This window comes from Amycolatopsis sp. M39, from assembly GCF_001651785.1.
GTDB classification, from domain to species: domain Bacteria; phylum Actinomycetota; class Actinomycetes; order Mycobacteriales; family Pseudonocardiaceae; genus Amycolatopsis; species Amycolatopsis rubida.
In genome coordinates this window covers 771,802-814,388 of record NZ_LWSF01000001.1, presented here as the reverse complement: position 1 = coordinate 814,388, position 42,587 = coordinate 771,802, and the positions used below count along the sequence as shown (strand labels likewise).

Genomic DNA, 42,587 nt, shown 5'->3' with positions numbered 1-42,587 from the left:
CCGAGCCCGCCGGCCAGCCCGTCGAGGCCGTCGACGAAGTTCATCGCGTTGACCATCACCACGACCATGACGACGGTCAGCAGCGCGCCCTGGTTCTTGTCCAGCACCAGCACCGAGCCGATGGAATCGCCGTTGCCGCCCCACGGCACCCAGAACGACACCCACTGCACGCCGAAGATGACGAGGATCCCGGCGCACATGACCTGCCCGGCGAGCTTCGTCCAGGCGTCCAGCTCGAACCGGTCGTCCAGGATGCCGATGAGCGAGATGACGCCCGCCGCGAGCAGCACGCCGACCGCGTCGTAGGAGACGTCGAACCCGTGGCTGAGGGCGGGCAGCTGGTGCGCGAGGCCCATCGCCGCGGCGATCCCGAGGTAGATGCCGACGCCGCCCATCCGCGGGATCGGCTTGACGTGCACGTCGCGCGCGCGAGGGTTGGCGATCGCGCCGATCCGGATGGCCACGCGCCGCACGACGCCGGTCAGCAGATAGGTCACCGCGGTCGCGGTCAGCGCGACGAGCAGGTACTCCCGGATCGGGAGAAGTCCTTGGACTACAGGCATGTGTCACGCCCGCCGGGAGGTCGGAGTCACCGGCTCACGCTACCGCGCCCGCGTGCGGCCCCGGTGAACGGCAGTCACTTCCCCGGCTCAGTCCAGCGTCTCCTCGGCGACGCCGATCACCTCGGCGATGGCGGCCTTGGCGACCGCGCCCTCGCGCAGCACGAGCGGCTGGTCGCCGGTCAGGTCCACGATGGACGACGCCACCGTTTCCCCGCTCGACCCGCCGTCGAGATACACCGACACCGAATCGCCGAGCTGCTCCTGAGCGTCCTCGACGGTCGAAGCGGGCGAACGCCCGGAAACGTTCGCGCTCGACACCGCCATCGGGCCGACGTCGCGCAGCAGCTCGAGCGCGACCGGATGCAGCGGCATCCGCAGCATCACCGTGCCGCGGGAGTTGCCGAGATTCCATTGCAGGCTCGGCGCGTGCGGCAGCACGATCGACAGATCGCCCGGCCAGAACGCCTCGATCAGCGCCCGCGCCTGCGGCGGGACGCCGAGCACCAGACCGTCCACAGTGGACCACGAACCGACGAGAACGCCGACCGGCATGTCCGGGCCGCGGTTCTTCGCCCGCAGCAACGCCTGGACGGCGCCGGAGTCGAACGCGTCGGCTCCGATGCCGTACACCGTGTCCGTCGGCAGGACGACCAGCCGGCTCGACCGCACCGCGGCGGCCGCCGCGGACAGGCCTTCGGCTCGGGATTCGCGCTTGCCGCAGTCGTAGACCGCACTCATGCCGGGAAGCCTATCCCCCGGCGCCCCTGGCAGGCGCTGCCGAGGTACGTGAGAGGAATCTGATTCCCTCCGGGTTCCCCGCACGTACCTCGCCGAGCGGTCAGGCGCCGTAGGTGGCCTGCTTCACCGCGAACACGTTGCGATTCCCCTTGCCCTCCTGCAGCGACCACAGCAGATCCGCGGCCTTCGGGTCCTCCCAGTACGAGATGCTCTCCCCGCTGCTCACCCAGGCGTGCGTAGCCGGGCCCGCGGCCGGGGTCCAGTAGTACAACTGCTTCGCCGCGGAGGAGTTGAACCACCAGCGGCCGTTGTGGGAGGCGACGCCGTTGAGGTTGTACCAGGGCAGCTTCAGCGCCTGGCTCGCCGTCGTGGAGGCGGCGAACGTCGTCGCTCCCGAGGCGAACGGGAAGCGCACCGCCCGGGGCGGGCGGTTCGGGTAGTCCTTGCAGTCGGCCTTGCAGGTGTACTCGGTCATCACGATCGACTTGCTGACGCGGTCCAGCGAGATGCTCGACCAGGCCAGGTTCGTGCCGGACGTGGTGTGCGCGGCGACCGTGCCCACCTGCGGCAGGACGTAGCGGTAGTTGTGCGCGTAGTACTGGCCCCCGGACTGGCCGATCTGGCCCGCCGTTCCGCCCGGGTTGACCTCAAGGATCTTGCGCATGTCGAAGACCCGCATGCCGCCGCCGGTGTCGGCGACGTACAGGTAGTCGCCGTACCAGGAGACGCCGCCGGCGTGGATCGGGATGTCCTGGTAGTTCGGCGAAGCGTTCGTGCCGGTCGGTTCGACGAGCAGGATCTTGCGGTACTTGTTCGGGTACGTCGCGTCCCAGTCGGCGAGCGTGATCCGGCTGCGGACCTGTTTGCCGCCGCATTTGTCGCGCGTGTACCAGCTGACCGCGACGAGCTGGTGCCCGTCGTAGTTGCCGCCGTTGTCGCCGCCGACCGCGTCGCGGCTGGTGGTGATGCCCTGCGGGTAGTTCGTGCAGTCGCCGTTGTCGCCGTCGTCGAACCGGAAACCGCCGGTGAGCCCGGCCGGTTTGAAGCTCGGCGGCAGGGCTTTGCGGTCGTGGTTCGCGGTGGCCATGACGGTGTGCACCGGCGCGGTGTGCAGCTTCGCCGCGAGACCGGAGTAGACCGCGTCGTACTTGTGGTAATCCGAGGTCAGCGTGTATTCGCCGGCCGGAAGGGTGGTCGGTCCGGCCGCGGCGGACGCGCTGGTGGCGCTCGCGGTGAGCGCACTGGCGGCGATGAGCACAGCGCCGCAGCCGGCCGTGATGCGATGACGCAAGAACATGACTCCCCCAGAAGTCTGATTGTTCGGCCGCCCCAAGGTAGGGGGTCGCTCGATTGAGGGCAACCCGGGCGAAAGGCGCCATCCGCCGTGCGGACGGAGGGCGCCTTTCCCGGATCAGAACCCGATCGCGGGACAGGCGGTCGTCGTGGTCTTCGCCGGGTCGGCGACAGACGTCGCGGTCAGCCGCACGCGAGCGGTGTGCGGTGCGCCTGCCGAGCGTTTCGCATAGGCCTGGATTTGCGTCGAGCCGCCGAACTTGGCGGTGGTCAACGCGTTCGGGAGCCGGACTTCCCAGCCGCGGGTGTCCGTGGACGCGGTCAGCCGGTAGGTGTCCTGGTCGTACGGGGCTGCCGCGCCGCGTGCCGAACCCTGGTTCGACAGGCGGAAGTCGCAGGTAGCGAGGCCACCGCGGGTGAACGCGGGCAGTGCGGGCCGCAACCACGCGCCGCGCGTCTGCGGTCCGGCGCCGTCGAGCGACGCGACGGTGACCGTGTACGACAGCACGCCGCGGCTGTCCCGGTCGAGGTCGGTGACGAGGAAGCGCAACCGGTTGGCCTCGTCGGTGTACTCGTAACCGCTGGACGTGCCGGTGCCCGCCTTGAACGTGGCGTCGTTGAGCTGCCGGTAGTCGCCGACGGTGATCTTGACCGGGGTGCCGTCCGGCCGGACGTAGTCGGTCAAGCCGATATCCTGCGGGTTCGCGTCCACGATCCATTCGAACGGCGCGGCGTCGCGGCTCTTGGTCTTGGCCAGCAGGACGCCGGAGTCCGGCGCGAACGAATCCGAGCCCATCCGGTCGACGACCTCGACGCTGTAGTGGTCGTACCCGCCGCCGTCGCACTTCGGGTCCTTCGCCGGATCGCACCGGGGTGAACGGTCGCCGCCGGTGAGCGCGATCGTGATGCCCGCGTACGCGCCTTGCTCGGGCACCGCCTCCCGCGCGGTCACGCGAGCGGTGACCGGACCGGTCGTGGCGAGCTGGTTCCGGTCAAGGTTCAGGACGGACTTCGGATCGACGATGCCGAGCTTGAGTTTGTTGCGCAGCATGTGGTGCGCGCCCATCGAACCGCCTTCGGTCGCGGGGATCTGCCAGCGCGTGTGCGGGCCGCCGGGACCGTTGAAACTGCCGCGCGACAACATTTCCCACGGTCCGGTGTAGGACCGCCGGGGCGGATCGCCGAACGGGTTGTTGTAGTTGTCGCCGATGCCGAGGATGTGGCTGAACTCGTGCGCGAACACGCCCTGGCCGGAACTTTCCGCCTGCGTCGAGGATCCGTTGGCGGCGTTGGGCCAGATGGTCGAGGCCGAGGCCCACGACGTCCACGGCACGTACCGCGTGTGCGCCCAGTTCCGCTCGCCCGGTTTGCTGCCCGGCGGGCCGAATTCGGCGGGCACGTTCTCCTTCGAGCCGAACTTCATCTCGCCGAATTCCTGCCACGTCGAGCTTTCGTCCTGGCCCGCGGAAAGGAAGAAGACGAAATCGAACTGGTCGGCGACCGGACCGACGTCGGCGCGCCACGCGTCGCCCGCGTCCTTGCGCAGGTCCCGGGTGCAGTCGGCGTTCGCCGGGCAGTCCTCCGGCTGCATTTCCATGCCGTACTCGAAGGATGCGCCCGGCATCCGGTAGGGGCCGAACGCGGTGAGGTCGACGCCGAACCGGCCGCCGGAGTCCTCCATCCAGTACTCGTTGATGGTGTGGCCGTGGTTCAGGGTCTCGGGTTTGTTGAGGAAATCCTGGTAGTGCTGCGCGACTTTCTCGCGCGGCAGATTGCTGGCCGACGGCGACGGATTGCCGAAGACGGTCGAATGCGGCGGCTTCGTGACGACGAAATCCGCGTCCGGGTAGTCGGCGAGCACGACGGCGCCCTTGAACGTGCGCACGGTCGGTTTCAGCGCCGGGTCGGCCCAGTTCGTGCCGGGGACGTGACGGTAGTCCTGCCAGGTCATGCTCGCCTGGTCGGCCCAGTGCGCGGAGTCCAGCGGCGCGGGCCAGCCCTGGGTGAGCGGATCGGCCGCGGCGGTCCCGGCGAGCAACGCGGGAGCCAGCGCCGCGACCGCCACGACGACACCGACGCGGCCACGGGCGTTCCGGCTCCGGTGATCGCGGCGGGGTAAGGGGGATTTCATCCTCGCTCCTCACAGTCCGCCGGTCCGCCCGGCGGTCCCGAGGCCCGACGCTAACGGTGATCGTTAGGCGAGCGAACGAAATCCACCCCGCTGCCGCACGACGAAAGTCGGGCAGGAGCGGGGCAAAGGTGCGAATGGCCCAGCGCGGAGGCCGGACAGCGCCGCGGGAAGTCCGTGAGGGGCACCTTCAGGGACGCTGATTCCCTCAGAGGGTGTTTCGAAACCCGGTGGCGTGGTCGAGCGTTAGCTGTGACACCGGGGCGGCGTGGCGTTCATCGGGCGGTTGTGTGCAAGCTGCCGTGTAACACAAGGATTCAGCGACTGACCACGCGGGTTTCGAAACACTCCCTCAGGGTTCCCCTCACGAACGCCCACCGGCCCTGAAGGGGTCCTTCAGGGGCGTTGGGCGAAGCGAGGCTCAGCCCAGCCGGCGAGCGGTGACGAACCGTGCGCGTCCGCTGTAGTCGGGATGATCCTCCATCCCGGTCAGCACCCGGCGCGCCCGGACCAGCGCGGGCACCGCCGAACCGTGGGTGTCGTCGTGTTCGATCGCCAGTCCGCCGCCCGGGCGCAGCAACCGCGCGCCGGCCGCGATCGCGTGCCGGATCACCGCCAGCCCGCTTTCCTCGGCGAAGACCGCGCGCGCCGGGTCGTGTTCGCCGACCTCCGGCGGGACCGGCGTGCCCTCCGGCACGTATGGCGGGTTGCAGAGCACCAGGTCCACGAGACCGTCGAGTTCGGCGAACATCGTCGGGTCGGCGATGTCGCCGGAGTAGAGCCGGATCGGGGTGTTGCCCGCCGCAGTGTGCACGTCGGCGTTGTGCCGGGCCCAGGCGAGTGCCTGCGGATCGACGTCGACCGCGTAGACCACCGCGTCCGGGCGTTCGTGCGCCAGCGCCAGCGCCAGCGCGCCGGAGCCGGTGCACAGATCGACCACCACCGGGTATTCGCGGCCCTGGAGGAACTTCACGCCCCATTCGAGCAGCAGTTCGGTTTCCGGGCGCGGGACGAACACGCCCGCGCCGACGTTGACCGTGATGTTGCCGAGCGCGGCCCAGCCGGTCAGGTACTGCAGCGGGATCCGTTTCGCGCGCTGTGCGACCAGCTGGCCGATCGCGTCGATCACCGGCGGGTCGACCAGCGGCACCATCGGCAGCCTGCCCCGTTCGACGCCGAGCACGTGCGCGGCGATGAGATCCGCGTCCGACCGCGGCGATTCCACGCCCGCCTCGGTGAGGATCCGGGTGGCCTCCATGATGGCCAGGCGCAGCGGCTGCCGATTCACTGGTCGTCCTTCACTCGTCGAAACTGCCCCCGGCGGGGGTGCTGCCCAGCGTATCGACCCCCGGCCGCGCAGACCTCACGCCTGGCCGAGATACCCGGACAGGACTTCGCGCCGCTGGGCGAGATCCCCGATCCGGCGGTCCACTTCGGCCAGTTCGCCGCGCAGTCTGCGCACCAGGTCGGGGCACAGGTCGAGATGCGCGGCGGGTCCGCTCGCGCAGTCGAGCATCCCGGCGATCATCTCCGTGGTGAGGCCCGCGGCCAGCAGTTTCCGGATCTGGCACACCCGGACGACGGCCTTCTCGTCATACACCCGGTAGCCGCTCGTGTTGCGCGTCGAGGTCAGCAGGCCCTGCTCGCCGTAGTACCGCAGCAGCCGCGGCGCGACGCCGGTGCGCTGCGCGAGTTCGCCGATCAGCATCCGATTTTCCTCTGTTTCTGGCCTTCACACTGGTGTCAATCCTTAACGTCGCGGACATGACAGAACATTTCGCGCCCCTCGTCGCAGGACAGGGCCCCGGCCTGCTGCTCGCCCACGGCGCGGGCGGCGGCGTGACCGCCAATTTCGGTCCGTTGCTGGACGATCTCGCCCGCACGCACACCGTGGTCGGGGCCGACTACCCGGTCGAGGGCGGCACGCTCGACGAACTGGCCGACGGACTGGTCGCGGCCGCCGTCGACGCCGGGGTCGGGAAGTTCACCGTGCTCGGCTACTCGCTCGGCACGGCCGTCGCGGTCCGCGTGGCCACCCGGTATCCCGAACGCGTGACCGGCCTCGTGCTCACCGCGGGCTTCGCCCGGCCGGACGCACGGATGGAGCTGGCGCTGGACCTGTGGGCAGAGCTGCTGAAGGGCGACCGCACCCTGCTCGCCAAGTACCTGACGCTGACCGTAGTCAGCGAGCCGTTCCTCGCCGCGTTGACGCCGGAGCAGCTCACCGCGGCAGTCGCCGGGCTGGCCGAGTCAGTGCCCGCGGGGACGGCGTACCAGGTCGAGCTGGCGCGGAATGCCGACACCCGCGCGGAACTGGCGTCGATCGCCGTCCCGACGCTGGTGATCGCCACGACGCTGGACTCGCTCGTGCCGCCGAGGCACTCGCAGGAGCTGGCCGACGGGATTCCCGGCGCGGAGCTGGTCGAGATCGCGTCCGGGCACGGCATCGGCGAGGAAGCGCCGGAAGCCTGGCTCACCGCGATCCGGAAGGCGCTGCGATGAGCCGCCAGGTGGTCCTGCCGAACGAGTCGCCCGATCTGACCCCGCGCCGCCTCGCCGACCTCGCCCGGCTGGCCGAGGAACTGGGGTACGAATCCGTCTGGCTGCCGGACCACGTGCTGCCGCCGGAACCGTTCGGCGAGGTCTTCGGCGGCGTGTACGAACCGCTGGCGACGCTCGCCTACCTGGCCGCGGCGACCGAACGGGTCCAGCTGGGCACGTCCGTGGTGATCGTGCCGCTGCGCGAACCGCATCTGCTGGCCAAACAGGCCGCGACGATCGACCGGCTGTCCGGGCACCGGCTGGTGCTGGGCGTCGGCGCTGGCTGGAACGAGCCGGAGTTCGCGGAGCTCGGCGCGGATTTCCCTCGCCGCGGTGCGACTGTGGACGAGACGCTTTCATTGCTGGAGCAGCTGTTCACCACGGGGCGGGGCCGCTCCGGCGGGTACTTCGAGCCGCGGCCGGAGGGCCGGATCCCGATTCTGGTCGGCGGGAACTCGACGGTCGCGCTGCGCCGGGCGGTCCGGGCCGGGGACCAGTGGCTCAGCGCGGGTCTCTCGCCGGGGACTTTCGCGGAACGGGTCGCGAAGCTGGACCAACTCGATCCGGAGCGGCGCGTGCGGCGGATCGCCCGGCAGCAGTTCGACGAGAAGACAGCCGTCCAGACCTACCGTGCGTATCGGGAGGCCGGGGCGGACGCGGTGGCCTTGCACTTCGGGGGTGACGAGGGATACGAGGAGCGGATGGCGGGGTTCGCGGCGGAAGTCTCGTGAGTGTCTGTCCCGGTCAGAACCGCGATAGACACGCACGACGCCCCGACACCGACTGTCCTCAGCAGACTCGTCAGCCGGAGCCGTGCACGCTTTCCGCTCTGCTGGTGTTCTTCGCACCGAGGAAATCCCCGCCGCCGCCGGAGAATCAGCCAGCCTGAGCGGCGAGCCGTTCCTCCCGGTCAGCCGACGCCAGCGCGTCCAGCACCCCGTCCAGCTCGCCGTCGAGGACCTGGTCCAGGTTGTAGGCCTTGTAGTTCACCCGGTGATCCGAAATCCGGTTCTCCGGGAAGTTGTACGTCCGCACCCGCTCCGAACGGTCCACCGTCCGGACCTGCGAACGGCGCGCGTCCGACGCCTTCGCCGCCGCCTCTTCCTCGGCGACCTGCTGCAGCCGGGCCTGCAGCACCTGCAGCGCCCGCGCGCGGTTCTGGATCTGCGACTTCTCGTTCTGGCACGACACGACGATCCCGGTCGGCAGGTGGGTGATCCGCACTGCCGAGTCGGTGGTGTTGACGCTCTGCCCGCCGGGACCAGACGAGCGGAACACGTCGATGCGCAGGTCGTTCGGGTCGACCTCGACCTCGACCTCTTCCGGTTCCGGGTAGATCAGCACGCCGGACGCGGACGTGTGGATGCGGCCCTGCGATTCGGTCGCGGGCACCCGCTGCACCCGGTGCACGCCGCCCTCGAACTTCAGCCTCGCCCAGACGCCTTCGACGTCCGCGGCCTTGCTCTTGAGCGACAGCGTGACGTCCTTGTAGCCGCCGAGGTCCGACTCCGTCGAGTCGAGCACCTCGGCCTTCCAGTGGTGCCGCTCGGCGTAGCGCAGGTACATCCGCAGCAGGTCGCCGGCGAACAGCGCGGATTCCTCGCCGCCTTCGCCGGATTTGATCTCCATGACGACGTCGGAGCCGTCGTAGGGGTCGCGCGGCAGCAGCAGTTCGGTGAGTTTCGCTTCGAGCTGCGGGATTTTCGCCGTCAGCTCTTCGGCCTCGGCGGCGAACGCCGCGTCCTCGGCCGCCAGTTCCCTGGCCGCGGACAGGTCGTCGCGGGTCTGGTCCAGCTCGCGCACCGCGCGCACGACCGGGCTCAGCTCGGCGTAGCGGCGGCCCAGTTTGCGGGCACGGGCCTGGTCGGCATGCACCGCGGGGTCGGCGAGCTGCTGTTCCAGCTGTGCGTGCTCGTCGAGCAGCCCCTTGAGCGAACTCGAATCCACTTCGCCGTCTCCCTCTCGCGAACAGGCCCGGACAGAACAACGGCGCCCACCCGGGCGTGCGGGTGGGCGCCGTCGAACAAGCTACTTGGCGTCGGTCTTCTGCTGACGCTTGCCGTAGCGCTTCTCGAACCGGGCAACCCGGCCACCGGTGTCCATGATCTTCTGCTTGCCGGTGTAGAAGGGGTGGCAGTTCGAGCAGATCTCGACGTGGATCTGACCCGACTCCTTCGTGCTGCGGGTGACGAAGCTGTTCCCGCAGTTGCACGTGACGGTCGTGGCCACGTATTCGGGGTGAATACCGCTCTTCATGGTGTCCTCTCTCGTTGGCCCCGGGTCCCCAGTGCGGGGTGAACCGGTGCCGGACTTCAGCGGGTCATTCTGCCAGACGCGCTGGCAAGGGCTTCAACACACCCCGGTGACCAGGTATTCCGCCGCCGGTCGCGACGGCCGGCGGTGAAGGAAATTCGCATTGTACGGATTTTGTACCCGCTGGCGTGAAGCTGGCCGAGTTCGTGAATCGCTCACTTACTGGAGGTCCGGACATGCGCACGACCGACCTGCTCACCCGGCTCGCGAAGCCGGCCGCGGCGCTCGCACTCGCCGCTTCCGCCGCGGTCTTCGCGCCTGCCGCGAATGCTTCCGGCGGAATCACCGCCGCGGACGTGAACCCCGCCGCCGGAACGTTCTCGGAGCTGTCCGAGGCGAACCTGACCGGAGCCGCCGACGGCACTCCGGCCGGTGCGGTCGCCTGGTACAAGGCGCACGCCGGAAGCACCGGGTGGGAGCACTACTGCGAGAAGGCCGCGGAGAACTCCTACGGCGTCACCGGGGTCTGGGCGTCGGCCAACGCACATTGGAACGGGGCCAGCCCGAAGCACACCAGCGGCAAGCCGCCCGCCGGTTCGTTCGTGTACTGGAACATCAGCGCCTACGGCCACGTCGGCATCGCGGACGGCAACGGCGGTTTCTACGCCACCAGCGTCGGCGGCAAGATCGGCCACGGCAGCTCCACGAGCTACTTCAACAACTACCGGGGCTGGACCCCGGCCGCTGTCCCCCGCCACTGAGCTTTCTGCCGCGCCACCTCCCCGGTGCGGCAGAAAAGTCCGTGAAGGGCTCCCTGAAGGAATCTGATTCCCGCACGGAGTCCTTCACGGACCGCCACGCGAACCGGCCCGCCCCCAAGCCGATGGGGGCGGGCCGGTTCGCGTGGCGGCGAGACTCAGTCGTCGTCTCCGCCGCCGAGGGCGGTCTTCGAGACCTGCATCAGGAATTCGATGTTGGTCTTCGTCTTGCGCAGCCGCGAGATCAGCAGGTCGATGGCCTGCTGCGAGTCCAGTGCGTGCAGCACCCGGTGCAGCTTGTGCGTGACCGCCAGCTCGTCCGGCGAGAGCAGCAGCTCTTCCTTGCGGGTGCCGGACGGGTTGACGTCCACCGCCGGGAACACGCGGCGCTCGGAGATCTTGCGGTCGAGCTTGAGCTCCGCGTTGCCGGTGCCCTTGAACTCCTCGAAGATCACCGTGTCCATCGTGGACCCGGTCTCCACCATCGCGGTCGCGAAGATGGTGAGCGAGCCGCCGTTCTCGATGTTGCGCGCGGCGCCGAGGAAACGCTTCGGCGGGTACAGCGCGGTCGAGTCGACACCACCGGACAGGATCCGGCCGGACGCCGGAGCGGCCAGGTTGTAGGCCCGGCCCAGCCGGGTGATCGAGTCGAGCAGGACGACCACGTCGTGGCCCATTTCGACCAGGCGCTTGGCCCGTTCGATGGACAGCTCGGCGACCGAGGTGTGGTCGGAGGGCGGGCGGTCGAAGGTGGAGGCGATGACCTCGCCCTTCACCGACCGCTGCATGTCGGTGACCTCTTCCGGACGCTCGTCGACCAGCACGACCATGAGGTGGGCCTCAGGGTTGTTCGTGGTGATCGCGTTCGCGATGTCCTGCATGATCGTGGTCTTGCCCGCCTTCGGCGGGGACACGATCAGCGCGCGCTGGCCCTTGCCGACCGGCATGATCAGGTCGATCACCCGGGTCGTGAGCTTGTGCGGCTCGGTTTCCAGCCGCAGCCGCTCGTTCGGGTACAGCGGCGTCAGCTTGGTGAAGTCGGGACGGCGCTTGGCCTCGTCCGGCTCCAGGCCGTTGATCGAGTCGACGCGCACCAGCGGGTTGAACTTCTGCCGCTGCTGCTCGCCCTCGCGCGGCTGGCGCACGACACCGGTGATCGCGTCGCCTCGGCGCAGGCCGAACTTGCGGACCAGCGACAGCGACACGTACACGTCGTTCGGCCCGGCCAGGTAGCCCGAGGTGCGCACGAACGCGTAGTTGTCGAGCACGTCCAGGATGCCCGCGACCGGCAGCAGGACGTCGTCCTCGCGGATCTCGGTGTCCGGAGCGCCGCCCTCGCGCTGGCCGCCCCCGCTGCCCCGGCGGCGGCGGTCGCGGAAGCGGCGCCCGCGGCGGCCGCCTTCCTCGTCGTCGTCCTGCGGGCCGTTGTTCCGGTTGTCGCGGTTGTCCTGCTGGTTCCGCTGCCGGTTGTCCTGGCGGTTGTCCTGGCCGCCGCGGTTGTCCCGGTTGCCGTCGCGGTTGTCGCGGCCGTTGTCCCGGTTATCGCGGTTGTTGTCGCGGTTGTCCCGGTTGTTGTCGCGGTTGCCGCCCTGGCGGTCGCCGCGCTGGTCGCGCTGGCCGTCGCCCCGGTTCGCGCCGCCGCGGCGGCGCCGGTTGCGGCCGCCCTCCTCGGACTGGCCCTCGGACTGGCCCTCGGAACGGTCGTGGCGCTCCGGGCGCTCCTGCGCGGCGGGCTTGCCGTCCTGCGCGGTCTCCGCCTTCGGGGCGTCGGCTTGGGGAGTCTCCGCCTTGACCGGCTCGGCCTTGGGGGCCTCGGTCTTGCTGGGAGCCTCGGTCGCGGCCGCCTTCGGCGCGTCGGCCTTGGCCCGGCGGGCGGGCTTCTCGGCCTTCTCCGCCTTGACCGGCTCGCCGACGCCGTCGAGCGGCAGCGTCTCGGCCGCCGCGGCGCGCTTCTTGCTCTTGCCCTGGCGCTCGCGGATCGCGGCGATCAAGTCCCCTTTGCGCATGCCGGTGGTCTCGCCCACACCCAGTTCGCCCGCCAGCTGGCGGAGCTCGGCGATGACCATTCCGGACAGGCCCCCGGCGCGGCGCTTCGGAGCGGCCGCGGTCCCATTGGTTTCAGCGGCCGCGGCGGGGGTCTCCACGTCGCCGCTCAACAGATCGGTGTTGCTCACACATGTCCTTCCTGACCGATCCACGTTCCAGGTGGATCAGCGGACTGCCGCCGGTAGCGAGACGGCTTCTGCCTCCGATGCGGACGGCTCGCGCCCAGCCGTGCGAGACACAGCGAAGCGCCGCCAGCACAGGGTGTTTGCCCCCTCCGGACGGAGAAAGCGGAATTCGGCACCGCCGGAACCGGAAACCCGCCTGCGTCCCTCCGCCTCCCGCGTGCCGGGCGGTGCGGAATCGGCGGATCGACGAAGGATGCGGACCGGAGCCGCCGCTAGGGGCGGACAGGCCCGGCATCGGGTGCGGAAACGCACGGTGATCGAACGCCCCCGAGGGTAGACCGCGCCCTGTCCGGGTGCAACAACCACCCCCCGCGTGGCGCACGCTGCCGTCCAGCCTGTGACCAGGTCGTCACCCGGCCACAACCTGCACGCCATCGCGGTCCACGGGCAATTCGGCGACGTCAAACCCGGTAACGTCCACTCCCGCCGGGAGTATTCCCGTGAGCGTGAGAGCGAGCACAGTCGGACCGGCCCCGGAAATGGCGGCGGGAACGCCGTGGGCACGCAGCGTGCGCACGAGTTCCGTGCTCGCCGGGTATGCCTCGGCTCGGTAATCCTGGTGCAAGCGGTCCTCGGTGGCAGCCATCAGCAGTTCGGGCCGTTCGGTGACCGCCAGCACGGCGAGCGCCGCCCGTCCCGCGCTGTGCGCCGCGTCGGCGTGCGGCACCTGCGACGGCAGCAGCCCCCGCGTCATGTTGGTGGACGACTTCTCCGCGGGCACCGCGACCACCGGCCGGATCGCCGCATTCGGCTCCACGCGTTCGGCGCGGAACCGGCCGTCCTCGGACCACGCCACCACGAGCCCGCCGAACAGGCTCGCCGCCGTGTTGTCCGCGTGGCCCTCGAACTCGGCTGCGAGCTGGAGCGCGTCGGCGTCGAGCGGACGCTCCGCCAGCGCGTAGCCCAGCGCCACGCCGGTCACCACCGCGGCCGCCGACGACCCGAGGCCGCGCGCGTGCGGAATACTGTTGTGGCAACGAAGATGCAGGCCGGGCGACCGCACGTCGAGGTGTTCGCAGGCTCGCCGGAGCGCGCGGACCACCAGGTGGGATTCGTCGGTCGGCACGTCCTCGACGCCGCCCGCTCCCGCGTCGAGCACCTCGATCTTCAAGCCGCCCTCGGTGACCTGCAGTTCGACCACGTCGTAGCGGGCAAGGGCGAGGCCGAGTGCGTCGAATCCCGGGCCGAGGTTCGCCGTTGACGCCGGAACCGTCGCGCGGAGCCCGGTCACCGCCGTCACGACCGCGCCCCGAGGTGGCATTGGGTGCAGGAAATGAGCCAGCGGCGCGCAGCGCCTCCGTGAAGTGCGGCGGCAGGGGCATGGACGGAGCACCCAATGCCACCTCGGGGCGATGCGGGCGAAGCGGGTACCGGGCCGGTCATCGCAGGTCCAGCGCCGCCGCGACGGCCGTCGGATCGACCGCGAGCGGTTCCACCTCGACGTTGCCCTCCAATGCCGTCGCCGGGTCCTTCAGGCCGTGCCCGGTGACCGTGCAGACCACCTTCGCGCCCTTCGGCAGCCGTCCGTCCGCCGCGGTGGCCAGCAGGCCGGCCACGCTCGTAGCGGACGCGGGCTCCACGAAGACTCCCTCGCGGCGGGCCAGCAGCCGGTACGCCTCAAGGATTTTCTCGTCGGTGATCGCGTCGAACAGGCCGTTCGATTCGGCGCGCGCGTGCACCGCGCCGTCCCACGAAGCGGGGCTGCCGATGCGGATCGCGGTCGCGATGGTGTCCGGGTCGGCGACCGGTTCGCCGTGTACCAGCGGCGCGGCGCCGGCGGCCTGGAAACCGAACATCCGCGGAGTGTTCTTGACCACACCGTCCGCGGCGTACTCCGAATAGCCCTTCCAGTACGCGGTGATGTTGCCCGCGTTGCCCACCGGGAGGCAGTGCACGTCCGGGGCCGCGCCGAGCACGTCGCAGATCTCGAACGCCGCGGTCTTCTGCCCGGCGATGCGCACCGGGTTGACCGAGTTGACCAGCGTGACCGGATAGTCCGCCGCGGTCTTGCGGGCGAGTTCGAGGCAATCGTCGAAATTGCCGTCGACCTGGAGGATCCGCGCGCCGTGCAGCACCGCCTGGGCGAGCTTGCCCATCGCGATCTTGCCTTGCGGCACCAGCACCGCGCAGGTGAGCCCGGCCCGTGCGGCGTACGCGGCGGCCGAGGCCGAGGTGTTGCCGGTGGACGCGCAGATCACCGCTTTGAGACCGCTCGCCAGCGCGTGCGTGATCGCCACGGTCATCCCGCGGTCCTTGAACGAGCCGGTCGGGTTCGCGCCCTCGACCTTCAGGTACACCTCGGCTCCGGTCAGCTCCGACAGGTGCGCGGCGGGCAGCAGCGGGGTGTTGCCTTCGCCGAGCGTGACCACGCGCGCCCCGTCTGGGACCGGAATCCGGTCGCGGTAGGCCTCGATAATCCCCGGCCACGCACTCATGCTTCCGCCTCGATATCCACGGTTCGCTGGCAAGCTGCGCTCACTGGTCTTCGCCTTCCACCCGCATCACGCTGACAACCTCGTGCACCACATCGAGTTTCGCGATTTCGTCCACAGTGGACTGCAAAGCCGCGTCGGGTGCGAGATGAGTGACCACGACGAGGCTCGCCGTGTCGTTCGCGTCGCGCTGGCGCACCGCGGCGATGCTCACGCCGTGCGCGGCGAACGCCTGCGCCACCTGGGCGAGCACCCCCGCGCGGTCCGCGACGTCGAGGCTCACGTGGTAGCGCGTCGGCGTCTGGCCCATCGGCCGCACCGGAAGCGCGGCGTGCGCCGATTCGCGCGGGCCGCGGCCGCCGTGCACCTGGTTGCGCGCTACCGCGACGAGATCGCCCAGCACCGCGCTGGCGGTCGGTGCGCCACCGGCGCCCTGGCCGTAGAACATCAACTCGCCGGCCGCGTCGGCTTCGACGTAGACCGCGTTGAACGCGCCGCTGACGCCAGCAAGCTGGTGGCTGCGCGGAATCATCACCGGATGCACGCGGGCGGACACCGATTCCGTGCCGTCGTCCGCGGTCACGCGTTCGCAGATCGCCAGCAGCTTCACTGTGCGGCCGAGCGTGCGCGCCGCGGCCAGATCGGACGCCGTGACGTCGGCGATGCCTTCGCGGTGCACGTCTTTCGCGGTGACTCGCGAGTGGAACGCCAGCGAGGCAAGGATCGCGGCCTTCGACGCGGCGTCGTAGCCGTCGACGTCCGCAGTCGGATCCGCTTCCGCGTACCCGAGCCGGCTCGCCTCGTCGAGCGTTTCGGCGTAGCCCGCGCCGGTGGCGTCCATCGCGGAGAGGATGTAGTTCGTGGTGCCGTTGACGATCCCCATCACGCGGGTGATCCGGTCGCCCGCCAGCGATTCGCGCAGCGGGCGCAGCAGCGGGATGGCCCCGGCGACGGCGGCCTCGAAGTAGAGGTCCGCGCCGCTGGCGTCGGCCGCCTCGAACAGTTCGGCCGAATGCTCGGCGAGCAGCGCCTTGTTGGCGGTGACCACGGATTTGCCCGCGTTCAGCGCGGCGAGCAGCCAGCTGCGCACCGGGTCGATCCCGCCGACCAGCTCGACCACTACGTCCACGTCGTCGCGGACCACGAGCGCCGCGGCGTCGTCGGTCAGCAGTTCGGCGGGCAGTTCCGGGTGCTTGTCCGGACGCCGGACCGCGATGCCGACCAGTTCCACCGGCGCGCCCGCACGAGCGGCCAGCTCGGTGGCCTGTTCGGTGAGCAGCCGGGCGACCTCGCTGCCGACCGTGCCGCAGCCGAGCATCGCGACCCGGATGGGCGCGCGGTCGGTTGGAGACAGGCCTTTCGGAGACACAGTGGACACTTCTCAAACCTCCAGGCGCAGCATGTCGTCCGTCGTCTCCCTGCGCAGCAGCAGCCGGGCGGCACCGTTGCGCACGGCGACCACCGCGGGCCGCGGCAGCCGGTTGTAACCACTGGCCATCGCGTAGCAGTAGGCGCCGGTCGCCGCGACGGCCAGCAGGTCGCCGGGAGCCAGCGTGTCTGGCAGCCAGCAGTCTCGGACGACGATGTCACCGGACTCACAGTGTTTTCCCACCACGCGAGACAACGCCGGGGTCACCGGCTCGTCGCCGTCGGAGGCCGACCGCGAAACCACCCGGCAGTCGTACACCGCGTCGTAGAGCGCCGTGCGGATGTTGTCGCTCATCCCGCCGTCGACGCTGACGTACCGGCGGGCGGTCTCGTCGCCGAGCGCGACGTCCTTGATCGTGCCCACTTCGTACAGCGTGAACGTGCCCGGACCGGCGATCGCGCGGCCGGGTTCGCCCGCGATGCGCGGCACCGGAAGCTCCGCGTACGCGCATTCCTTGCGGACGATCTCGCGGATCTGCGTGATCATCTGCGCCGGCGGCGGCGGGTTGTCCTTTTCGGTGTAGGCGATGCCGAAACCGCCGCCGAGGTCGACGACGTTCATCTGCTCCAGCAGGTCCCGGCCGTGCTCCTTGGCCAGCTCGGCGAGCAGCCCGACGACACGGCGCGCGGCGACCTCGAAACCGTCCGCGTCGAAGATCTGCGAACCGATGTGGCTGTGCAGCCCGACCAGCTTCAGCGACGGCGCGTTCAGCACCCGGCGCACGGCTTCGGCGGCATCGCCGGAAGCCAGCGAGAAACCGAACTTCTGGTCCTCGTGCGCGGTCGCGATGAATTCGTGGGTGTGCGCCTCGACGCCGACCGTCACCCGGACGAGCACCTTCTGCTCAACCTCGTGCGCGGCGGCGATTTCGGCGAGCCGGGCGATCTCGTAGTACGAGTCGACCACGACGGTGCCGACGCCTGCCTCGACGGCCGCGTCCAGTTCGGCGACTGATTTGTTGTTGCCGTGGAACGTGATCCGCTCCACCGGGAAGTTCGCGCGCTGCGCGACGGCGAGTTCGCCGCCGCTGCAGACGTCGAGGCTCAGGCCCTGTTCGGCCACCCACCGGGCGATCTCGACGGACAGGAACGCCTTCGACGCGTAATGCACGAGCGCCGGGTCGTCGAACGCCTCGGCGTAGTCGGCGCAGCGGGACTTGAAGTCCGCCTCGTCGACCACGAACAGCGGTGTGCCGTATGTCTGCGCGAGATCGCGCACGTCGACGCCGGCGATTCGGACGACGCCGTCCGCGGCGCGATAAGTGTTGCGCGGCCACACTTTCGCGGGCAGTTGGTCGAGTTCGCCCGCGCTCGCGGGCGGGAACCCGGAGGCGTCGGCATGGGGGTAGACGTCGGCGTGGCGGGGGCCCGCGGGGTGCGCCATGGTTTACATCCGTTCCGGAGCGGAGACACCGAGCAGCGACAGGCCGTTCGCCAGGACCTGGCGCGCGGCTTCGCACAGGGCGAGCCGGGCGTACGTGAGGGGAGTGGCCTCCTCGTCGCCCTGCGGGAGGACCCGGCCCACGGTGTAGAACTTGTGGTACGCGCCGGCCAGTTCCTCAAGATAGCGGGCCACGCGATGCGGTTCGCGCATCTCCGCCGCCCGGCGCACCACCGCGGGGAATTCGCCGATGGTGCGGATCAGGTCGCCTTCGGCGGGCAGGGTGAGCAGCCCGAAATCGACGTCCTCGCCGATCTTGAGGCCCAGGTCCGCCGCACCGCGCCGCAGCGACGACAACCGGGCGTGCGCGTACTGCACGTAGTAGACCGGGTTGTCGTTGGAATGCTTGCGCAGCAAGTCCAAATCGATGTCCAAAGAGGAATCGACGGAGTAGCGGATCAGCTCGTAGCGGGCCGGGTCGACGCCGACCGCCTCCACGAGGTCCTCAAGCGTGATCACGGTGCCCGCGCGCTTGGACATCCGCACCGGCTTGCCGTCGCTGACCAGGTTCACCATCTGGCCGATCAGCACCTCGACCGTCGCCGGGTCGTCGCCGAACGCCGCGGCGGCCGCCTTGAGCCGCGCGATGTAGCCGTGGTGGTCCGCGCCGAGCATGTAGATGCACAGGTCGGCGCCGCGGTTGCGCTTGTCCTTGAAGTAGGCCAGGTCGCCCGCGATGTAGGCCGGGTTGCCGTCCTTCTTGAGCACGACCCGGTCCTTGTCGTCGCCGTACTCGCTGGACTTGAGCCACCAGGCGCCGTCGGCGAGGTAGAGGTTGCCGGAGTCCTTCAGCTCCTGCACCGCCGCGGCGACCGCGCCGGACTCGTGCAGCGAGTTCTCGTGGAAGTAGACGTCGAAATCGGTGCCGAACTCGTGCAGGCTCTGCTTGATCTGGCTGAACATCAGGTCGATGCCGATGCGCCGGAACGTCTCGTGCCGCTCGTCCTCGGGCAGGCTCAGCGCGCTCGGCTCGGCCTTGATCACCTCGGCCGCGATGTCGCTGATGTAGCCGCCCGCGTAACCGTCCTCCGGCGCGGGCTCGCCCTTCGCGGCGGCGATCAGCGAACGCACGAAACGGTCGATCTGCGCGCCGGCGTCGTTGAAGTAGTACTCGCGGATCACTTCCGCGCCCTGTGCGCCCAGCACCCGGCCCAGCGCGTCGCCGACCGCGGCCCAGCGCGTCCCGCCGAGGTGGATCGGGCCGGTCGGGTTCGCGGAGACGAACTCCAGGTTGATCCGGCGCCCGGCCAGCGCGTCGCCGCGGCCGTACTCCGCGCCCGCGGCCAGCACCTGGCGCACGACCTCGCCCTGCGCGTCGGCGGCGAGCCGGAAGTTCAGGAAGCCCGGTCCGGCGACCTCGGCCGCGGTCACGCCGTCGGCGCCGGCGACGACCTCGGCGAGCGCCTCGGCGAATTCGCGGGAGGCCATCCCCGCCTTCTTGGCCACCTGCAGCGCGAGGTTGGTCGCGTAGTCTCCGTGGTCCGGGTTGCGCGGGCGTTCGATGGTCACGGTCTCCGGCAGCACGGCGGCGTCGACGCCGCGTGCGGCGAGGACCTGCACGGCGGAGCTGCGGACCAGATCGGCGAGAGCGGCGGGAGTCACTCGCCGAATTCTAGGTGCGCTTCAGCCGCGCGCTTCCGGCGGTACAGGCTGGCGAGACGGCGGGCACACCGGAGGCGGATGTTCCCCCTCGCCGGGGCGCCCGTGGGTGTTCACGGTGATCGCACGCGCGGTCTCTACACTGGGCTACCGGCAGGGTCCGTCCGGATCCCTCCCCCGCTCTCACGAGGAGATCTCGGCAATCATGGCCAACGGGACCACCAAGAAGAAGGGCTCGTCCGCGTCCGCGGTGAAGGCGGCGAAGAACCGCTCGGTCGTCATGGGCAAGCGTACGCCCTGGGGCACCATCATCGGCGTCGTCGTGGTGGTCGCCCTGCTGGCCGGCGTCATCGTCTACTACTTGCAGGCCTCCGCGCCCAAGCGCGACCAGGCCTCCCGGGACGAGGCGGCGGCGTCCTTCGCGCCGACCGCGAGCAACCCGGACCCGTCGAAGAAGATCCCCGGCGTGGTCACCAAGCAATACGCCGGATCGGTGCACATTCTGCCCACCGAGCGGGTGGCCTACGACCAGAGCCCGCCCTTCGGCGGCCCGCACGACGGCTACTGGGCCACCTGCACCGGCGTCGTGTACCCGACCGCGGTGCGCAACGAGAACATGGTGCACGCGCTTGAGCACGGCACGGTGTGGATCGCCTACAACCCGGACAAGGTCAAGGGCGACCAGATCCCGCTGCTCGAGGCGCGGGTCAAGGGCAAGCCTTACACGATGATGTCGCCCTACCCTGGCCTGGACAAGCCGATCTCGCTGCAGTCGTGGGGCCACCAGCTGAAGCTGGACAGCGCCGACGACCCGCGCATCGACCAGTTCATCGCCGCGCTGCGGACCAACCCGAACGGTGTGTACCCGGAGATCGGCGCCTCGTGCGACGCGCTCGGCAAGGGCATGTTCGACCCGGCCAACCCGCCGAAGTTCGACCCGAGCAAGCCGGGCAAGGACGCGAAGCCGATGGACTACAAGGGCAGCACCGGGGCGCAGGGCGAGCAGGGCGGCATGCCGGGGACCCCGCCGGCCGGGCAGTGACCGTGAGCCGCACCGAAGACGGCTCCGGCCACTCCGGCCAGGCTGAGGCGGGCGGCGTCGAAACCGCCCGCTCCGCCGAGTTCGCCGGGGAGTCCGCTCCGGTGGAACGGACCGGCTGGTCCCGGTGGGTGGTCATCGGCGGGACGCTGATCGCGGTGCTGCTGGTCGGGGCCGCGATCGGGGTCTTCGCGACGCGGCTCACCGACGGCGGCGACGCGGTGCCCGCGACGCCGGGTGCGGGTTCGGTCGAGGTCGGGTTCGCCCAGGACATGTCGGTGCACCACCTGCAGGCGGTCACCATGGCCGGCTGGGCGCGCGACCACTCCACCGACCCGGAGATCCGCCAGCTCGCGTTCGACATCGAGCGCACGCAGACCGAGCAGGTCGGGCGGATGAAGGGCTGGCTCATGCTGTGGGACCAGCCCGAACAGGCGACCGGCGCGTACATGACGTGGATGACCGAGCCGATGGGCCACGCGGGCATGCGGATGCCGACGAGCAGCCCGGCGGGCGGCGCGCCGATGCCGGGCATGGCCACCGACGCGGACCTGGCGAAGCTGCGCTCGCTGTCCGGCCGCGCGCTGGACGTCGAGTTCCTGCAGCTGATGCTGCGGCATCACCAGGGCGGTGTGGCGATGGCCGAGTACGCGCAGGACCACACGTCCAATGACGCGGTGAAAGCGTTGTGCCGCAGCATGTTGGTGTCTCAAGGGGCGGAGATGGACCAGATGAAGCTCATGCTGAAGGGGCGGGACGCGCAGCCGCTGCCTTTCCCCTAGAGCACTCCCGAGCTTTTGTACGCAGGCCGCGCCAGGTCCTTGACCTCGCCCAGCGTCCCCCATTCGTCGCGCCCCAGCCGGGACAGCGGCCGCAGCCGCTCGATCAGCGGATGGTCGCCGTCAAGAACGTTCTCGGCGACCGCGAGGTGCACGACCCGGCCGAACACCACCGTCGAGCGGCCGAAACCCACCGTGCTGTGCAGTTCGCATTCGAATGCCACCGGCGATTCCGCCACCCGCGGCGGGCGGACCTTCAGGCTCGGCTCGCGGGTCAGCCCGGCCTCGTCGAATTCGCTCAGCTCCGGCGGGAAATCCGCGCCGGTGGCGTTGATCTGCTCGAACAGCGGCTCGGGCGCGAGGTTGACCACGAATTGCCGGGTCGCCTCGACGTTGCGCAGGGTGTCTTTCCGGCCGACCGAGGTGAACTGCAGGACCGCGGGCGCGGGCGAGGCGACGGTGAAGAACGAATGCGGCGCGAGGTTGTCCACTCCGTCGCGGGAAATGCTCGACACCCAGGCGATGGGCCGCGGTACGACGGTCGCGGTCATCAGGTGGTAGAACGCGTTCGGGGCCAGCTGTGCGGGGTCGAAGTCCTTGCGCATAACCCCCGGTCTACCAGGACAGCTCCGTGCACCGGCGGGCGCATTGCGGTCCCTCGACTTGCAGCGTCGCGTGTTTGATCTCGTAGCGGACCGACAGCAGGTCCTGCGCCTCGGTGAGCACGGTGGACTGTTCGGCGCCGGCCTGCATCGTCAGGTGCGCCGAAGCGACCTCCATACCCGAGGTGAGGGTCCAGACGTGCAGGTCGTGCACGTCCGCGACGCCCGGCAGCGCGGCGAGTTCGGTGCTGATCTCGCCCACGTCCACACCGGCGGGCGCGTGCTGGAACAGGATCCGCAGCGCACGGCGGGCGAGCGTCCAGGTGCGCGGCAGCACGAAGAGGCCGATCGCGACACCGATGATCGGGTCGGCGTAGCGCCAGCCGGTGGTGAGCGTGATCGCGCCGCTGAGCAGCACGCCGACCGAACCGACGAGGTCAGCCAGCACTTCGAGGTACGCGCCGCGGACGTTCAGGCTCTCCTTCGCACCCGAGCGCAGCACCAGGAACGACACGACGTTGGCGACGAGACCCGCGGCCGCGGCGAGCAGCACCGGCAGGCCGGGCACCTCCGGCGGGTCGGCGATCCGGCCGATCGCCTCGACCGCCACGTACCCCGCGACACCGAACAGCAGCACCGCATTCGCAAGCGCGGCGAGGACTTCCGCCCGGTACATGCCGAACGTACGGCTGGGCGTCGGCCCGCTGCGCCGGGCGAGCACGATCGCGGCGAGCGCCATTCCGACGCCGAGAACGTCGGTGAACATGTGCGCGGCGTCGGAGATCAGCGCGAGCGAACCGGTCGCGAAGCCGACCGCGAACTCCAGCACCATGAACCCGGCGCCGACCGCGAGAGCGATCAGCAGCGCGCGGACGTAGCGGCCGGACGCGCTCGCCGGAGCGGCGGTGTGCCCGTGGCCGTGCCCGTGTCCCATCGCTCGCCTCCCGGGTTTCGGTGTCGAGAGGAATATATAGTGACATGCGCATATGTGCAATACAGGGTAGCCTAACTTCACTCTAATGCCTGGTGGAGCGTTTCTCCCAGCCCTGTTCCGCGAGGTGGGAAAGATCAGCGCACGAGCCGGAAGAACCCGCGGATCTGCTCGACGAGCGACGCCGGTTGCTCCATCGCCGCGAAGTGCCCACCGCGCGGCAACCGCTCGAACCAGCGCAGATCGGTGTACTTGAGCTCCGCCTGCCGCCGCGACGGGCGGACGATGTCGCGCGGGTAGACGGAGATGCCGGACGGCGCCGTGACGAGATCGCCGAAGCTGCGGTAGCTCTCCCAGTACAGCCGCGCGGACGACGTCGCCGACGCGGTGAACCAGTACGCCGAGATCGCGTCGAGCAGCTGCTGCCGGGTGACCGCGTCCTCCGGGTGACCGTTGTTGTCGGTCCAGGCCCAGAACTTCTCGGCGATCCAGGCTGCCTGACCGGCCGGCGAGTCGGTCAGGCCGTAGCCGAGCGTTTGCGGACGCGTGCCCTGTTGCCCCGAATACCCCCGGCCGGTGCGCCGGAACTCCGCCGCCGCTCGCGCGCCTTCGCGTTCCTCGGCGGTCTCGTCCTCGAAGTCGCCCGCCGGCGCGGCCGCCATGTTGACGTGCACCCCCGCGACCCGCTCCCGCGCCACCTCGCCGAGTGCGCCCGAGACCGCCGAACCCCAGTCGCCGCCTTGCGCGCCATAGCGGTCGTAGCCGAGCGAGACCATCAGCTGATCCCAAGCCGTCGCGATCTTCCGCACGCCCCAACCGGTTTCGCCCGGCTTGGCACTCCAGCCGTACCCCGGCAACGAAGGCGCGACGACGTGAAACGCGTCCGCCGGGTCGCCGCCGTGCGCCCGCGGGTCGGCCAGCGGGCCGAGGAGGTCGAGGAACTCAAGCACCGAACCAGGCCAGCCGTGCGTGATCACCAGTGGAAACGCGTCCGGCTCCGGCGAACGGAGGTGCACGAAGTGGATCCCGAGGCCGTCGATCTCCTGACGGAACTGCGGGAAGACGTTGAGCCGCTCGGCGAACCCGAAGTCGTAGTCCTCGGCCCAGCTGCGGCACAGCTCCTCGGCATAGCCCAGCGGCACCCCTTGCGACCAGTCGCCGACAGTCTCCGCTTCCGGCCACCGAGTGCGCCGCAACCGCGCCCGCACGTCGTCGATGTCCGCTTCAGCCGCCCTGACCTGGAACGGCTCGGCACTCACCGCCGCCTCCCTCCGCGTCGACGGTTCGACGCTACCGCGTTAAGCACCCTCCTGTGCACGACCGGAACGGGGCATGCGCTAGGCTCTGTCCAGTCGCGCAAGCGAGCCCTCGTAGCTCAGGGGATAGAGCACTGCCCTCCGGAGGCAGGTGTCGCAGGTTCGAATCCTGCCGAGGGCACCACAAGGATGGGAACGGGAGAGATGTCAGAGATGACATCCTCCCTTTTTCGTTTTCAGACGGCGGGACCGCAGGTCCAATCAGCGCGACTGGGCCTGGCTTTGCCGCCGTTCCCCGGATTCCGGCCTTCGGGATGAGATCGCGTTGGCGCGGTCGGCGGCTCGTGAGCCGGGATGAGTCGTTGACCCGCGGCCGCCGGTTCGTCTCCGCACACCGCGGCACCCGCGTCGCCGCCCGGTTGTGCCGGGTACCGCTGCTGCCCGGGTTCCGCGAACGACGGGGCCAAGCCCACCGGGGTGCTTACGGCAAGCCGGTCCGCCGAAGCGCCGGGGCTGGCGGCTGCCGCGCGCTCGCCCCCGCGTCCTTGCGCATCCTCGACCGCACCTGGAACCGGACGCCTTCCGGTGCTTCGAGGGAGAACTCGTTTCCCCGCCCGGGCACCACGTCGACGGTCAGGTCGGTGTGCCGCCAGTACTCGTACTGGTCGGCGCTCATCCAGCCGGGAACCCGCCGAGACCCGATCCCGGCCGAGCGGTGCGCCGGTTCCGCACGACCGGGCGGCAGCGACAACTCGTGCCCGGCATCGGCTGAACCCGTGCGCCGTCATCGCCCGCGGGCCGATCGTCGAGTCAGGCGATTGCCTCGACCGTCTCGGACCAGCCCGCCTTTGCCGGTCTTTGTGCGCGCGTGGCCGTTTCCGGCGAGGGCTGCGCGAAGGAAGGACCGGTGTCAGGGACTCCCGAGCGCCGCGCCGCCGAGCTGACCCGACCAAGTTCTCGCGCCGACCCGCGAAGGCCTCCGTGGCCTCTCCTCGGAAATCGGCAGGCGACAGCACCTCCGGTGGTCCTCCGCGGATTCCCGCTCAGCGCGGTCGTACTTCGGCTTTGAGAATGAGCCAAACCGCTGTTCCGATCCGGATTCAGCGTCCCAGAGCAGTCCTGGGCCCGCCTCGGACCACCCGATCCGCAACGTTCAACAGCAGTGTCACCACCCTCGCCGCCTGCTGCGCGCACACGACACGATGACGGCGTCGTGAGCGGCCTTTTGCTCCGCCGAGGCTGCTGGTCCGATCAGCGGGGTTCATGGACAGGCTGCGCAACTACCCGATTCCGCACCATGCGCCCGGTGTGCTTCGAGTTGACGAGGATGACGCACACTCGATTCGCCAGCGATTGCCTTGCGCGCTGCGGGCACCAGAACGGGTCGGCCTCAAGAACGGTTTTCCTTGCCCGCTCGGCAGGCAGGCTTTGCCCAGGTCGCAACCCGTTTCGACGTGGCTGGCGCAGCCGTCCCAGTACTTCCGCACCGAACCGGTAAGACGGTCTGCGGCACGCAGCGGAGCGCCGAGCAGATTCCGGTGGCCGAGGACCGGCCGGCAGGAGTGCAGCAGACCAGTTCTGTGCGTAAGGGATCTCGTGCTGACGGCAGAATCGTTCCACGATCGGGTGAGTGCGGCGCAGGTGCGGGCGGGGTATGCCGGAAAAGAGGTGGTGCTCGATCTGGTAGTTCAGGCCGCCGCGGATGTCGCGCGAGCTCAGCATTTGCCGGAGCAGGCCTGCCGGTCGTCGTCGGCATTCCCTTGTGGTTGGGCGCGAACGAACAGCCCAGGTAAATGCCCCAGAGGGCTTGGTGCACCACGACGAACGTGACCGGGCGAGAGCACGAGAAACACCGCGTGCGGCAGCCCGTGACGGCGCGGTCAGCAAGGTGCCTTCGACGCGGCGCATCTTCGTCTCGCCGCGCCACACCGCCCGGATTCCCAAGACGTGCGGGTTGAGCCCTTCGAGGGTGCGCAGCGGGAAGAAGAGAACCGCCTGATTCTTGGCCAGCCAGCGGAGAAAACCCTGTTTCACGCGGGCCTGCCGGCTGGTGAAAGCCAGCGCCGGGAGGTCGAGGTCGGGGTCGTGCTCCTCGTGGCCGGGGTCGGCGTGGTGCCGGTTGTGCCCGGCGATCCGCCGCTGGTAGCTCATCCCGACCAGACCGCCGTGCACGACGCCGGGTCCGGAAAATCTGCTTGTGCCCGGCGTCGTGGCCGACGAACGCCAGCTGCGCGAACACCACGGCCAGCAGAACCGCGATCAGCAGCTGCCACCACGTGCCGCCCAGGAACGCGAACCCGACCCACGGTCCAGAGAACACCGCCAGGTCCGCGGTGATCACCGCGGCGTGCTAGCAGCGGCGGCGGCGCAGCAGCCCGGCTTCGCGAACTTCGGCGAGCAGGCTGCCTTACCCCGCCGACGCGTTCACCAGCGCGACGTCGCAGACGCTCCGGCGGCGAAGGAGGAAAACCGAACGCCGCGGCTGCGGCGGTGATCGGCGGCGGAGAGCGTGCGTCCGGCGGCGGGCGAGTCGGGATGACTGAACAGCACCGGTGAAGCCGGGACGCGGGCGCTGCGGGAATGTACGGGTGTGCGCGACAAAAGAAACTCCTGGAAAAGAGGCCGGAAGGTGAACACGGCCGACGGTGACGCATGAGCACCGAACAGCGGCGTCGAGCAGGTCGACGCGCACCGGGTTCGGGCAGAGGCTTGGTCGCAGCTCGGACAGCGTCGCCAAGGTTCCTCGTGACCCAGAGTCGGAGGCGCGGCGCGAGCCTGCTCCTGACGACACTACGCGCATCAGAGGGAAACCGCCAGCGGAGGGCCCTTGCTTGACGGCCCGCGTGCCGGTGTGCTCCACTGTTCAAGGTTAAAGATTTTTGTGCTCGTTGTTCCTGACGCCCGCAGAGGTTTTTGGCGAGCGTCGGCTCTGTCCCCTTTCGGGGCTCTTTGATTTCACGCTCGCGACCCGGCCGCCTCGTACGAGGTTGCGCCGCATACTCGACGCGAGAAGGAAAAATTCTGATGTCCCAGGGTACTGTGAAGTGGTTCAATTCCGAAAAGGGATTCGGATTCATCGCTCCCGACGACGGTGGCAGCGACGTGTTCGTCCACTACTCGGAAATCACCGGCGGCGGCTTCCGCAGTCTCGACGAGAACGCCCGCGTGCAGTTCGACGTCGGCCAGGGCAACCGCGGCCCGCAGGCCACGGCGGTGTCGGTCCTCTGATCACCACCACGCCGGCCGCGCCCACCCGCATCCCCGCCCCACTCAACGTTCCGGGTTTCGAGGTACCGACCGTGATCTCGACTCCCGCCCCGCCGAGCGAGGGCACGGCAGCGCATCTCGCCTCCTGCCGCACCGCCCACCTGCGCGAACATCAGCAGCACCGCGCCCTCGCCGCACGCACCGTCGCCCGGAAGGCGCGCGACCGCGACGACGAAACCCTCCTGTTGTCCATTTTGGACCTCGAACCCGGTGCCACGGCACCGAGCCTGGAGTCCGCGCTGGCAAGCTACGTCCGACAGGTCGCCGAGCAGATCGGCGTCCCCCTCGACGCGGTGACGCACGAGGTCACCGACACCGCCACTGCCTATCTCGGCCTCAGCTCCAGCACCGCCGCGCTCCCGCGGCGCGACCTGATGCTCGTCTGGGACGAACGACTCGGCTGGTCCATCGCGATCGAACCACGCGGCAACGACCGTCCGCCCGTGATCCGCCGCCTCCGCGGCCACCTCGCGCCCCCGCCCGGCATCGTCGCGCAGTTCGTCGCCGACGTCCTCGACGGACGCCACAACGAACAGCTCAGCCCCGTGCCTGCCCAACTCGACCGGGCAGCCCTGGCGGCACACATCGACGCATTCCCGGGCAGGCTCTCGAACACCGACGCGAGTGCCCGCGGAATCCGGCAGTAGCTTTCAGCCAGTCAATTCACGTTTTTCGCTGAGCGATGCTCTTCGTCATTTCCCGAATAGCGATCGCCTTCCCCGCAAGTCAGCGAATTCCGTCACCTCAGCGCGGCAGCCGGGATATGCCCACTGCTCCGCAACGTTCGTGAGGCCGCCAGATCACCACGGATGAAGCCGAGCCGAAGACACTGCCCGCCCTGCACGAACGCGCTCCGCAGGTCGGCGACCGGCCAAGTTCCTCGTCGAGAGCCGTCGTCCGGCAGGCTCCGGATGCTGGCCTGTCGATCACGTCGGCTTCGGTCGCGAGGACGAGGAGCCAGACGGTTTCGCTGGTCCGGGGTCAGCACTCGCAGCGCTGATCGCGCGGAACGGTCAGGTCCGCGACCCGGGGGCGCCCCCAGGTCGCCTCGACCTGCCGATGAAGCCCCTCTTCAGCCCGGATCCGATCCGTTGACAGTCCTGCCGGCGGCACCGCACTGGCCCGATACTCGAAACCGCCATCTCACACCGGGCGGATGAGGCGGCTCTCGTAAGCGAAGATCACCGCCTGGACCCGGTCGCGGAGTTCAAGCTTGTGCAGGATCCGCCCCAGATGCGACTTCACCGTCGCCTCCGCGAGGTGCAAGGCGGCCGCGATCGCGGCGTTGGACAAGCCGCAGCCCACCTGGACCAGCACCTCTCGTTCGCGGGCGCTGAGTCTGCTGAGCCGTTCATCGCGGGCGGTGGTGGCGTCGTCGGGGAGGTGCGGGCGGAATTTCTCCAGCAGGCAGCCGGTGACGCGCGGGGAGACCACCGCGTCGCCGGCGGCTACCGTGCGGATCGCGGTGAGCAGTTCCTCCGGTCTGGTGTTCTTGAGCAGGAAGCCCGACGCACCGGCTTTGAGTCCGGCGAAGGCGGATCCGCAACCACCACTCGGCCAAGGTACTCGGTGTCGATCAGATGTCCACTGCGGACAGCGCGGTGGTCGTCCAGTACACCGACAACGGCACCGCGGATCAATCTCTGGCGACTCACCGACAACGGCGACGGCTGGTTCCGGATCGTCAACCGCAACTCCGGCAAGGTGCTCGGCGTGCACCACATGTCCACCGCGGACAGTGCGCAGGGTGGTCCAGTACGCCGACAACGGAACCGCCGACCACCTGTGGCAGCTGATCCCGGGCGGCCAGGTGCGCGTCGAGAACCGGAACTCCGGCAAGGTGCTCGGCGTCGATCAGATGTCCACTGCGGACAGCGCCCGAGTCGTCCAGTACACCGACAACGGCACCACTGACCACGACTGGCGGCTGCTTGACGACGGCAGCGGCTGGTTCCGGAACTTCGGCAAGGTGCTCGGCGTGCACCACATGTCCACCGCGGACAGTGCGCAGGTGGTGCAGTTCAGCGACAACGGGACTGCGGACCACTTGTGGCGGATGCGCTGACCCAGGCGGCGCCCGGGTGACTTCCGATCTGGAGGGCCAGAAGCCACCCGGGAACGCTCAATCCTCCTCGGCCCTTCGCCCGCGCAGCACCGCGACCGGTTGGCTGTCGTCGCTGGGCTCAAGCGCGCCGACGAGATCTTCTCCTGCCCCGCGCAGAACGAACGCACCCGGGTCCACCGCCAGAGCCGCCCCGATGCGACACAGGCTGGTTTCCAGGTTCTCCCCCTCGACGACGGGGCGCACTGCGAACAGCACCGCCTCGCAGAAACCCTCCGCTGCCAGAAGCTGGAGGCTGGACAACCCGACCGATTCCGCGATCAGAAGGGAACGGCCCCCCGAAAAATGGGCATTCACTTTGGCGATAACGCCGAAACATTCCTCCAAAGATTGGCATACCCGCCCTCTTCCGGATCACCATGGAAGTCGAGGTATTCACCGCCGAGCAGATGTTTGGCAGCCACTGATTCGACCGGGAAAGACACAGTACAGGGTGGCGATAAACCCTCGCCACGGACTCCGATTCCAGCTTGTGGCAATTTCCTCAATGCACCAATCGCCTCTCAGGGGAAATATTGACATGCCCTTTTGGTTGGCAAAGTAGTCCATTTTACCGTCCTGATGGAACGGAACATCACCCTGCTCAAGGGGCGACTCGCACACCGCGAAAGCCACCTTGATCGCCACGAGCACGACGGAGAGCGTCGAAATTCAGAAGGGGCAGTGGACGCCTGTCGGCGAGTCCATCCCCAAACACGACCCCGCGGCGCTTTTCGAGGTCCGGTCAACGCGTAACCCGGAATTTCTCCGCCCGCCGAATCCTTCGCATCCCTCACGGAACCTCACTTGCCCACTGCTGGTCCAGCCCGGCCGTCACCGCGGCAGCGAGATCGAACTGCTCCCTCGCCGCCTCCTGCTCACCTCGCGCCTGCCGACAAGCCCCCAGCCGGTTCCGGACCTCCACCTCCGCCCACGGCGACATCTGGTCGGTCAAAGCACCCAGCGCTCGCAGGTGATGCGAAAGCGCGAGATCCAGGCTCCCCAATTCCTGCTCCGCGGAACCAAGCCGCGACAGCGAACTCACCAGCAACAACCGGTCGTCGACCCGCTCGGCCAATTCGACCGCCTCGCGCAAGGGTTCCGCCGCTTCCGCCGGACGGCCCAGATGCAGCCGGACGCTGCCGATGTGGCTGGACACCCGGCCCAGCATCGCCGGATTTCCCGTTGAAACCGCGACTTCCCGCGATTCGGCGAAACAGGCGAGCGAGCGTTCGTATTCGCCCTGTTTGAAATGCAGGTATCCCAGCCCGGAGACCGCCCGTTCGACCAGCCAGCTGTCCGCCACCTCCGCGGCCAGCGTCCGGGCCTCGGTCAGCACCTGTTCCGCTTCGTCCAGCGGGCCGGCGAGCATCGCGACCATTCCCAGCCCGCACAGGCCCCGCGCGGTTTCCCCGCCGGTCGCCGTTTTCCCGGCTGATCCGCAGACCTTCTTCGCACCATTGCCGGGCCTGGACGGAATCGCCCAGCGCGAGGTGCGCCCAGCCGAGCCCGAACCGCAGCGCCGTCGTCATCCTCCGGTCCGCCACATTGGCCGCTTCGGACACGGCGACTTCCAGCAGGGCAACGCATTCGCGGTACCGGATGCGCCGCACGAGGTAGTCGACGGCTCCCTCGGCGATCCAGCACGCGTAGTCCGGATGGCCCGCGGCAGCCGCGGCCGAGACCACTTCCACCAGGTCCCCCGCCCGGTCCAGCCACGCCGACGCGTCCACCAGTCCGGAAAACGGCGAGGCGGTGGGCGCCGGGCCGCTGGGGAAACCGGGTTCGTCCCATTCGCTCGCGGCGCGGCAGGCGTGCAGGTAGACCTCCAGTCCGCTGGCGACGTCGGGTTCGTCCGCGACGAGGCGGCGCGCGTAGACCGCGACCAGGTCGTGCATCCGGTACCGGCCCGCGGCGGGCGCCTGCACGAGGTTCGCGTCGACCAGATCCTCGAGCACGCTTTCCGCGGCGCGCCGGGAACAACCGAGCATCGCGGCGAGGACGAGTTCGTCGAACTCAGGCGCGGGCGCGCGACCCAGGGTGCGGAAAGCACGTCGCGTGTCCGCCGGAAGCTGGTCGTACGAGAGCCGGAACGCGGCTTCGACGCTGCGTTCCTCAGCGGTCAGTTCGCCAAGCCGGCCGGTGTCGTCGGCGAGCCGGTCCACCAGGTCCCGGAAAGTCCACATCGGACGGTTCTGCAGCCGGGCTCCCGCGATGCGCAGAGCGAGCGGAAGCCGTCCGCACAGGCTGGCCAGCTCGCGCACAGCCGCGCGTTCCCGGCTCGCGCGCGCCGGGCCGACGATCCGGCTCAGCAGCCCGGCCGCGGCGTCGGAAGTCAACGGGCCCAAGGAAATCCGGCGTTCAACGTCCAACCCAGGCAATCGGCGACGGCTGGTGATCAGCACCCGGTTTCCGGTTCCGCCGGGCAGCAGCGGGCGGACCTGCTCGGCGCTGAGGGCGTCGTCCAGCACCACAACCAGGCGCAACGGCGCGGTGGCGGCGCGCCAGTTCGCGGACAGCTCGTCCAGGTCGTCCGGAATGTTCTGGTCGTTCACGCCCGCCGAACGCAGCAACCGGCGCAGCACCCGCACCGGAGCGAGCGGCGCCCGGCTGGTGCTGTGCCCGTGCAGTCCGACAAACAGGCAGCCGTCGGGATGTTCCTCGCGCAGCAGTTGGGCCGCGCGCACCGCCAGCGCCGTCTTCCCGGCCCCGGGCACCCCGTCCACTGCCGACACCGCACTCCCCGGCGCGGCGAGCCGGGCCAGTTCGTCGTCGCGGCCGGCCAGCTCCCCGACGTCGTGCGGCAGCTCGTCCCGGATCCGGGGCGCCGCGGCCGGCCGCGGCGCGACGGCGAGCGCTCCGTCGTCGCCGCGCAGCACCGCCTCGTGGACGCGACGCAGGTCTTCGCTGGGTTCCAGCCCCAGCTCATCGCGCATCCGGACGCGGAACTCGCGCCAGGTGTCAAGCGCGTCGCTGGGCCGGCCAGCCCCGTAAAGGGCCCGCATGAGCAGCCCGGTCAGCGGTTCGCGGTCGGGATGCTCGGCGAGCAGCGCCGACACCTCGCTGATCGCCGACGCGTAATCGCCCAGCCGGATCAACGCGTCCGTCCGGCCCTCGACCAGCCCGATCCGGCGTTCGGCGAACCGTCTCCGCTCCCGTTCGGCGAACGGACCGGGCAGTCCGGCCAGCGGAACGCCCTCGTAGAAAGCCAGCGCCTGTCCGTACCCCTCGGCCGCCGCGGCGAGCGCGCCGGCCGCGGCGGCTTTCTTGGCCCGGGCGGCGATCTCGTCGACCCGCACGGCGTCCACCTCGACGCCCGCCCCGGCGAAGCGGTACCCGCCCGGATCGGTCCGGAGCACGGATTTCGCGTCCGCACCGCCCGCGGCCAGGGATTTCCGCAGCTGGTAGAGGTAGCCGGGCACCCCGTCGCTCTCCGGCGGATGCTCGCCCCACACCCGGTCGACCAGCTCGGCCCGGCTGACCGTCACGTCCGGCCGCAGCAGCAGCGCGACCAGCATCGTCGTCCGCAGCACCGGCCCGAGCTCCAGCGGCCGCCCGCCGTACCAGCCGCGGACCGGTCCGAGCACCGCGAACTCCAGCCCGCGCTCCGCCCCTCCCCCGCCGGTTCCCGCGGCACCCGATGACATACCAGGAGTCTAATTCGCGGCCTGGCGGAGAAGTTCACCGCGACCTCGTCCGGGCCGCCCACTGGTCCCGGGTCAGCTCGTACTCGACCTCGCCGTGTTCCGTGCCCGGCAACGGATCGTCGAAGTGCAGGTGGAACGTGCGCAGGTACGTCAGCCCGGACCGTTCCAGCACTCGGCGCGACGGGGTGTTCACCGCCATCGTCTGCGCCCACACCCGCCGCGTGCCCAGCTCGGTGAATCCCTTGTGGATCGCCGCCCGGGCGCCTTCGGTCGCATATCCGCGCCCCCAGGCTTTCGCCAGCAGCCGATAGCCGAGTTCCAGCTCCGCCGTACTGCCGTNCCGTCTTCCGGTGGCTGCAGGGAAATCCAGCCGATGAACTCGCCAGTCGTCTTCTCGACCGCTGCCCACCGCCCGGCCGGCCCGCGTTCGTAATCGCCGAGGATCTCCGGCAGCACCTTCTGCTCGATCTCCGCGCGAGGCGTCGGCTCGCCGGCGAGAAACCGCATCACCCGCGGGTCGCTGTCGAGCCGCACCAGATTCTCGACGTCGGCTTCGGCAAACCGCCGCAACAGCAACCGATCCGTCTCCAGAACTTTCACCCGATCACCAATCCGGCCGCCGCCGCGATCCGGTCGCGAGAGTCCAGCAGCCTGGTCCTGAGCTTCGGCACATCCACTCCCAGCAACCGGCCGTCCCGCTTGACTGCCTCGCCCCCGACGAAGACGCTGTCCACGACGCCCGGATGCGCAGCGGTGACCACTGTGGACACCGGATCGCTGGCCGGAAACACCGACAGGTCCGCCGCGTCGATGAGCACCAGATCCGCGTCTTTCCCGACGCTGATGCTGCCCGCCCGGTCGCCGCGGCCACAGGTCCGAGCACCGTCCACGGTGGCGAACTCAAGCAGATCGCGCGCGACCAGACCGCCGTCGAGACCGCGCTGCGCGGCGAACGCCGTGCGCATAGCCGAAAACATGTCGCCCCCCGCGGACGGGCAGTCGTCAATGGACAGCGACGGCCGGATCCCAGCCGCCAGCAGACGTCCGGTTTCCGGCCACCCGAACCCCATCTTCACCTCGACGTCCGGGCTGAGCGTCACCGAACAGCCCGCGGCCGCGAGGATCGCCAGCTGCGTGTCGGTGAGCCCGTTGCCGTGAACTATCGTCGTACGGTCGTCAAGCAGTTTTCGTTCGCGCATCTCGGGAATCGAGTCACAGGCCGCGTGGTGGACGTGCACGCTCACCCTGAGCCCGAGTTCCCTCGCCAACGCGACATCGGCCGCGGTGGTGTCCATCGAGGTCACCATCGGCCCGCGCAACCCGAAGGCCATTTCGTCGCCGGGCAGCCGATTCCGCACGCGGGCGGTGTCGGCTGGGTCCATCGCGCTGTAGCAGAAGATCGACCTTCCGGGAGCCTCCTGGAGGGCGTCGATCGCCGCGTCGGCGTTCTCCGGCCGGTCGGAGCAGTGGAACCAGTCGAGCATCGTCGTCACACCCGAGTTCAGCGCTTCGAGCCGCCCCAGCAGATTGCCGAGGTACACGTCCTCCGGCTGGTAGTGCCGCCGGAGCGTCTCGTGCATGACGTCGCGGTACTCGGCGAACGTCCAGTCCGCGCCGATTCCGCGGAACGCCGTCTGCCAGGTGTGCCGATGAGTGTCCACGAATCCGGGCAGGATGATCTTGCCCGCGGCATCGACGACCTCGGCGTCGGCTTGGATCGCGGGCCCGACCGCCGCGATCCGCCCGTCCTCGATCAGCACGTCCCCGCGCGGAAGATCCCCGACCGCCGGGTCAAGACTGACCACGGTCCCGTTCTGGAGCAATGTCCGCATGCGCCCTCCGCAAAGTTGATGTATCAACTCTAGAGCCGCCTGAGTTGATGAGTCAACTCCACAGGTACGCTCCCTGCTCATGACCCCCGACGACTGGGAGCTGTGGAACGCGTGGGTGCGCGCGCAACGCCTGCTCACCCGCGAACTGGACCGCGGACTGCAGCGTGCATGCGGTATCTCGAAGGCCGAGTTCAGCGTCCTCGTGACCCTCTGGCGCACCCCTGGCCACGAAGCGCGCGTCGCCGATCTGGTCGAGGCCCTCGGCTGGGAGAAGAGCCGGGTCTCGCACCAGCTGACCAGAATGGAGTCGCGCGACCTGGTCACCCCGGCCCGCAGCGGCCCCAGCGGACGGCGCACCGGAATCGCCCTCACCGCGCACGGCCGCTCGGTCATCCAGGAGGCTTTGGCGGTCCACGGCAGCAACATTCGCCGCCACTTCCTCGATGAATTGACCCCCGCCCAAGCCGACGCCATTCGCTCGTGGACCGAGGAGACGATCGCGCGAATCGAGCCAGCCGGATGACCGGACGCTACCGTGTTCCGAAGATGACTACAGGTATCCGAAAGGTTGATGCCGGATGAGCGACGCGTCGGGCAAAGCAGCGTCGCCGGCCGCGGACCGGACGCTGACCGTGCTGGAAGCACTGGTGCGGGCCGAGGAACCGCTGACGCTGACCGCCCTCGCGAAGGCCGCCGGGGTGCCGCTCGCCACCTGCGCGTCTATCGCGTACACGCTGGAGCAGCGGGGGTATGCCGTGCGCCGGGTCGTCGGCCGGAGTCACTTCTGGCGCCCCACCCTGCGGCTGTACGGGCTGGCCATCGAACTGGTGCGGAAGGTCGACCTGCCATCGCTGGTACAGGCCGACCTGCGGCGGCTTGCGGAAAGCCTGGGAATGCCCGCGCATGTGGGGATCTTAGAGGACGCCTCGATAGTTTATGTCGCCAAGGCCTCCACGCCCGGTTTCGTCCAGTTCGACACCTACCGCGGGAAGGTCGCCCCGTTCGACCTGACCGCTTTGGGGCGGGCCATCGCCGCGCATCTTCCAGAGGCTGAGCTGAAGCCGTTGCTGTCCCGGCTTTCACGCGGGGTCGGGCCTAAGGCCGCCGCTCCTGACGCGGGTCAGTTTCTGGCATTGCTGGCGAAGGTGCGGGCGGACGGGTATGCGATTGAGAGCGAGGAGGAGCAGGCTGAGATCGCTTGCCTTGCCGCACCGTTCTTTGACGCCGAGGGGGCTGTCGCCGGGGCTGTCGGCGTGACGGGGTTTGCGCGGCAGTTGGTTGGGGAGAAGAGGAAAGCCGCAGTGCGGGGTGTGGTGCAGGTTGGGCAGGAGGTCTCGCGGCGGTTGGGGTTTGTGGCGTGAGCGACGGTCTTCACCCTGGGAATGTTCGCGGCTTCAACGTCTGAAACGGCCCACCAGCAGGATCGCCACGGCTGGCCGCATCTTTTGTATCCGCATTTCCTTTCACCGGTCCGCGACGTGCGACCGGACGAGCCGCCATGGCCCTCAGCCAGCAAGCGGTTGTTCGCCCCCGGCCAACGCAGCGGTGCCCGCGTCGCGGGTGCGAGCCTGGCCGTATCCACGTCCGGGCCAACGGCATTGCGTCTCCCTTCCCGATCGACTATCTTCCTGAATCAGGAAGACTTCTACGAAATACCGGAAGATAGGCCAACCGGAGTATCGGGGAGACGTCGTGGGCGCACTGTTGCGCTGGGCGGAGGCCGATCGCGCGGCGGTGCGCGGGGTGCTTTCCGAAGCGCTCGTCCTGATGCCCATCGGTGCGACCGAGCAGCATGGGCCGCATCTGCCTACGGGGACGGACGCCTTTCTCGCGGCCGCGGTGTGCGAGCACGCGGCCGAACTGGCCGCGCCGAGGGCTGAGCGGGCGTTGTTGCTCGCGCCGCCGATTCCGTACGGGGCTTCCGACCATCATCTGCCCTTCAACGGGACCCTTTCCCTTTCGGCGCAGACTTTGTCGCGCGTGCTGGACGATCTGGCCCGTTCGATCGCGGTGCAGGGCGGGCGACGGCTGGTCATCGTCAATGGGCACGGTGGCAACGTCGGCGTCTGCCACGCGTTCGCCGGTGCGGCATCGACTCGGCACGGGCTTGCGGTGGCGCACACCGACTACTGGCGGGTCCTCGATCCGGAGGACATCGTGCCTGGGCACGCTGGGGAGTTCGAGACTTCGCAGATGCTGGCGGTTCGCGGGGAACTGGTTCGGGAACCGGCGGTCCGGGAGCAGCCCAGGCAACCGAGAGTGTCCGATGTGGACGTCCATTCCGAAAAGGCCTGGCAGGACATCGACGGGTATACCGACCGGCCCGAGTTAGCAGCCGCGGATCGGGGCGGCAGGTGGTTCGAGGAGATCACCAGCGGGCTCGCGGATCGGTTTGTGAAGCTGGCGAAGGTGTTGTGAAGCCATGATCGTGGACGTGCACACGCATACTCCGACCCACCAGGCCGCGGTGCCGGAGGATGAGCGGCGCGGTTACCAGGGGTGGCGGACTGACCGGGCTGTGGTCACCACGAATTCCTGGACGGACTACGACAAAGCCACCGAGGCCGCTGATCTGTCCATTGTGTTCAACATCGCGGTCGAGAAGCCGGAGGAAGCCACCGGGTTGCCGTATCGGGCGGAGGACACCAATACTGCTACCGCGGCGTTCGTGACGGCTGATCCGGCGCGGCGGATGGGATTTATGTCGGTGAATCCGACTGCGCCCGACGTGCTCGAAGAGGCCGATCGGTGCCGGGAGCTCGGGCTGGTCGGAGTGAAGCTCGGGCCGAACTACCAGAACTTCGACCCGCTGTCCCAGCCGGCGCTGGACTTCTACAGCTACTGCGAGCGGCACGGGTTGCCGATCTTGTTCCACCAGGGTGCCTCGCCGATTCGCCAAGCACCGTTGCGGTACACGTATCCGCTGGTCACGGACGAGGTCGCGCTGCAGTTCCCGGAACTCCGGATCGTCATGGCGCACATGGGCCATCCGTGGGGACGCGAGACCGTGGTGACCATCCGCAAGCATCCGCACGTCTACGCCGACGTCTCCTCGATCTATCTCCGGCCTTGGGTCTGTTACGAATCACTGCTCGCGGCGCAGGAGTGGGGCACGGCGCACAAGCTGCTGCTTGGTTCGGACTTTCCGATCGCCACCACCGCGGAGGCGATCGCGGGGATCCGGCGGGTCAACGACATCGTCGCGGGCACCGCGCTGCCGAAGATCTCGCCCGAACTCATCGAGGGAATCATTCACGCGGACGCGGTTGCCGCACTCGGCCTCCAGAAGGGGATTCGATGACGCCTATTCGCGGAGTGTCTCCCGTTCTCGAAGTGCCTTTCACCGATGACGGCGAGATCGATGTTTCCGGCTTTCGGCGGGTCGTCCGGCATGTCCTCGGAACCGGGGTCGGCAGCGTGATGTTTCCTGGGTTCGCCTCGGAGTTCTACAAGTTGACAGAGGACGAGCGGCAGACGCTGACGGAAGTACTGTTAGCGGAGACGAACCCGCGGGCGGATGTCCAGGCCATTATCGCGATTCAGGACCACGCGACGCGGCTGGCGGTGCAGCGGGCGACGGAGGCGGTGGCGGCCGGGGCGGACTTGATCAATCTTCTGCCGCCGCATTATCTGCAGCCGTCCCGGAAGGCGCTGGTCAAGCATATCCGGGAAGTACTTGACGCGGTCGCGCCGACACCGGTCGTGGTGCAGTACGCGCCCGCGGAGACCGGTACCAGCCTCGATGCCGACGTGCTGCGCGAGATCGCGGCCAAGCATGCCAATATGCAACTGGTCAAGGTCGAATCCAGCCCGCCGGGGCCGTTGATCGCCGAGCTGGCCGCAGGGGATCCGCCGATTCCAGCGGTCGAAGGGTATGCGGGCGTGCAGTTGCCGGACGCCATCCGGCGCGGGGCCGTCGGGACCCAGCCGGGATGCTCGTTCACTGAAATCTACGTGGAGATCTGGCGGCGGTTCGAGGACGGCGACGACGCGGGCGGCGACGAGTTGCATCGACGGCTGCTGCCCTACATTTCCTATTGGATGCTGGACACCGAGCGGATCATCGCCGCGGAGAAGCTGATTTCGGTCCGCCGCGGCCTCTTTGGCAGTTCGTACTGCCGCGCGCCCGCGCATCGGCTCGACGCCGAGGACATCCGGATGATCGACCGGTTTCTCGCCGAGTTCCGCGAGTTCCTGTGAGTACGGTCGAAGACCTCGAAGTCACCGCGATCAGTCCGGTCGTCCGGCCGGAACTGATCGTGGCCGGGGCTCGCGGGACGCATGACCATTCCGACTTCCTGCTGGTCCGGGTGAGCACTTCGGACGGTACGACCGGGCTCGGCGAGGTCAGTGCGACGCTTCAGTGGAGCGGCGAAGACGCTGGCACGGCGGAGTATCTCATCAAGAAGGCGCTTGCCCCGGCGATCCTCGGTCGGCCGCTCGTTCCGGTCGCCGATCTAGAGCGGCGCATGGACGAGGCTACGGCCGGTGCGCCGTTCACCAAAGCGGGGATCTCCACGGCGTTGTGGGACGCGTACGCGCGCACACTCGGGGTCCCGCTCGCGGTGGCGCTCGGGGGTCCATTAAGGACCGAAGTGCCGGTGAAGTGCTCGCTCAGCGGCAGCGGGCAACGGCTCCGCCACGTCTGCCAGTCAGCCTTCGAGGCCGGGTTTCGCAGTTATAAGCTCAAGATTGGCTTCGACCCCGAAGACGACGCGCGCCGGCTCGCGGAGGCACGGAAGCTCGTCGGAGAGGATACGTTCCTCGGCCTGGACGCGAACGGCGGCTACCGGCCCGCAGCTGCCGCCCGGGCGATTGAGTTGATGCGCGACCAGAATCCGGCATTTCTCGAACAGCCGGTGGCACCCGGGGATCTGGCCGGGATGCGCGAGCTGCGCGGGCGCGGGTTGTCCATTGTGGCGGATGAAAGCGTCTTCGGCACTGACGACCTCGTGTCGGTGATCCGGGCCGAAGCGGCGGACGCGGTCAGCCTGTATGTCGGCAAAGCAGCCGGGCCGGGCCGAGTAGTGGCGATGGCGCAGCTCGCGAGCGCGTTCGGGCTCGACGTCGTGCTCGGCTCCAATGGGGAGCTCGGCATCGGTGCGGCGGCTCAGTTGCACGCGGCGTGTGCCGCACCTGGGCTGTCGGGCAGGATTCCGTCCGACATCATTGGCGCGCACTACTACGAGCGCGACATCCTCAAGACGCCGTTGAACAGTGACGGCCGGACAGTCCGGCTCGGCGACGCGCCCGGCCTCGGTGTCGAGGTGGCCGACGAGATCGCCGCCGGGTTCAGGAGCGTCCGGTGAACCGGTCGAGGACATTCGCCGTGACCGCGGAGACGCCGTCGTCTACCAGCACAGCTGAGGTCCAAGCGATCGAGCCGACGGAGAACACCTCGCCGCCGCTGGTCGTGGCGTAGCAAGCGATTTCGCCGCCGCCGTCGCCGGGGTTCAGGCCGCGGGCGAGCACGTGAGTCCCTTGTGGACTACGCGGACCGGTCTTGTCGGTTTCGTGCCCGGAAGCGCCGCCTGGACACCGCTCGTGCAGGCTCCGGACGCCGAACAGGTCTCCCTTGTCCAATCCGGTGCCGCGGAACGCCCAATGGCCGGGATCGACGACCTCGTACGGTGCCCCGGTCATCGCGCCCGCGCTGGTGAACACCACGCCGAACAGCTCCGACGTCGGCCGGAACGTGCGGTGCATCCGGCTCTCGTAGGCACCGGACTCGACCGCCTGGGTGCGGAAGCGCAGCGCGTCCGAGGAGAACACCACTTCGCAGTCGGCGACATTGCCGCCGAAGTTGGCCAGCTTTCCGCCGCGGTCGTGCACCCAGGAATAGACTGCGGAGTACATCTCACGGGACCAATACTCCGGATGCGTGCTCAAGACCAGCGCGCGGTAGCTGTCCAACGGCAAGGTGCCGTCGTGCAGGTGTGCGTCGGAATAGAGGTCGTACTCGTAGCCGTTGCGTTCCAGCCAGCTGAGCAGCCGCCATTCCGCGGCGGCCAGGTGACACGGTTGCCTGCCGCGGATCGGGTCCTCCGGCTGGGCGTCGGCGCTGAGCTGGTTCAGCGGTTCCGGGCGTTCGAAGGAGAGCGGCGGATACGCGTCGTCGGGCAGGGCGTGTTCGCTGAAGCTCGATTCCCGGTAGCGGGGCATTTCCAGGCGGGGAACCAAAACCGGTGCGGCGGGCAAGCCGGAGGCGTTGATGTAATTGCTGCGGCCGCCGAAATTGTTGTAGGCGTTCCAGGTGTTCGTGGACGCGACGACGGCGATCGGCGCGGTCGGCTGGCGCGGCGCGACCACCCACGGAAACGAGAAGCGAGCCCCGGATTCGCCTTCGACGTGGAAGTAGTACAGGCCGCTGCGGTCCGGAGCCGTGACGTACTGGCGATGCGACGGGTCGGCGTAGCCCTTTTCGTTGAATCGCACGCCGGTTCGCGTGTAGTCGCCATCGGGAGTCACCTGCACAGTGGCGCGCGGCGCGTGCTCGTCGAACCAGCCGATCAGCGCTGTCTCCTCGGCCGCCGCGCCGTGTCGCCACAGGCTCAGGCGGTAGGGCTCGGGACTGTGGATCCGGAACTCGCCCTCGTCGCCGCTGCGGGCCCATTTCGGCCAGAGGTACCCGAAAATCCGATCGGACAGCAGCCGGAACTGATACGGTTCAGCCCCGAGCGCGAGGTCGACGTGTTTGGCGCCGTACCCGTCCTTGGCGAGAGTGACGCGGTAGTCGCCGGGCGGGACGTCGGCGTGGATCGCGCCGGTCGCGGTCGAGCGGGCGGTCCAGTGCGCATCGCGCGCGCTGATCTCGACGGTGACATCGGGCAGGGCGAGATAGCGTTCGTCGCTGACGTAGCCCAGCAAGGTCATACTGTCGCAGCTTTCGGTTCGGCGGCCGGTTCCGGCAACGGCCGCCCGGCGCGTTCGGGCAACAGCAGCATCGCGATCGCGCTGAGCACGCAGCCGGCGATGACGTAGATGCCGACGCCCCACACCGCGCCGGTCGCGCCGACCAGCAACGCGCTGAGGTACGGCGCGAATCCGCCGCCGAGCACCGCGGTGAGCTGATATCCCAGGTTGACTCCGGTGACCCGCGAGCGAGTGTCGAACAGTTCGGACAGAATCGTCTGGGACAGCGCGGACATCGCCATCACGAACACGGAGAAGCCCAGCACCATCGCGACCGCCACGAGCACCGGATTCTTCGTCTCGAACAACCAGAAAACCGGGAAGATCACCACGGCGAGCCCGACGCAGCCGCCGAGGAACACCGGTTTCCGGCCGATCCGGTCGGACAGCGCACCCCACGTCGGCGCGAGAACGATCTGCGCGCCTGCGGCGACCATGGTCGCGGTGAGTGCCACGGAGGCGGGCATGCCGAGATCTTTCTTGACGTACGACGCGCCGTAGGTGGTGATGACGTATCCGCCGATGCTGTTGGCGAAACCGAACAGAACGCCGTAGATCACATTGCGCGGCCGACGCAGCACGGCGACCAGCGGAATGCGCGCGCCGGCGCTCTTCTTGCGCGCGCGTTCGAAGTCCGGCGTTTCGCCTACGCGCATCCGGATGATCAACCCCGCGACCAGCAGCACGAAGCTGAGCAGGAACGGGATCCGCCAGCCCCAGGCGAGGAAATCCCGGTCCGGAAGCATCGAGAACAACGCCATCAACCCGGAGGAAACGAGGAGCGCGACACCCGCTCCGGAAAGGAGCAGGGTTCCG

37 protein-coding genes, 1 tRNA gene and 6 pseudogenes (1 of these 44 running past the window's edge) are annotated in these 42,587 nt (G+C 69.2%); 17 read left to right on the top strand and 27 right to left on the bottom strand.

The features are described 5' to 3' along the window. The 6 genes and pseudogenes from A4R44_RS49935 to A4R44_RS03825 form a co-directional block, all read right to left on the bottom strand. Positions 1–563: pseudogene (locus A4R44_RS49935) on the bottom strand (undecaprenyl-phosphate alpha-N-acetylglucosaminyl 1-phosphate transferase); the annotation flags it as partial. 87 nt (positions 564–650) lie between these two features. Then, entirely contained in the window at positions 651–1,301 is a 651-nt protein-coding gene (locus A4R44_RS03845) for an L-threonylcarbamoyladenylate synthase (protein ID WP_067576345.1), read from the bottom strand. A gap of 100 nt (positions 1,302–1,401) precedes the next feature. Beyond that, entirely contained in the window at positions 1,402–2,598 is a 1,197-nt protein-coding gene (locus tag A4R44_RS03840) for a hypothetical protein (RefSeq protein WP_067576344.1), read from the bottom strand. Positions 2,599–2,712: 114 nt separating this feature from the next. After that, on the bottom strand, positions 2,713–4,725 hold the full coding sequence (locus A4R44_RS03835) for a M6 family metalloprotease domain-containing protein (protein WP_067576343.1): 2,013 nt from the start codon (positions 4,723–4,725) through the stop codon (positions 2,713–2,715). Positions 4,726–5,143: 418 nt separating this feature from the next. Further along, positions 5,144–6,010, bottom strand: a complete 867-nt coding sequence (gene prmC / locus A4R44_RS03830) for a peptide chain release factor N(5)-glutamine methyltransferase (protein ID WP_067576342.1) — start codon at positions 6,008–6,010, stop codon at positions 5,144–5,146. Between the two features lie 75 nt (positions 6,011–6,085). Further along, complete coding sequence (locus tag A4R44_RS03825; protein WP_067576341.1) at positions 6,086–6,430, bottom strand: MerR family transcriptional regulator; 345 nt, start codon at positions 6,428–6,430, stop codon at positions 6,086–6,088. 56 nt (positions 6,431–6,486) lie between these two features. Here A4R44_RS03825 and A4R44_RS03820 point away from each other — a divergent pair, with 56 nt between their 5' ends. Both A4R44_RS03820 and A4R44_RS03815 read left to right on the top strand, forming a co-directional pair. Continuing rightward, positions 6,487–7,224 carry an alpha/beta fold hydrolase gene (locus A4R44_RS03820; protein WP_067576340.1) on the top strand — a complete coding sequence of 246 codons (738 nt, stop codon included), beginning with the start codon at positions 6,487–6,489 and terminating at the stop codon, positions 7,222–7,224. After that, the gene (locus A4R44_RS03815) at positions 7,221–7,994 is read left to right on the top strand and encodes a TIGR03619 family F420-dependent LLM class oxidoreductase (RefSeq protein WP_067576339.1); all 774 of its coding nucleotides are present in this window, start codon (positions 7,221–7,223) and stop codon (positions 7,992–7,994) included. The genes A4R44_RS03820 and A4R44_RS03815 overlap by 4 nt, the downstream gene beginning before the upstream one ends. Before the next feature lie 145 nt (positions 7,995–8,139). Here the strand turns inward: A4R44_RS03815 and prfA are convergent, their stop codons facing one another. After that, the gene (gene prfA / locus A4R44_RS03810) at positions 8,140–9,210 is read right to left on the bottom strand and encodes a peptide chain release factor 1 (RefSeq protein WP_067576338.1); all 1,071 of its coding nucleotides are present in this window, start codon (positions 9,208–9,210) and stop codon (positions 8,140–8,142) included. Positions 9,211–9,291: 81 nt separating this feature from the next. Beyond that, the gene (rpmE, locus tag A4R44_RS03805; RefSeq protein WP_067576337.1) at positions 9,292–9,519 is read right to left on the bottom strand and encodes a 50S ribosomal protein L31; all 228 of its coding nucleotides are present in this window, start codon (positions 9,517–9,519) and stop codon (positions 9,292–9,294) included. 233 nt (positions 9,520–9,752) lie between these two features. Here rpmE and A4R44_RS03800 point away from each other — a divergent pair, with 233 nt between their 5' ends. After that, positions 9,753–10,277, top strand: coding sequence for a hypothetical protein (locus A4R44_RS03800; RefSeq protein WP_067576619.1), 525 nt, complete (start codon positions 9,753–9,755; stop codon positions 10,275–10,277). A 155-nt stretch (positions 10,278–10,432) separates the two neighbouring features. Here the strand turns inward: A4R44_RS03800 and rho are convergent, their stop codons facing one another. From rho to argS, 6 genes are all read right to left on the bottom strand, one after another. Next, complete coding sequence (gene rho, locus A4R44_RS03795) at positions 10,433–12,448, bottom strand: transcription termination factor Rho (protein ID WP_067576336.1); 2,016 nt, start codon at positions 12,446–12,448, stop codon at positions 10,433–10,435. 406 nt (positions 12,449–12,854) lie between these two features. Then, a complete protein-coding gene (gene thrB / locus A4R44_RS03790) occupies positions 12,855–13,766 on the bottom strand; it encodes a homoserine kinase (protein WP_202506111.1) in 912 nt (303 codons plus the stop codon). A 118-nt stretch (positions 13,767–13,884) separates the two neighbouring features. After that, positions 13,885–14,940, bottom strand: a complete 1,056-nt coding sequence (thrC, locus tag A4R44_RS03785; RefSeq protein WP_067576335.1) for a threonine synthase — start codon at positions 14,938–14,940, stop codon at positions 13,885–13,887. Between the two features lie 40 nt (positions 14,941–14,980). Then, complete coding sequence (locus A4R44_RS03780) at positions 14,981–16,306, bottom strand: homoserine dehydrogenase (RefSeq protein WP_255366056.1); 1,326 nt, start codon at positions 16,304–16,306, stop codon at positions 14,981–14,983. Positions 16,307–16,318: 12 nt separating this feature from the next. Further along, a complete protein-coding gene (gene lysA / locus A4R44_RS03775; protein WP_067576334.1) occupies positions 16,319–17,749 on the bottom strand; it encodes a diaminopimelate decarboxylase in 1,431 nt (476 codons plus the stop codon). Positions 17,750–17,752: 3 nt separating this feature from the next. Beyond that, complete coding sequence (gene argS, locus A4R44_RS03770) at positions 17,753–19,408, bottom strand: arginine--tRNA ligase (RefSeq protein WP_067576333.1); 1,656 nt, start codon at positions 19,406–19,408, stop codon at positions 17,753–17,755. A 202-nt stretch (positions 19,409–19,610) separates the two neighbouring features. On the opposite strand from argS, the gene A4R44_RS03765 reads away from it, so the two are divergent. Continuing rightward, complete coding sequence (locus A4R44_RS03765) at positions 19,611–20,447, top strand: DUF3105 domain-containing protein (RefSeq protein ID WP_067576332.1); 837 nt, start codon at positions 19,611–19,613, stop codon at positions 20,445–20,447. A gap of 101 nt (positions 20,448–20,548) precedes the next feature. After that, a complete protein-coding gene (locus A4R44_RS03760) occupies positions 20,549–21,226 on the top strand; it encodes a DUF305 domain-containing protein (protein WP_067576613.1) in 678 nt (225 codons plus the stop codon). On the opposite strand, the gene A4R44_RS03755 is transcribed toward A4R44_RS03760, so the two are convergent. The 3 genes from A4R44_RS03755 to A4R44_RS03745 all read right to left on the bottom strand — a co-directional run bounded on the left by A4R44_RS03755 (position 21,223) and on the right by A4R44_RS03745 (position 24,015). Beyond that, on the bottom strand, positions 21,223–21,828 hold the full coding sequence (locus A4R44_RS03755; RefSeq protein WP_067576331.1) for a flavin reductase family protein: 606 nt from the start codon (positions 21,826–21,828) through the stop codon (positions 21,223–21,225). The two genes, A4R44_RS03760 and A4R44_RS03755, sit on opposite strands and share 4 nt — an antisense overlap. 10 nt (positions 21,829–21,838) lie before the next feature. Further along, positions 21,839–22,759 (bottom strand): cation diffusion facilitator family transporter, encoded by a 921-nt coding sequence (locus tag A4R44_RS03750; protein WP_067576330.1) that lies wholly within the window; start codon positions 22,757–22,759, stop codon positions 21,839–21,841. A gap of 134 nt (positions 22,760–22,893) precedes the next feature. After that, entirely contained in the window at positions 22,894–24,015 is a 1,122-nt protein-coding gene (locus A4R44_RS03745; RefSeq protein WP_067576329.1) for an epoxide hydrolase family protein, read from the bottom strand. Between the two features lie 105 nt (positions 24,016–24,120). Here A4R44_RS03745 and A4R44_RS03740 point away from each other — a divergent pair. Then, positions 24,121–24,196, top strand: a tRNA-Arg gene (locus A4R44_RS03740). Positions 24,197–24,493: 297 nt separating this feature from the next. Here the strand turns inward: A4R44_RS03740 and A4R44_RS03735 are convergent. Together A4R44_RS03735 and A4R44_RS45220 are read right to left on the bottom strand one after the other, a co-directional pair. Next, positions 24,494–24,697: pseudogene (locus tag A4R44_RS03735) on the bottom strand (DUF779 domain-containing protein); the annotation flags it as partial. Positions 24,698–25,263: 566 nt separating this feature from the next. Beyond that, positions 25,264–26,046 carry a fatty acid desaturase gene (locus A4R44_RS45220; protein WP_232791484.1) on the bottom strand — a complete coding sequence of 261 codons (783 nt, stop codon included), beginning with the start codon at positions 26,044–26,046 and terminating at the stop codon, positions 25,264–25,266. Between the two features lie 163 nt (positions 26,047–26,209). Between A4R44_RS45220 and A4R44_RS49930 the strand changes: the two genes are divergently transcribed. The 3 genes from A4R44_RS49930 (at position 26,210) to A4R44_RS03720 (ending at position 27,926) form a co-directional block, all read left to right on the top strand. Beyond that, on the top strand, positions 26,210–26,506 hold the full coding sequence (locus tag A4R44_RS49930) for a hypothetical protein (protein ID WP_067576328.1): 297 nt from the start codon (positions 26,210–26,212) through the stop codon (positions 26,504–26,506). A gap of 530 nt (positions 26,507–27,036) precedes the next feature. After that, complete coding sequence (locus A4R44_RS03725) at positions 27,037–27,240, top strand: cold-shock protein (RefSeq protein ID WP_067576327.1); 204 nt, start codon at positions 27,037–27,039, stop codon at positions 27,238–27,240. A gap of 71 nt (positions 27,241–27,311) precedes the next feature. Beyond that, positions 27,312–27,926 (top strand): DUF6292 family protein, encoded by a 615-nt coding sequence (locus A4R44_RS03720; RefSeq protein ID WP_232791483.1) that lies wholly within the window; start codon positions 27,312–27,314, stop codon positions 27,924–27,926. 496 nt (positions 27,927–28,422) lie between these two features. Here A4R44_RS03720 and A4R44_RS03715 read toward each other — a convergent pair. Further along, positions 28,423–28,815 (bottom strand): annotated as a pseudogene (locus A4R44_RS03715) (LuxR C-terminal-related transcriptional regulator); the annotation flags it as partial. 33 nt (positions 28,816–28,848) lie between these two features. On the opposite strand from A4R44_RS03715, the pseudogene A4R44_RS49925 reads away from it, so the two are divergent. Then, positions 28,849–28,977, top strand: a pseudogene (locus A4R44_RS49925) (hypothetical protein); the annotation flags it as partial. Positions 28,978–29,026: 49 nt separating this feature from the next. Continuing rightward, positions 29,027–29,344 (top strand): RICIN domain-containing protein, encoded by a 318-nt coding sequence (locus A4R44_RS49920; protein ID WP_067576326.1) that lies wholly within the window; start codon positions 29,027–29,029, stop codon positions 29,342–29,344. A 57-nt stretch (positions 29,345–29,401) separates the two neighbouring features. Here the strand turns inward: A4R44_RS49920 and A4R44_RS03705 are convergent, their stop codons facing one another. The 5 genes and pseudogenes from A4R44_RS03705 to A4R44_RS03690 form a co-directional block, all read right to left on the bottom strand. Next, positions 29,402–29,728, bottom strand: a complete 327-nt coding sequence (locus A4R44_RS03705) for a hypothetical protein (protein ID WP_157904816.1) — start codon at positions 29,726–29,728, stop codon at positions 29,402–29,404. 445 nt (positions 29,729–30,173) lie between these two features. Then, positions 30,174–30,752, bottom strand: coding sequence for a tetratricopeptide repeat protein (locus A4R44_RS52175; RefSeq protein ID WP_369805820.1), 579 nt, complete (start codon positions 30,750–30,752; stop codon positions 30,174–30,176). 715 nt (positions 30,753–31,467) lie between these two features. Beyond that, positions 31,468–32,898 (bottom strand): annotated as a pseudogene (locus A4R44_RS52170) (BTAD domain-containing putative transcriptional regulator); the annotation flags it as partial. Between the two features lie 163 nt (positions 32,899–33,061). Then, positions 33,062–33,627 (bottom strand): annotated as a pseudogene (locus A4R44_RS03695) (GNAT family N-acetyltransferase). Beyond that, a complete protein-coding gene (locus tag A4R44_RS03690; protein ID WP_067576323.1) occupies positions 33,624–34,859 on the bottom strand; it encodes an amidohydrolase family protein in 1,236 nt (411 codons plus the stop codon). The pseudogene A4R44_RS03695 and the gene A4R44_RS03690 overlap by 4 nt, the downstream one beginning before the upstream one ends. A 79-nt stretch (positions 34,860–34,938) precedes the next feature. Here A4R44_RS03690 and A4R44_RS03685 point away from each other — a divergent pair, with 79 nt between their 5' ends. From A4R44_RS03685 to A4R44_RS03660, 6 genes are all read left to right on the top strand, one after another. Beyond that, entirely contained in the window at positions 34,939–35,382 is a 444-nt protein-coding gene (locus tag A4R44_RS03685) for a MarR family winged helix-turn-helix transcriptional regulator (RefSeq protein WP_067576322.1), read from the top strand. Between the two features lie 55 nt (positions 35,383–35,437). Beyond that, positions 35,438–36,220, top strand: a complete 783-nt coding sequence (locus A4R44_RS03680; RefSeq protein ID WP_067576321.1) for an IclR family transcriptional regulator — start codon at positions 35,438–35,440, stop codon at positions 36,218–36,220. A gap of 331 nt (positions 36,221–36,551) precedes the next feature. Next, positions 36,552–37,277 (top strand): creatininase family protein, encoded by a 726-nt coding sequence (locus A4R44_RS03675; RefSeq protein ID WP_067576320.1) that lies wholly within the window; start codon positions 36,552–36,554, stop codon positions 37,275–37,277. A gap of 4 nt (positions 37,278–37,281) precedes the next feature. Continuing rightward, positions 37,282–38,160, top strand: coding sequence for an amidohydrolase family protein (locus tag A4R44_RS03670; protein WP_067576319.1), 879 nt, complete (start codon positions 37,282–37,284; stop codon positions 38,158–38,160). Continuing rightward, positions 38,157–39,059 carry a dihydrodipicolinate synthase family protein gene (locus A4R44_RS03665; RefSeq protein ID WP_067576318.1) on the top strand — a complete coding sequence of 301 codons (903 nt, stop codon included), beginning with the start codon at positions 38,157–38,159 and terminating at the stop codon, positions 39,057–39,059. Before A4R44_RS03670 ends, A4R44_RS03665 begins: the two co-directional genes overlap by 4 nt. After that, positions 39,056–40,168 (top strand): mandelate racemase/muconate lactonizing enzyme family protein, encoded by a 1,113-nt coding sequence (locus tag A4R44_RS03660; RefSeq protein WP_067576317.1) that lies wholly within the window; start codon positions 39,056–39,058, stop codon positions 40,166–40,168. Before A4R44_RS03665 ends, A4R44_RS03660 begins: the two co-directional genes overlap by 4 nt. On the opposite strand, the gene A4R44_RS03655 is transcribed toward A4R44_RS03660, so the two are convergent. Together A4R44_RS03655 and A4R44_RS03650 are read right to left on the bottom strand one after the other, a co-directional pair. Further along, on the bottom strand, positions 40,152–41,732 hold the full coding sequence (locus A4R44_RS03655; RefSeq protein WP_067576316.1) for a carboxypeptidase-like regulatory domain-containing protein: 1,581 nt from the start codon (positions 41,730–41,732) through the stop codon (positions 40,152–40,154). The two genes, A4R44_RS03660 and A4R44_RS03655, sit on opposite strands and share 17 nt — an antisense overlap. After that, positions 41,729–42,587 carry the 3' portion of an MFS transporter gene (locus tag A4R44_RS03650; protein ID WP_067576315.1) on the bottom strand. 479 nt of this gene lie beyond the right edge of the window, so 859 of the gene's 1,338 nt are visible here — the last part of the coding sequence; its start codon lies off the right edge, out of view; it ends in the stop codon at positions 41,729–41,731. Before A4R44_RS03650 ends, A4R44_RS03655 begins: the two co-directional genes overlap by 4 nt.

Excerpts from the sequence above, each read along its gene's own strand:
- A4R44_RS03845 (WP_067576345.1), bottom strand. The coding sequence starts at position 1,301 with ATGAGTGCGGTCTACGACTGCGGCAAGCGCGAATCCCGAGCCGAAGGC.
- A4R44_RS03840 (WP_067576344.1), bottom strand. The coding sequence starts at position 2,598 with ATGTTCTTGCGTCATCGCATCACGGCCGGCTGCGGCGCTGTGCTCATC.
- A4R44_RS03835 (WP_067576343.1), bottom strand. The coding sequence starts at position 4,725 with ATGAAATCCCCCTTACCCCGCCGCGATCACCGGAGCCGGAACGCCCGT.
- A4R44_RS03825 (WP_067576341.1), bottom strand. The coding sequence starts at position 6,430 with ATGCTGATCGGCGAACTCGCGCAGCGCACCGGCGTCGCGCCGCGGCTG.
- A4R44_RS03820 (WP_067576340.1), top strand. The coding sequence starts at position 6,487 with ATGACAGAACATTTCGCGCCCCTCGTCGCAGGACAGGGCCCCGGCCTG.
- A4R44_RS03815 (WP_067576339.1), top strand. The coding sequence starts at position 7,221 with ATGAGCCGCCAGGTGGTCCTGCCGAACGAGTCGCCCGATCTGACCCCG.
- rpmE (WP_067576337.1), bottom strand. The coding sequence starts at position 9,519 with ATGAAGAGCGGTATTCACCCCGAATACGTGGCCACGACCGTCACGTGC.
- A4R44_RS03800 (WP_067576619.1), top strand. The coding sequence starts at position 9,753 with ATGCGCACGACCGACCTGCTCACCCGGCTCGCGAAGCCGGCCGCGGCG.
- thrB (WP_202506111.1), bottom strand. The coding sequence starts at position 13,766 with ATGCCACCTCGGGGCGCGGTCGTGACGGCGGTGACCGGGCTCCGCGCG.
- thrC (WP_067576335.1), bottom strand. The coding sequence starts at position 14,940 with ATGAGTGCGTGGCCGGGGATTATCGAGGCCTACCGCGACCGGATTCCG.
- lysA (WP_067576334.1), bottom strand. The coding sequence starts at position 17,749 with ATGGCGCACCCCGCGGGCCCCCGCCACGCCGACGTCTACCCCCATGCC.
- A4R44_RS03765 (WP_067576332.1), top strand. The coding sequence starts at position 19,611 with ATGGCCAACGGGACCACCAAGAAGAAGGGCTCGTCCGCGTCCGCGGTG.
- A4R44_RS03755 (WP_067576331.1), bottom strand. The coding sequence starts at position 21,828 with ATGCGCAAGGACTTCGACCCCGCACAGCTGGCCCCGAACGCGTTCTAC.
- A4R44_RS03750 (WP_067576330.1), bottom strand. The coding sequence starts at position 22,759 with ATGGGACACGGGCACGGCCACGGGCACACCGCCGCTCCGGCGAGCGCG.
- A4R44_RS03725 (WP_067576327.1), top strand. The coding sequence starts at position 27,037 with ATGTCCCAGGGTACTGTGAAGTGGTTCAATTCCGAAAAGGGATTCGGA.
- A4R44_RS52175 (WP_369805820.1), bottom strand. The coding sequence starts at position 30,752 with ATGCTCGCCGGCCCGCTGGACGAAGCGGAACAGGTGCTGACCGAGGCC.
- A4R44_RS03690 (WP_067576323.1), bottom strand. The coding sequence starts at position 34,859 with ATGCGGACATTGCTCCAGAACGGGACCGTGGTCAGTCTTGACCCGGCG.
- A4R44_RS03685 (WP_067576322.1), top strand. The coding sequence starts at position 34,939 with ATGACCCCCGACGACTGGGAGCTGTGGAACGCGTGGGTGCGCGCGCAA.
- A4R44_RS03680 (WP_067576321.1), top strand. The coding sequence starts at position 35,438 with ATGAGCGACGCGTCGGGCAAAGCAGCGTCGCCGGCCGCGGACCGGACG.
- A4R44_RS03670 (WP_067576319.1), top strand. The coding sequence starts at position 37,282 with ATGATCGTGGACGTGCACACGCATACTCCGACCCACCAGGCCGCGGTG.
- A4R44_RS03665 (WP_067576318.1), top strand. The coding sequence starts at position 38,157 with ATGACGCCTATTCGCGGAGTGTCTCCCGTTCTCGAAGTGCCTTTCACC.
- A4R44_RS03655 (WP_067576316.1), bottom strand. The coding sequence starts at position 41,732 with ATGACCTTGCTGGGCTACGTCAGCGACGAACGCTATCTCGCCCTGCCC.